The organism is Variovorax sp. FW305-3-2-15-B-LB1 (assembly GCF_058787635.1).
Window position 1 is genome coordinate 1 of the sequence record NZ_JBYSZY010000036.1, and the last position, 55,322, is coordinate 55,322.

A 55,322-nucleotide genomic window follows, 5' to 3' on the forward strand; every position below is an offset into this window, starting at 1 on the left:
CCGCTACGGCGGGGGCGGTGGCAGCGCGAGCAAGGACACCTTCGCCAGCCCACCCGTGCCACCGCAGAAGACCGCGCCGTCGCACGGCCTGCGCTCAGGCATGCAGGTGTTCCACAACAAGTTCGGCGAGGGCACGGTGACCGCGCTCGAAGGCACCGGCGACGATGCGCGGGCGCAGGTGAAGTTCGCGCGCCACGGCGTGAAGTGGCTGGCGCTGTCGGTGGCGAAGCTCACGCCGGTCTGAGGCCGGCGGTCCCGCTTGCCCGAAAGGGCAGCGGGCGATGCCCGCTCAGTTCGCGTCGAAGCTGTCGCGGAACGTGAACCAGGTCGAGGCCAGCGACATGGCCGCCAGCACCAGCGCGGTGCCGATCATCAGGATGTTGCCGATCGCCAGGGCCGCGCCGTCGGAGCCCATGGCGCCGACGCCGATCAGCACGGTGGCGAGCAGGCCGATGGCGATGCCCGCGAGCATGAACACGCCGAACCACGCCAGGCCGAACAGCGCGTAGGCGCCGAAGTTGCGGAACAGCGCGACGATGCTGAAGAAGACGCTCTTCACCGGCTCCACGCGGTGCCAGTGCACCAGCGCCGGCGCATGCCACATGGCCAGCGACAGCGGCAGGTTCAGGCACATCAACAGCGTGCGCGCCGTGAGGAACTCGCTGCTCTTCATGACCTCGGGCGTCACCACCTCGTCGAACAGGTAGGCGCGCATGAGCTGGCCGCCGTCGACCAGCGCCGTCAGCGTGACGGCCAGCACGAAGTACACGGCCGAGATCACGCCCAGCACCACCAGCGAGCGCCATTCGGTGCGCATGGCGTCGAACACCGCGATGAACATGGCCGAGCCCGTGGGGCGGCCCAGATCGCCCGCGTTGCCCAGGCCATCGGCGTTGTCGGTTGCGGCCACCGAGGTCGCGACCATCAGGCCGAGCGTCATGAAGGGCAGCAGGATCGGGGCGAGCACGCTGCCGAGCAGCGGCAGCATCGACACCGTCGAGATCATCGCCATCAGCAGGAAGAACAGCGAGATGAAGGCCAGCGGCTGGCGCCAGAAGGTCTTGAGTCCGAGGCGGACCCAGTCGAAGCCGGTGCGCGCCGGCACGAGGTGGAGTTTCATGTGGGGGGTCAGAAGGTGTGAATGAATCCGGCGTGGCCGAGCAGGCCGCCCAGACGCGCCCAATCAAGGCGCAAAGCGCAGCCATAGCTTGGGCTATGGCGAGCATTTGCAACGCAGAGTGGGTGTGTCTGGGCGGGATGAGCGGGCATGGCGGGTTCGGTCACACCTTCTTTAGGCTGCCAGCGCCGGCTCGAGGACGTGGGCGATGGCGTGCGGGTGGGTGGCGCGCTCGCGCAGCACGCGCTCGAAGTGCGTCGGGTCGTGGGGCTTGAGCATGCTGGCCTCGCGCGGCAGGTGGAAGTCCCACAGGCGCGAGATCCAGAAGCGCAGCGCGGCGGCGCGCAGCATCGCGGGCAGCAGGGCGCGCTCGGAGGTGTTCAACCTGCGCACGCTCTCATACGCGGCGAGCAGGGCGTCGGCGCGGGCGGCGTCGTGCCGGCCGCTGGCCAGGTCGATGGCCCAGTCGTTCAGGCACACGGCCAGGTCGAACAGCCAGGTGTCGGTGCCGGCGAAGTAGAAGTCGAACACGCCCGTGAGGCGCGGCGGCGCATCGGGCTCGCCGCCGGTCGCGAACATCACGTTGTCGCGGAACATGTCGGCATGCACCGGGCCGCGCGGCAGCGCCGCGTAGGCCGACGATTCGGCGACGTGGTTCTGGTAGGCCAGCTCGGCGCGCAGCAGCGCGGACTGCGCCTCGTCCATGTGGGGCAGCACCACCGGGGCGGTTTCGTTCCACCAGGGCAGGCCGCGCAGATTGGGCTGGATGCGCGGGTAGTCGCGCCCGGCCAGGTGCATGCGGGCCAGCATGGCGCCCAGTTCGGCGCAGTGGGCGGCCGTGGGGGCCAGCTCGCTGCGGCCCGACAGCTTCTGCACCAGCGCCGCGGGCTTGCCGGCCACGCGGTGCAGCAGCTCGCAGGGCGCCTGCGCGGGAATCGACAGCGCATGGCCGGTCGGCGGCGCCACGGCCGGATCGGCCACGGGCGCGGGCACCGGCAGGCCGGCACCGGCCAGGTGCTTCATCAGGCAAAGGTAGTACGGCAGCTGCTCGGCGCTCAGGCGCTCGAACAGCGTCAGCACGAATTCGCCCGACTCGGTGGTGGCGAAGTAGTTGGTGTTCTCGATGCCGCCCTCGATGCCGCGCAGCTCGCGCAGGGCGCCCATGCCAAGGCGCTGGACGAGCGCGTCTGCCTCGCCGAACTGAACTTCGGTAAAAACTGCCATGGCGATGCTCAGCGCCGGACGGCGGCTGCGGGAGAAAAGAGGGAGGGCGGGAAGGAGAACGGCGACGTCACGGTCAGAACTTCAGCACGTTCCAGACACGCGGGCCGTTGCCGCCGCTGTTCGCGTCGCCGGTCGTGCCGGGGCGGGCGCTGCCGCCGTCGTTGGGCAGCACTTCGTAACCGGGCATGTTCGACTTGGGCTTGACGTTGATGCTCTGCGTGCGGCCGCCGTAGCGCACCTCGTCGACCGAGGCGCCGCTGTCTTCCGTGTGGATGTGCTCGACCTTCTGGTTGCGTCGGCCGTCGGCCTGCTCCTGATTTTGTAGCGGTTCCGCCGGGGCCGGCTTGGCGGCGGGCGCGGCCGGCGCCTGCGCGAGGGCGGCAACGGGGGTGGCGAAAGCCAGCGCCAGCAGGATGCGGCGGGCGACCAGGAGTGGGGAGCTAGGCATGCACGGATTGTAGGCGTGCACCCGCTGGCGGCGTGTCGGCCGCCAGCCGACCCTGGTGTCGTTCCGGACGCCGGTCCGGGCACGGCAAAATGCCCCGATGACCGACAAGAAAACGCTGCTGCTCGTCGATGGCTCGAGCTACCTGTACCGGGCCTTCCACGCGATGCCCGATCTGCGCGCCGTGCCCGGCGACCCCAAGAGCCCGGCCACCGGGGCGATCCGGGGCATGATCAACATGATGACCGCGCTGCGCCGCGAGGTGCGCGCCGACTACGCGGCCTGCATCTTCGACGCCCCCGGCAAGACCTTCCGCGACGACTGGTACCCCGAGTACAAGGCCAACCGCTCGCCGATGCCCGACGACCTGCGCAGCCAGATCGACCCCATCCACGAAGTGGTCAGGCTGCTGGGCTGGCCGGTGATCACCGTGCCCGAGGTCGAGGCCGACGACGTGATCGGCACGCTCGCCAAGGTGGCGGCCGCGCAGGGCGTCGAGGTGATCGTGTCCAGCGGCGACAAGGACCTGAGCCAGCTGGTCGACGAGCACATCACCATCATCGACACGATGAACGGCAAGAAGCGCGACATCGCCGGCGTGACGGCCGAGTTCGGCGTGCCGCCCAGCCTCATGGTCGACTACCAGACGCTCATCGGCGACACGGTCGACAACGTGCCGGGCGTGCCCAAGGTCGGCCCCAAGACGGCCGCCAAGTGGCTGCTCGAATACGGCTCGCTCGATGCGCTGGTCGAACGCGCCGCCGAAGTGAAGGGCGCCGCCGGCGAGAACCTGCGCCAGGCGCTCGACAAGCTGCCGCTGAGCAAACGCCTCGTCACCATCCGCACTGATTGCGACCTGAACGGCCATGTCGAAGGCCTGCCCTCGCTCGAAGGCCTGCCCGTTGGTGCGCCGCAGACCGCCGAGCTGAAGCCCTTCTACGAGAAGTTCGGTTTCAAGAGCCTGGTGAAGTCGCTCGAAGCCCAAGAGGTGCCGCCCGAGCTGATCGAAGAGAACGCGAAGAAGAAGGCCGCGTCCAAGGCCGACCGCGATCAGGGCGGCCTGTTCGACGAGCCCTCCGAGCTGGACGCGCAAGAGGCCGCCGCGCCCGCGAGCAACCTCAAGTACGACACCATCATGGAATGGGCGCAGTTCGACGCCTGGCTCGCCAAGCTCGAGGCCGCCGAACTCACGGCCATCGACACCGAGACCACCTCGCTCGACGAAATGGTCGCGCAGATCGTCGGCATCAGCTTCAGCGTCACGCCGGGCGAAGCGGCCTACATTCCGCTCACGCACAACTACCCCGACGCGCCCGCGCAGCTGCCGATCGACGAGGTGCTTGCCAGGCTCAAGCCCTGGCTCGAGAACGCCGACAAGAAGAAGCTCGGCCAGCACATCAAGTACGACCGCCACGTGTTTGCCAACCATGGCATCGAGGTGCAGGGCTACGCGCACGACACCATGCTGCAAAGCTACGTGCTCGAAGTGAACAAACCGCACGGCCTGTCGTCCCTGGCCGAGCGCCACCTGGGGCGCAGCGGCATCTCGTACGAAGACCTGTGCGGCAAGGGCGCGCACCAGATTCCGTTCAGCCAGGTCGACATCGCCAAGGCCGCCGAATACTCGTGCGAAGACAGCGACCAGACGCTCGACGTGCACCGCACGCTGTGGCCCCTGCTGCAGAAGGAAGAGAAGCTGGGCTTCATCTACCAGCTCGAAATGGATTCGAGCGAGGCGCTGTACCGCATCGAGCGCAACGGCGTGCTGATCGACGCGCCCACGCTGGCCGCGCAGAGCCACGACCTGGGCACGCGCATCATGGCGCTGGAGCAGGAGGCCTACGACATCGCGGGCCAGCCCTTCAACCTCGGTTCGCCCAAGCAGATCGGCGAAATCTTCTTCACCAAGCTGGGCCTGCCCGTGGTCAAGAAGACGCCGAGCGGCGCGCCCAGTACCGACGAAGAAGTGCTCGAGAAGCTGGCCGAAGACTATTCGCTGCCCGCCAAGATCCTCGAGCACCGCGGCCTCTCGAAGCTCAAGGGCACCTACACCGACAAGCTGGGCCAGCTGGCCAACCCGCGCACCGGCCGCGTGCACACGCACTATGCGCAGGCGGTGGCCGTCACGGGCCGCCTGAGCAGCAACGACCCCAACCTGCAGAACATCCCGATCCGCACGCCCGAAGGCCGCCGCGTGCGCGAGGCCTTCGTGGCACCGGCGGGCAGCGTGATCGCCAGCGCCGACTACTCGCAGATCGAGCTGCGCATCATGGCCCACATCAGCGGTGACGAGTCGCTGCTGCGCGCCTTCACCGACGGCGTCGACGTGCACCGTGCCACGGCCGCCGAGGTGTTCGGCACCACGCCCGACCAGGTGTCGAGTGAGCAGCGCCGCTATGCCAAGGTCATCAACTTCGGGCTCATCTACGGCATGAGCAGCTTCGGCCTGGCGAAGAACCTGGGCATCGAGACCAAGGCCGCGGCCTCGTACATCGATCGCTACTTTGCGCGCTACCCGGGCGTGAAGACCTACATGGACCAGATCGTGGAGTTCGCGCGCGAGCACACCTATGTCGAGACCGTGTTCGGCCGGCGCCTCTACCTGAGCGAGATCAACGGCGGCAACGGCCCCCGCAAGAAGGCGGCCGAGCGCCAGGCCATCAACGCGCCGATGCAGGGCACGGCGGCCGACCTCATCAAGCTCAGCATGGTCAAGGTACAGAACGTGCTTGACGAAGAGAAGCGCGCCACCAAGATGATCATGCAGGTGCACGACGAACTGGTGTTCGAAGTGCCCGAGGCCGAGGTCGAATGGGTGCGCACCGAAATCCCGCGCCTGATGGCCGGCGTGGCGGCGCTCAAGGTGCCGCTGCTCGCCGAGATCGGCGTCGGGCCCAACTGGGACAAGGCCCACTGATCCTCCTTCGCACGATCCCCAAGAGACAAACGACAGAAAGAAGAAACACGCCCATGAAACTCCAGCCCCGCACCTTCCTGCTCGCCGCCGTCTGCGCGGCCTTCCTCGGCACCGCTTCCGCTGCCCCCGATGCCCGCATCGCCGCACTGGCCGCCAAGGAAAAGCCCGCCCTGCTCGAGACGCTGAAGGAGTTGGTCTCCATCGAGTCGGGCAGCCGCGACATCGAAGGCCTCGAGAAAATCTCCGACCTCATCGCCGCGAAGTTCAAGGCGCTGGGCGGCGAAGTGGAGCTCATCGACCCGAGCGCCGACGCCTACCGCATGGAAGACACGCCCGAGAAGATCGGCCGCGTGGTGCGCGCCACCTTCAAGGGCACGGGCACCAAGAAGATCATGCTCATCGCGCACATGGACACGGTCTACACCGTGGGCATGCTCAACAAGCAGCCGTTCCGCGTCGACGGCGACAAGGCCTACGGCCTGGGCATTGCCGACGACAAGCAGGGTGTGGCCGTCATCACGCACCTGGTGTCGATGCTGCAGGCGCTGAAGTTCAAGGACTACGGCACGCTCACCGTGCTGATCAACGGCGACGAGGAAATCAGCTCGCCCGGTTCGCGCGCCTTGCTCACCAAGCTGGGCGGCGAGCACGACGCCGTGCTGTCGTTCGAGGGCGCCTCCATCAAGGACGACAAGCTCTCGCTGGCCACCGCGGGCATCGCCTCGGTCACGCTGAACGTGGCGGGCAAGGCCTCGCACGCGGGCTCCGCACCCGAGCTGGGCGTGAACGCGCTGTACGAGCTGTCGCATCAAATCTTGCAGATGCGCGACCTGTCCGACCCGGCCACGGGTCTGAAGATGAACTGGACCATCTCCAAGTCGGGCACCAACCGCAACGTGATCCCCGCCAGCGCCACGGCGGGCGCCGACGTGCGCGTGCTCAAGGTGGCCGACTACGACCGCATCGAGCAGCAGGTGAACGAGCGCGTGAAGAAGCAGCTGGTGCCCGACGCCAAGGTCGAGCTGAAGTTCGAACGCCGCCGTCCGCCGCTCGAGGCCACCGACGCGTCGCGCGCGCTGGCCAAGCACGCGCAGGCCATCTACAAGGACGAGCTGGGCCGCCCGCTGGGCGCCGACGACAAGGCCGCCGGTGGCGGCACCGACGCGGCGTTCGCCTCGCTCAAGACCAAGGCGCCGGTCATCGAGCGCTTCGGCCTGCAAGGCTTCGGCGCGCACACGGCCGACGCGGAGTACGTGCTGATCGACTCCATCGAGCCGCGCCTGTACCTCGGCGTGCGCATGGTGATGGACATCGCCACCGGCAAGACCACCGTTCGCTGACCGCCACCGACCGCTGTCGGCCATGCGGCTGCGCCACATCGAGGTCTTCAACGCGATCATGCTCGCGGGCAGCGTGAGCGCGGCCGCGCGGCTCATCAACATCACGCAGCCGGCCGTGAGCCGCACGTTGCAGCATGCCGAGCTGCAGCTGGGCTTTCCGCTGTTCCAGCGCGCCAAGGGGCGGCTCACGCCGACCACCGAGGCGCTCACGCTGTACCCGCACATCGAGCGGCTGTTTGCGCAGCTCGACGAGGTGCAGCGGCTGGCGGCGAACCTGCGCGCGGGCAACGACACGGGCGAGCTGCGCATCCTCAGCGTGCTCGCGCTGAGCTACGAAATCCTGCCGCGCGCGCTCAAGGCCTTTCGCGAGATGCATCCGGGCTACGCGATCACGGTCGAGTCGCTGCACTCGCCGCAGATCATGTCGGCGCTGCTGCTGCAGGAGGCCGATGTTGGCTTTGCCTTCAGCCCCGCAGTGCATCCCTCGCTCACGCAGGAGACGCTGGCCGACAGCCGCATGGTGTGCGTGGCGCCCAAGGGCATGCTGCCGCGCGCGCTGGTGCGCAACGGCTCGGTGGCGCTGCACGACCTCATCGACCGCCCGGTGATCGGCCTGGACGGCCGCGACCCGGTCGGCACCAGCCTGAGCCAGGCCTGCCGGCAGGCGGGCGTGGGTTTCCAGCAGGCCGTGGTCACGGTGCAGACCTACCACGCCGCGCTGGCCATGGCGCACCACGGGCTGGGCGTGGCGCTGGTCGACGGCTGCACGGCGCGCTCGGCCGACCGTGCCAAGGTCGACGTGCTGACCCTGGAGCCGCACATTCCCGTGCCGGTGCGCGCGCTGCGCTTCGCAGGTCGGCCCGACTCGGTGGCCGTGCGCGGCATCACGCGCTGCATGCGCGAAGCGATCGAGCAGACCGCCTGAGAAAGATGCGGGGCATTCGCCTCGCGCCATAATCCGCGCCCATGCACGCCCTTCGAACCTTCTGCGCAATGCACCGCCTGGTGCTGGCGTGGTTCATGGCGTCGCTGCTGGTCGCGGGCGCGTCGCCGCTCGTGAACCCGCAGGCGATGGAGCTCGTGTGTTCCGCCGCGGGCACCGTCAAGCTCATCGTGCAGGGCGACGACGGCGTCACCGAAGTCGGCATGGCGGCCATGGACTGCCCGCTGTGCATGGTCTCCGGGCCGCCGCCTGCCACCGTGCAGGTGACGCTGCCCACGCCGCTGCCGCTGGGCCGCGCGCTGCAATCGATTCCTGCTGCCCGCCTCGCGGCAGCCACGGCCTCGCCGCTGCCGGCGCGCGGGCCGCCCACGCATCTCTCCTGAGCTTCGTCGTTCCTGCACCTGACGCCGCCTGAACGGGCCGCGCGGTGCGTTCCCGGTCGTTGTGCGGCCGGCGCTGCGCCTCATTGTTTTCGCCAGCGTCGTCGCAAGAGAGATGCCATGCCCACCCTTTCCCGTGCCCCCGCTTTGGGGCTGCTTGCCCTGTTCGGCGCCGTCAGTTCGCCTGTCCAAGCCCAGACCACCGTGTCTTCACTGCCTTTGATCGAGGTGGCCGACGACGCCCCGCGCCCCAACGGCCGGCTCGACCTCGACACGCCCGCCGACACCGCGAGCCGCCTGGGCCTCACGCCGCGCGAGACGCCGGCTTCCGTCACGGTGGTGAACCGCGCGGTGCTCGATGCGCGCGGCGCGCAGAACACGCAGGAGGCGCTGCGCGCCGTGCCCGGCGTGACCGCGCACGACGCGCCCGGCAACGTCGGCGTGAGCTACCGTGGCTTTGGCAGTGGCTCGATCGCGCAGCTGTTCAACGGCATCAACCTGCAGTATTCGATCGCGGCGCGCCCGGTCGACAGCTGGATCTACGACCGCGTCGAGGCCATCGGCGGCCCGTCGAGCTTCCTGTTCGGCTCGGGCGCGCTGGGCGGGTCGATCAACTACATCACCAAGGCGCCCGAGCGCAGCGACTTCGCCGAAGCGCAGCTGCGCCTGGGCACGCAGAACCTGAAAGAGGCCTCCTTCGGCCTGAACCGCCGCATCGCCGGCGACGGCGGCGCGGGCAGCCACTACGCGCGCATCGACGTGAACCACCGCGACGCCCACGGCTGGACCGACGGCACCAAGAGCCAATCGACGCAGCTCGCGGCCTCGCTGCTGTCGGACTTCGGCGGCGGCCTGAAGCACACGCTGGCCTACGAATACCAGGACGAAGACGTCACGCGGCCCTACTGGGGCACGCCGGTGCTGAACCCGGCGGGCGGCGAGATGCGCATCGACCGCGGCACGCGCTTCAAGAACTACAACAGTGCCGACGGCCTCTACGCGCAGCGCGTGCAGTGGCTGCGCTCGGTCACCGAATGGCAGGCCAGCGACGCGCTGCAGTTCAAGAACACCTTCTATGCCTACGACGCGCTGCGCGACTACCGCAACGTCGAGAACTACCGCTACAACGCGCGCAACACGGCCGTCATCCGCTCGGGCGCCTTGCTGCAGCGGCACGACCAGGACGTGTGGGGCAACCGCGTCGAGGGCCTTTACAAGGGGCAGATCGGCGAGCTGAAGAGCGACTGGTCCTTCGGGCTGGACTTCAGCGTGAACCGGCAGACGCGCTTTCCCAACAGCCTGCCCGGCACCGTGAGCACGGTGAACCCGTACGTCTTTGCCACCGAGCGCTTCTTCGACGTGCCGGGCATGACGCCCGGTTTTCGCCCCGACCGCGACAACAAGGTGCGGACCACCGCGCTGTACCTGGAGAACCGCACCGCGCTGCAGCCGTCGCTGCACCTCGTGACGGCGCTGCGCCACGAGCGCATCGACCTCGACCTGGTCAACCGCCGCACCGTGGATGCGGCGAACCCGGCCACCTTCCATCGCGGCTACCAACCCACCACCGGCCGCATCGGCCTGGTGTGGGACATCGCGCCCGGCGCCAACCTGTACGCGCAGTACGCCACGGCGGCCGACCCGCCGTCGGGCGTGCTCTCGACCGCCTCGTTCGCCGACGTGCGCAACAACAGCGAGCTCACCACGGGCCGGCAGGTCGAGGTCGGCACCAAGCTCGATTTCTGGCAGGGCAAGGGCACGGCCACGCTTGCGGCCTACAGCATCCGCCGCACCAACATCGCGACGCAGGACCCGGCCAACAGCGCGCTCACGGTGCTCGTCGGCGAGCAGTCGTCCAAGGGCGTGGAGCTGGCGCTCGGGCTGCAGCCCACGCCGCAGTGGTCGCTGCAGGGCAACCTCACGTACGTCGATGCGCGCTACGAGCAGTTCCGCCAGGGCGGCGTGTCGCTCGCGGGCCGCACGCCGACCAACACGCCGGCGGTGGTCGCGAACCTCTGGGTGTCGTACGCCATCACGCCGCGCCTGCAGGCCACGGCGGGCGTGCGGCATGTGGGCAAGGTGTACGCCGATGCGGCCAACACGATGCACTGGCCCGGCTACACGCTGCTCGACCTCGGGCTGAGCTGGCAGGCAAACCGCAACGTCACGCTGGTGGGGCGCGTGCGCAACGCGACCGACCGCGTGTACGCCGCGAACGTCGGCGCCGGCTTCGCCTACCTCGGCGCGCCGCGCACGGCCGACGTGTCGGTGCGCGTGAGCTTCTGAACCGAAGGAGCGCCGTCATGCATGCGAAACGTTGGTTGTTCCTGGTCCACCGCTGGCTCGGTGTGGTCGTCTGCGCCTTCTTCGCGATGTGGTTCGTCTCGGGCGTGGTGATGATGTACGTGGGCTACCCCAAGCTCACCGAGGCCGAGCGTCTGCAGCACCTGCCGCCGCTCGATGCAAAGGCGCCCTTGCTGGGGCCGCGGCAGGCACTCGATGCGGCCGGTATCGCGGGGCCGTTGCAGGACCTGCGGCTGGCCGTGGCCAGCGGCGGGCAGGCGGTGTACCTCGCGGTGCCGGCGAGCGCGGCAGAACCCGGCGCGCGCCGATCGCCACCGGGGCGCGGCGTGGTCGTCGTCGATGCGCAGACCGGCGCCGTGCTGCGCCAGGTCGACCGCGCCCGCGCGCTCGTGAGCGCGCAGGCCTATGGGGGCGAGGGCGTGGTGCTCAGGTACCGGGGCACCATCGACGAAGACGCCTTCACCCATTCGCGCGGGCTCGACGCGCACCGCCCGCTGCATGTGGTCGACCTGGCCGATGCGCAGGCCACGCGGCTGTACATCTCGGGCCGCACCGGCGAGGTGGTGCGCGACGCACCGCGTGCCGAGCGGCTGTGGAACTACGCCGGTGCGTGGATCCATTGGCTGTACCCGCTGCGCGGCACGGGCCTGGACCGCTACTGGGCCGACATCGTCAACTGGCTGTCGATCGTCGGCATCGCCGTCACGCTCACCGGTACCGTGGTGGGCGTGATGCGCTGGCGCTTCCGGCGCACCTACAAGAGCGGCTCGCATTCGCCGTACCAGGGCTTCATGATGCGCTGGCATCACATCAGCGGGCTGCTGTTCGCGCTCGTCACGCTGACGTGGATCTTCAGCGGGCTGATGTCGATGAACCCCTGGCGCGTGTTCGACAGCGGTGCGCCGGCATTGCGCATGGCGGCGATGCAGGGCGGGCCGCTCGTGGTGAACGCTGGCGATGCGGCGCCCGCTGCATTGCTGGCTTCCACGCGTGGCGACATCCGCGAACTGCGCTGGGTGCGCGCGGCGGGGCAGACGCTGGTGCTGGCCAGCACCGCCAACGGCCGGCCGCTGGTGCGCGACGCGGCCAGCGCACAGCCTCGGCAGATCGACCCGGAGGCGCTGCGCAGCGCCGTCGCGCAGCTGCTGCCTGATCCGGTCGCACGCATCGACGTGCTCACCGCCTACGACAGCCACTACTACACGCGCGAAGCGCACACCATGACCGGCGGCGGCGAGAAGCCGCTGCCCGTCTGGCGGGTTGTGTTCGCCGACGCGCACGCCACCTGGGTCCACATCGATCCGCAGACCGGCGCCGTGCTCGGCCGCAGCGACAGCACGCGCCGGTGGAGCCGCTGGCTGTTCGCGATGCTGCACAGCTGGGACTGGCTGCCGCTGCTCGAACACCGCCCGCTGTGGGACGTGCTGCTGGTCGCGCTCAGCGCGGGCGGTGCGCTGCTGAGCCTGACCGGCGTGGTGATCGGCTGGCGGCGCCTGGGCCGCAAGCTCAAGCGTGCGGCGGGGCCGCGTCCAGCGCCTGCGCGATCCGCTGCGCCGAGCCGAAGGCCAGCGTGAACCCCAGCGCGCCGTGGCCGGTGTTGAACAGCATGTTCGACGGCGCGTGCGGCAGCCGCCCGATGATCGGCAGGCCCTTCGGCGTGGCCGGGCGCATGCCGGTCCAGGGGTGCAGCTCGGCCAGCCGGCTCGCGCGCGGGAACACGGCGCGCGTGGCGTCGGCCAGCGTCTCGATGCGCGTGGCGGGAATGCTCGCGTCGTGCCCCACGAGCTCGGCCATGCCGGCCACGCGCAGGCGCGAGCCGATGCGCGCGAAGACGACCTTGCGCGCGCTGTCGGTCACGTTCACGCGCGGCGCCGCGCCGGGGGCGGGGTCGACGTCGACCGTGATGCTGTAGCCCTTGAGCGGATACACCGGCAGGTAGGCGCCGAGCGCGCGACCCAGCTTGTGCGAGGCCGAGCCGAGTGCCATCACGAAGGCATCGGCTTCGATGTTGCCTTCACTGGTCTGCACGGCGGCGACACGGCCCTCGCTGCGCGCGAAGCCGTGCACGTCGGCACCGAGCATGAAGCGCACGCCGCGCGCGCTCAGTGCGCGCATCAGCTCGGCGCACACCTTGAGGCAGTCGGCCGCGCACTCGCTCGGAGTGTGGACCGCGCCCGCCATCTGGCCGCGGTAGTCCGCGAGCGCGGGCTCGATGGCCACGCACTCGTCGGGTGTGACGATGCGCTGCTCGCTGCCCAGCGTGCGCTGCAGTTCGACTTGCGTGCGCGCACCGGCCAGCGAGGCGGCGCTCGCATAGAGCACCAGCTTGCCGGTGGCGGAGAAGTCGCAGTCGGGCGCGATGTCGGCCTGCATGGCCTCGAAGCCGGTGCGGCTCGCGGCCGCCAGCGCGAGCAGCTGCGCGGTGGTGTCGCGCGAGGTCGCGGCGTTGCACGCGGCCAGGAAGGCCAGGCCCCAGCGCCATTGCAGCGGGTCGAGCTGCGGGCGCAGCTTCAGCGGCGAGGTGGGGGAGAACAGCAGCTTGGGCAGCTGCGTCCAGATCGACGGATCGGCCAGCGGCTGCACGTACGAGTAGCTCAGCTGCGCGCCGTTGCCGCCGCTGGCGCCCGCGCCGGGCGCCGCGCGGTCGATCACCGTGACCTGGTGGCCCTGGCGCTCGAGTTGCCAGGCGGTCGCCAGGCCCACGATGCCGGCGCCGAGCACGCACACATGCATGGAGGCAACTTTCCGGAAGTGAAGAAAAAAGGGAACAGAAGAGACAGCGTGCGACTGTAGAGGCCCCTCGCCGTGCCCGGAAATGCCAAAAGAACCCAGCCCATAACCTTTGGGCATGACCCCGGGGTTAATTGGAATTGTCCCGATGTGTCACTCCTTCTTACACTGGCTGTCTGTTCAATCCAACCGATGAAGGCTCGAATGAAACTCTCCGTTTTGATGGCGTCCCTGGCTGCCGCGGTCCTCTTCACTGCACCGGCCGCACAAGCTGCCGACACGCTCGCCAAGATCGCCGAGTCCGGCAAGATCTCGCTCGCCTACCGCGAGTCGTCGGTGCCCTTCAGCTACCTGGACGGCCCCAACAAGCCGATCGGGTTCTCGGTGGAACTCTCCAACGCCGTGGTCGAGGCGGTGAAGAAGAAGTTGAACAAGCCCAACCTGCAGGTCTCGCTGATGGCGGTCACCTCGCAGAACCGCATCCCGCTGATCACCAACGGCACCATCGACCTGGAGTGCGGCTCCACCACCAACAACACCGCGCGCGGCAAGGACGTGGCCTTTGCGGTGAACCACTTCTACACGGGCACGCGCCTGCTGACGAAAAAGTCCTCCAAGATCAAGGACTACGCCGACCTGGCCAAGAAGACCGTGGCCAGCACCACCGGCACCACCAACGCGCTGGTCATGCGCAAGTACAACACCGAGAAGAACCTCGACATGAACATCGTGCTCGGCAAGGACCACGCCGACGCGTTCCTGCTGGTCGAGAGCGACCGCGCCGTGGCCTTCGCCATGGACGACATCCTGCTGTTCGGCCTCATCGCCAACTCGAAGAACCCGGCCGACTACGAAGTGGTGGGCGAGTCGCTGCAGGTCGAGCCCTACGCCTGCATGCTGCCCAAGGACGACCCGGCCTTCAAGAAGCTGGTGGACGACACCTTCACCGCCATGATGAAGAGCGGCGAGTTCGAGAAGCTCTACGCCAAGTGGTTCATGCAGCCGATCCCGCCGAAGAACGTGCCGCTGAACCTGCCGATGAGCGACCAGCTGAAAGAGAACCTCAAGGCCTTCAGCGACAAACCAGCGACCTGATCGCACAGAGAGAGCGAAAGAGAAAAGACATGGTCGCAGCCACACAGGTCGTCGGCATCCTCGGGGGCATGGGCCCCGCGGCGGGCGCCGACTTCGTCCGGCTCTTCGTGCAGGCCTGCGCGCAGCAGATGCGTGCGCGTGGCGAGCCGGTGCGCGACCAGTCCTTTCCCGAGCACTGGCTGGCGCAGGTGCCGGTGCCCGACCGCACCGGCGCGCTGGCCTCCGATGCGCAGGGCGCGCACCAGCCGCTCGAACCGATGCTGCAGGCGCTGGGCCGGCTGGCCGCGCTGGGCAGCCGCGCCGTGGCCATCGCCTGCAACACCGCGCATGCGTGGCATGCCAACCTGCAGGAGCGCTTTCCGCAGGTCGAGCTGCTGCACATGGCGCGCGAAACCGCGCAGCACCTGGCCGCGCAGGGCGCGAGCGAGGTGGCGCTGATGGCCACCGAGGGCACCTACCGCGTGCGGCTGTACGAGCAGGCGCTGGCCGAGGCCGGCCTGGGCTGCCATGTGCCGTCGGCCGACGAGCGCCAGACCATCATGCGCGGCATCTTCGACGGCGTGAAGGCCGGCAACCTGCCGCTGGCCGAACGCTGCTTCTCCGAGGTCGCGCTGCGGCTGGCCGAGCGGCACGGCCCGGTCACGATCATCATGGGCTGCACCGAGGTGCCGCTGGGCCTGCAGGGCTCGGCCGCGGTGGCGGGGCTGCGCCTCGTCGATCCGGCCCAGGTGCTGGCCGAGGCGCTGGCACGGCGGGCCTACGGCACCTGACCGCAGCCCGAAGCGGCCCGGCTGCTTTACGGTCCGGTCACACGGCCCGGCCCGATTTCGCCTACATTGCGGCGTGCGTTTTTCTACGCCACACCCCCTTGTCAGACGATTCAACCGGAGCCCTTGCATGACCTCCTTCGACGACAACCGTTCCGAATTCGATTCGCTGCGCCCCGGCGACAGCACCGAGCAGGGGGCCACGCGCCGCACCGCGCTCAAGGCCGCCCTCGGTGTCGGCTACGCCGCCGCCGTGCTGCCGGTGGCCGCGCAGACGGCCATCGCCACCCCGGCCGACGGCCTGAAGGCCGGCCCCATCAAGTACACCGTCAACGGCTTCGGGGTGCCCGCCTATGCCGCGGCACCGGCCGGCAAGACCGGGCTGCCCGTGGTGCTGGTGATCCAGGAAATCTTCGGCGTGCACGAGTACATCGCCGACACCTGCCGCCGCTTCGCCGAGCTGGGCTACCTGGCCATCGCGCCCGAGCTGTACGCGCGCCAGGGCGATCCGCGCGGCTACACCGACATTCCCAAGCTGCAGGCCGACATCGTCACCAAGGTGCCCGACGCGCAGGTCATGGCCGACCTCGACGGCGCGCTGGCCTGGGCCAAGGCCAACGGCGGCGACACGAGCAAGGCCGGCATCACCGGTTTCTGCTGGGGCGGGCGCATCGTGTGGCTGTATGCGGCCACCGGCAAGGTCAAGGCCGGCGTGGCCTGGTACGGCCGGCTGGTCGGGCAGGCCAGCGAATTGCAGCCCAAGCACCCCGTCGACATCGCCGCCAGCCTGCAGGCGCCGGTGCTCGGCCTGTACGGCGGAAAAGACCAGGGCATCCCCCTTGACACGGTTGATAAGATGAAAGCTGCTCTGGCCACTGGAACTGCAGCGGCCAAGGCATCGAGCTTCGTCGTGTACCCCGAAGCAGGCCACGCGTTCCACGCCGACTACCGCCCCAGCTACCTCAAGAGCGCCGCGGAAGACGGCTGGCAGCGTGCCACGGCCTGGTTCAAAGCCAATGGTGTCGCCTGACCGAAGACGGCGCCCGTAGCCACCCGCCGCCGAAGGCCGTCCGAAGTGACGGCCTTTCTCTTTTTATGAACGGAACAAGGTCATAACGGCCGTCCCTCTTGCGCAAGCAGCTATGAATTTGATAGTAATTCTCGTGGCGACCCTGGTCGCCGGCATCGGTAGCGTCTGGCTCGCGGCCCTGCTGCTGCGCGTGGGCGTGCGCAGCGGTGGCGGCGGCGTGAACCCGCAGCACCTGCTGAGCCTGGCGGCTGGCGCGCTGCTGGCCACCGCCTTCATGCACCTGCTGCCTGAGGCCTTCGAAAGCCGCATCGAACCCGCGCTGCTGTTCGCGGTGCTGCTGTTCGGGTTGGTGTTCTTCTTTTTGCTCGACAAGGCCGAGCTGTGGCACCACGGGCATGAGCATCACCATGGCGATGCCGCACCGGCGAAAGAGGGCGCGCACGATCACCACGGCCACGACCATCACGACCATTCGCACGCTCATCACCACCATGCACCCCCCACGGGCGGCGGCGGCTGGGCCGTGCTCACCGGCGACAGCGTGCACTGCTTCGGCGACGGCATCCTGATCGCCTCGGCCTTCGTGGCCGACATCCGCCTGGGCCTCGTGGCCGCGCTGGCCGTGCTCGCGCACGAAGTGCCGCACCACATCGGCGACCTCGTGGTGCTGCGCCAGAGTTCGGCCAATTCGCGCGCGGCGCTGGTGAAGGTGTCGCTTGCGGGCACGATGACCATGCTCGGCGGCATCGCGGGCTGGTGGCTGGTCGACCAGCTGCATGGCTGGCTGCCGTACTTCCTGGTGCTGGCGGGCAGCAGCTTCGTCTACGTGGCGCTGGCCGACCTGATTCCGCAGCTGCAAAAGCGCCTGCCCGCGCGCCAGACCGCGGCGCAGATCGCGTGGCTGGCAGCGGGCATCCTGCTGGTCACGCTCGTGAGCCGGCTCGCGCACGGCGAGCATGGCCACGAACACGGCCATGATGAAGGACACGGCGAGCACGGCCACGTCCACAAAGACTGACGACGGCGCGTGTGGGCGGCCTCGAGGGACGGGAAACTTTCCGACACCGACGTCAGCCCGTCGATCCACCGCAAGGGGCAAAACAGGCGCACCATAGAGGGCCGTTTACTCATCTGCCGAGGAATTCGATCATGACGCCCCAAGCCGATGCCACCGCGCGCTCCGCCTCGTCGTCCGAAGACGACGATGACGACAGCACGCCTGCCGACGACTTCGATGAACTCGAAGCCGATGCGTCCGACGACCTGTCGGACGAAACGGGCATCGACCTCACCGATGCCAGCGAGCTCGATGCCGACAACGTGCCGGCCGACGAAGAGTTCGACCGCGTGATGAACGCGCCGGACTGATTCGCCTGACCCAGCCCGGTCAGGCCGGCTCGGGCCAGCGCGCCTGTGCCGGACGCACCGATTCGTAGAAGCGCGCCATCTGCAGCACGCCCAGGTCGTCGAAGCGGCGCCCCGCGATCTGCAGGCCGATCGGCAGGCCATTTTTCGCATGGCCGCAGTTGATCGACGCGGCCGGCTGTTCCGACTGGTTGAACACCGACGTGAAGTGCGAGTCCTTCAGCAGGTTTTCCGAGCCGCTGTTGATCGCGTCCGCCGCGAACGGCAGCACCGGCGACACCGGCGACAGCACGTAGTCGAAGTGCTGCGTGGCCGCCACGGTGGCCGCGCGCAGCGCCTGCATGCGCGTGAAGGCGCGGAAGGTGTCTTCGGGCGTGAGCGAGGCGGCGAACTCCGCCGCCTGGTGGATGTAGCCGGCCGCGAGCTTCGCGCGTTCGGGTGCCATCGCGGCCAGGTCGACGCGGCAGCGCATGGTGAAGAAGTGGGCCATGCCCATGCGCATGTCCAGCGTGCTCCAGTCGGCCAGCGGTTCGACGATGGCACCGGCCTGCTCGAACAGGCGGGCCGCGGCCAGCACGGCCTCTTCCACTTCCGCATCGATCGGCCAGCCGCCCATGGTCTCGGTCCACAGGCCGATGCGCAGGCCCTTCACATTGCGCTCGAGCCGCTGCCACGCGAAGTCGTTCGGCGGCAGGCTCATGTAGTCGCGTGCGTCGGGGCGCGTCACCACCTGCATCAAGAGCGCGGCGTCGGCCACGGTGCGCGTCATGGGGCCGATCACACGCGCGGCGGCGGGTGGGTCGACGGGGATGCGGCCCTGGCTGGGCTTGAGGCCGAACACGCCGCAGAAGCTGGCCGGAATGCGCACCGAGCCGCCGATGTCGGTGCCCAGGTGCAGCGGGCCGTAGCCCGCGGCGGCAGCGGCGCCGGCGCCCGAGCTCGAGCCGCCGGTGTTGCGGCCCAGGTCCCATGGGTTGCGCGTGAGCGCGTGGAAGCTCGAGGGCGCCGCGCCCAAGAAGCCGAAATCGGGCATCGTCGTCTTGGTCACGATCACCGCGCCGGCTTCGCGCAGGCGTGCGGCGGCGGGGGCGTCGGCTGCGGCGGGCGCCAGCACGGTCGCTGCGCTGCCGATCGGCGTGGGCGTGCCGCGCGTGGCGATGTTCTCCTTGAGCGTGACCGGCACGCCGTCGAGATCGCCCTGCGGCTTGCCCTGGGCCCAGCGTGCCTCGGAGGCGCGCGCCGATGCGAGCGCGGCTTCGGCGTCCAGCCCGTAGGTGGCGTGGATGTGCGGCTCCCAGCGCTCGATGCGCGCGAGCACGGCCTGCGTCACCTCGACCGGCGACAAGGCGCGGTCACGGTAGCGTTCGAGCAACTGGAGGGCACTGAGTTCGTACAGGGGTGTGGTCATGTCTTCGTTTCTTCTTTGGGTGGTGGGATGAAGGTGGGTTGAAAGAGAGGACGAGGACGGCGCTCAGCCGCCCCCGAACGCATAGCCCTGGCCCGGCGCCGCGGCCAGCAGCGTGCGCGTGTAGGCCTCGCGTGGTGACAGCAGCACGTCGTGCGCGCTGCCTTGCTCGACGATGCGGCCCTTGTGCATCACGATCAGGCGGTCGCAGATCTGGCTGGCCACGCGCAGGTCGTGGGTGATGAACAGGATGCCGATCGACAGCCGCTGCTGGATCTCCGCGAGCAGCTTCAAGATCTGGTCCTGCACCGACACGTCGAGCGCCGACACGGCTTCGTCGGCGATCAGCACGCGCGGCTCGCAGGCCAGCGCGCGCGCAATGCACAGCCGCTGGCGCTGGCCGCCCGAGAACTCGCTCGGGTAGCGGTGCAGCACCTCGGGCTGCAGCCGCACCAGCGCCATCAGCTCCTCCGCGCGCTGCCAGGCCTTGGCATGCGGCACGCCGAAATTCACCGGCCCCTCGACGATCGACTGGCCCACCGTGCGGCGCGGGTTGAGCGAGCGGTTCGGGTCCTGGAACACGACCTGCACCATGCGCCGGAACGCCGAGCGCTGCGCGCCGCGCGAGCCCTCGATGCCGGGCACGCGGATGTCGCCGTCGGTCGGCTCGATCAGTCGCGCGATGCAGCGCGCCACGGTCGACTTGCCCGAGCCCGATTCGCCCACGATGCCGACCGTCTCGCCCGCATGCAGCTTCAGCGACACGTCGGCCGCCGCATGCACCGTGCGGCGCTTGCCGGGCCAGCTGCCCGTGCGGTAGACCTTGCCCACGCCGCGCGCATCGAGCAGCGGCGCCTGGGCGTCGATGGGCGCGCGCAGCACGGGCGCCAGCCGCGGCACGGCGTCGAGCAGCATGCGCGTGTAGGCCTCCTTCGGGCGGCGCAGCACTTCGTCCTTCGGGCCGCTCTCGACCTGCCGGCCCAACTGGAGCACCACCACCTGGTCGGCGATGTCCGCCACCACGCCGAAGTCGTGCGTGATGAACAGCACGGCCGTGCCGTTCTCCTGCTGCATCTCGCGGATGAGCGCGAGGATCTCGGCCTGCGTGGTCACGTCGAGCGCGGTGGTGGGCTCGTCGCAGATCAGCAGGGCCGGGCGCAGGATCAGCGCGATGGCGATCACGATGCGCTGGCGCTGCCCGCCCGAGAGCTGGTGCGGGTAGGCGTCGTAGATGCGCTGGGGCTCGGGCAGCCGCACGCGCTCGAAGATGGCCAGCACGCGCGCGCGGCGCGCGGCGGCGCCCAGCGTCGTGTGCTCGGCCAGGATCTCGTCGACCTGCGCGCCGCAGCGCATCACCGGATTGAGCGCGGTCATCGGTTCCTGGAACACCATCGCCATGCGCGCGCCGCGCAGGGCGCGCAGCCGCGCCGGGCTGGCCGCGAGCACGTCCTCGCCCTGCACCTCGATGCGCCCGGCCGAGGGCCGCAGCGACGCGGGCAGCAGGCCCATCGCGGCCTGCGCGATGACCGACTTGCCGGAGCCCGATTCGCCCAGCAGGCACACGACCTGGCCGGGCATCACGTCGAACGAGATGCCGTGCACCGCGTGCGCGCGGTCGGCGCCGGCGGGCAGGTCGATGGCGAGGTCGCGCACCACGAGGCAGGGCGCGGCGGACGTTGTGGAAGGGGTGGATGTCATGCTCAGCCTCCGCGTGCCTTGAACTTGGGATCGAGTGCGTCGCGCAGGCCGTCGCCGAGCATGTTCACGGCCAGCACCGTGAGCGCCAGGAACAGGCCGGGCAGCAGCACGGTCGAGGGATGCGAGGTGAAGTGCGTGCGGCCTTCGGACATGATGTTCCCCCAGGTCGGCACTTCGGACGGCAGGCCGATGCCCAGGAAGGACATCACCGCCTCCACCAGCATCGCCGCCGCGCAGATGAAGGTGCCCTGCACGATCAGCGGCGCCACCGTGTTGGGCAGGATGTGGCGCAGCATCAACTTCCAGGTCGGCGTGTCGAGCGCGACGGCCGCTTCCACATACGGCTCTTCGCGCACCGACAGCACCACCGAGCGCACCAGCCGCGCCACGCGCGGCGTCTCGGGCACCACGATGGCCAGGATCACCGTGAGCAGGCTGGGCCGCCACACGGCCACCAGCACGATCGCGAACAGGATGCCGGGGATGGCCATCATCCCGTCCATCACCCGCATGATCACGCCGTCCAGGCGCCGGAAGTAGCCCGCCACCATGCCCACCACGAGGCCGAACGCGACCGAGCCCAGCGCCACCGCCACGCCCACCGACAACGAGATGCGTGCGCCGTAGGCCGTGCGGCTCCACAGGTCGCGGCCCATGCTGTCGGTGCCCAGCGGGAAGAAGCGATCGAAGCTGTCGCCCGCCAGCGTGGTGAACTCGGCGCGCGCGCCGGGCGGCAGGTGCGAGTTCGCGGGGTCCATCGCGTTCGGGTCGATGGTGCCGAGCCAGGGCGCGGCCACCGCCAGCAGCAGCATCGCGGCCAGCAGGACGCCGCCGATGCGCACGCCGCCGTTGGCGAGCAGGCGGCGCAGCAGCGAGCGGGCCGGGGCCCGGGGTGCGGCGGGCGGAACCGCGGCAGAGGCAGGCGCGTCGTCGCGCAGGGAGATCGAAGTCATGGCGGGGCTTTCGAAGGAAGGTCAGTACCGGATGCGCGGATCGAGCAGCAGGTAGCTCAGGTCCACCAGCAGGTTGACCACCACGTACACGAGCGAGAAGAAGAGGGTGATCGCCTGGATCAGCGGGTAGTCGCGCGAGAGCACGGCGTCCACCGTGAGCTGGCCCAGGCCGGGGATCGCGTAGATCGTCTCGGTGACCACCACGCCGCCGATCAGGCCCGCCACGCTCAGGCCGATGACGGTGGCGATCGGCACGGCCGCGTTGGCCAGCGCGTGGCGCAGCAGCATGCGCCACTCGGCGATGCCCTTGGCGCGCGCGGTGCGCACGTAGTCTTCGGTGAGCGCCTCCGACACCGCCGCGCGCGTGACCCGCGCGATGAGTGCCGCGTACATCACGGCCAGCGTGACGCAGGGCAGCGCCAGGTGGCGCAGCCACGGGCCGATGCCGTCGCCGATGCGCTGGTAGCCCTGTGAGGGCAGCCAGCCGAGCTGCATCGAGAACAGCCAGATCATCACGTAGCCGGCCACGAACACCGGCACCGAGAAGCCGAGCACCGAGGCGCCCATGATGAAGCGGTCGAGCCGGCCGCCGCGCCGCGAGGCCGCGAGCACGCCCAGCGGCACGGCGATCAGCACCGTGAGCACCACCGTCACCGCCGCCACCGAGAGCGTGGGCTCCAGGCGCTGGCCGATCAGGTCGGTCACGCGCATCCGGTAGAAGAACGAGTAGCCGAGGTCGCCGCGCAGCACCTGGCCGAGCCAGTGCACGAACTGCGTGACGATCGATGCGTCCAGGCCCAGCTGGGCGCGGATGCGCGCGATGTCCTGCGCGCTGGCCGCGTCGCCGGCAATGGCCGCCGCGGGGTCGCCGGGCGTCATGCGCAGCAGCAGGAAGACGATGACGGCCACGATCAGGAGCACGGGCGCGGTGGCCAGTCCGCGGCGCAACAGGAAGTGGAGCATGTGAATCAGGTCCTTGACGAGGGGCCGGGCGTGTGGCGCGGGCAAAGGAAGTCCCGCCCGGCTGCCGCGCAAGGCGCAGCCGGTCAGGGGTGTCGATCAGAAGGGAGAGAGGGGCTGGCTTACGGCGCGGGCGTCTTGCGCACGTTCCAGTACAGCACCGCTGGCGACGGCAGCAGGCCGGTGATGGTGCCGCGGCGCACGGCCGTGGGCGCCTTGCCTTCGCCGAGCGGTGCGAGCACGCCGTGCTCGAGCACGACCTGCTGGATCTGCGTGGCGATCTCCTTGCGCTGCGCGAGGTCGGCGGTGGCGATGAACTTGGTCTTCAGCGCCTCGAGCTCGGGCACCACGGGCCAGCCGAAGTAGCCCTGGTCGCCGTTGCCGGTCAGCGGGCTGTAGCCGATGGGGCTGCTCGCGTCCACGCCGCCCCAGAAGGTGATGAAGGCGTTCCAGCCGCCGTTCTCGGGCAGGTCCTTCTTGGCGCGCCGGGTCACGAGCGTGGCCCAGTCGGTGGTCTGCACGTCGACGTTGAAGCCCACCTGCTTGAGCAGCTGGCCGTACACCGCGGGCAGTTTGTTCAGCGCGGGCGCGTCGCCCGGCAGCAGGATCACCACGGGCTTGCCGTCGTAGCCCGACTCCTTGAGCAGCTTGCGCGCTTCTTCGAACTGCGGCTTGCCGGTGTAGAAGCCTGTCTTGTCGCTCGCGTAGAGCGAGCCGCACAGGTAGATCGAGGCGCAGGGCTTGTAGAAGTCGCGGAAGGTGACCTGCGCGCGCAGCATCGCTTCCTGGTTGATGGCCAGCATCGCGGCCTTGCGCGCCTTCGGGTTGTTGAAGGGCGGCACCTTGTGGTTGTAGAGCACTGTGAAGGGGCCCGCCGGCATCACGTCGACCAGCTCGATCTTGTCGTTGGTGCGCATGCCCGTGTAGCCCGAAGATGGCACGGTCTCGAGCATGTCGACCTCGCCGTTGAGCAGCGCATTGGCCTGCGTCTGCGGGTCGCGCAGCATCACCCATTCGACGCGGTCGACGTGCACCACCTTGCCGCCGGCCAGGCCCGAGGCGGGCTCCTTGCGCGGCACGTAGGCGGTGTTCTTGCGGTAGATGACGCGGTCGCCCGGGCGGAAGTCTTCCTTGGCGAGCGTGAAGGGGCCGGAGCCCACCATCTCGTCGATCTGCTTGTCGGCGGGCGTGTCGGCCACGCGCTTGGGCATGATGAAAGGCACCAGCGGGTTGGGCTTGCCGAGTGCGTCGAGCACCACGCCGAAGGGCTGCTTGAACGTCATGCGAAAGCCGTTGGGGCCGTCGGCGGCGATGCTGTCCATCGCCTCGTACATCTTCTGGCCCAGCGTGTCGCGCTTGGCCCAGCGCGCCAGCGAGGCGATCACGTCCTGCGAGGTGACCGGCGCGCCGTCGTGGAACTTCAGGCCCGGGCGCAGCGTGAAGTTCCACACCTTGTTGTCGGCGCTCGCGCTGTACTTGTCGACCATCTGCGGCTTGATGACGCCCTTCTCGTCCATCGCGAAGAGGGTGTCGTAGATCATCAGGCCGTGGTTGCGCGTGATGTTGGCGGTGGTCCAGATCGGGTCGACGATCTTCAGATCCGACGAGGGCACGGTGCGAAGCACGGTCTGGGCGGACGCGGTGGCGGCGAAGCACAAAGCGAGCGCCGACAGGGAAGCCGCCGCGACGCGGCGCGGTGAAAGGTGGATTGCCATGGAGCCTTACTTCTTTCGGGAGGGAGCGGAAGACGAGGGAGAGGAAGACGGGGCCGATTCCTTGCTTTCGCGCAGCTGCACCAGCAGGAATTCGAAGATGTCGCGCGAGCCTTCTTCGGCGTCGATGAGCTTGTGCATGATGCGGCGCAGGTTCTCGATGTCGGCGACGCTCAGGCAGTCGAGAAAGCGCGCTTCCATCTCATGCCCGATGGGCTCGGCGCGCAGCACCATGTCGATGCCGGCCGGGCTCAGGCACAGGCGGATCTGCCGCGCGTCCTCGGCGCCGATCTGGCGCTCGACCAGCTCGCGCTGCACCAGCGAACTCACCAGTTTGGAGACCAGCGTCTTCTCGATGGCGCAGGTCTGCACCAGCTGCCCCATGGTGATGCCGGGCTCGGCGCCGATCATGCGCAGCAGGCGCACGTCGCGAATCGACAGGCCGAGCTCGATCTCGTAGATGCGCGAGCCGCGGTCGCGCGTGCGCTGCGACGCCAGGTCGATCAGCACGTTGAGGTAGTCGTCTTTCAGGCGAAGCGGGGCGTGCATGGCGGGTTGGTAGAAGTATTCAATAGTTGAAATGTTCAACTATGTGGACAAACTACGCAAGCTCCGGGCCAGCTGCCGAGGGAAATCCCCTAGGCACGCACTGCCAGAGGGAAAGAGCGCAAGGGAGAAAGAAAAGCCGGGCCCGGGAGGCCCGGCGTGTTCACCGATCCGGTGCTGCGCATGCACCAGGATGCGAAGGCGGGCGCCGTGCAGGCGCCGCCGGGGTGCGCGCTGTCAGGCCGCGTCCTGGCGCACGATCACCTGCCCGTTGCGCGCACCGCTGTGCACGCCGTGGCGCCAGGTGACGGCGCCGTTCACGATCACCGCGTCGATGCCCTCGGCGGGTTCGGTCGGCGTTTCGTAGTTCGCGGTGTCGCGCACGGTGGCGGCATTGAAGACCACCACGTCGGCGTGGTGCCCGACCTTGAGCGCGCCGCGCTCGTGCAGGCCGAAGTTGCGCGCCGTGAGCCCCGTCATCTTCCACACCGCCGTCTCCAGCGGGAACAGCCCCACGTCGCGGCTGTAGTGCCCCAGCACGCGCGGGAAGGTGCCCCACAGGCGCGGGTGCGGCTTGTCACCCAGCGGGATGCCGTCGGAGCCGATCATGGTTTCGTCGAAGGCGAGCACGCGCTGCACGTCGTCCTCGTCCATCATGAAATAGATGGCGCTGCCGGGCGACAGGCGCAGCGCGGCCTCTTCGCCCGACACACCCCATTCGGCCGCGATGTCCTTCAGGTCGCGGCCCGCGCATTCGGGGTGCGGCACGCTGGAGGCGATGAGCACGCGGCCGTCCATCATCCCGCGGTCAGTGCGGATCATGGTGGAGCCTGCGGTGTACGGGTAGCAGTCGAGCCCGATGCACTGGTGCTTCATCGCTTCCTGGATGAAGGGCAGCGTGACTTTGGTCTTGCCGAAGTTCTGCGTGTTCTGCACCTTGTGGTGCGACACCACCACGGGAATGTCGAGCGCGCGGCCGATGTGGAAGGTTTCTTCGAGCGACTCCATCACGCGGTCGCTTTCGTCGCGCATGTGCGTCACGTACAGCGCCTTGCGCACCGTGAGCGGGCGGCCGACCTCGATGATCTCCTCGGTCGTCGCTTTCACGGCCGGCGGGTAGAAGGTGCCGGTCGACAGGCCGATGGCGCCGGCCTGCATGGCTTCTTCGACCAGCGCCTGCATGGCGGCGATCTCCTGCGCGGTGGCGGGGCGGTCGAGGTCGGACATGGTCACGGCGCGCAGCGTCGAGTGGCCGACCATCGCCGCCACGTTGACCGACGAGGGCGTGGCGCGCAGCGCGTCGAGGTAGGCCGCGAAGGTCGTGAAGCGGTCTTCCGGCGGCGTCTCGAGCAGGCTCAGCGGCATCGGCAGGTCCATGTCGGCGCGCAGCGGCGCGGCGCTGATGCCGCAGTTGCCCGCGACCACCGTGGTCACGCCCTGCGACACCTTGAACGGCATCTGCGCATGCGACAGCACGGCCTGGTCGTCGTGCGTGTGCGAGTCGATGAAGCCCGGCGCGACGATGCGGCCGGTGGCGTCGAGCGTCTGGTCGGCCGTGTGGCCCGCGAGCTTGCCGATGGCGGCGATGCGGCCGTTGACGATGCCCACGTCGGCGTCGAAACGCGGGGCCTTGGTGCCGTCGATCACGGTGCCGCCGTGGATCAAGAGGTCGTAGTGGGGTGTCTTGTCGGTCATGAGGGCAATGCTTTCAACGGAAGTGGCAGGCGACCCAGTGGCCGCCCTGGGAAGTCGAGGGGCGCTCGCTCAGTTCGGGCGTCTTCTCCTTGCACACGGCCTGCGCCATCGGGCAGCGCGTGTGAAAGCGGCAGCCCGAGGGCGGGTTGGCCGGGCTCGGCGGATCGCCCTGCAGCAGCAGGCGGCGCGCCGGCGTGCGTGGGTTGGGCACGGGCACGGCCGACAGCAGGATCTCGGTGTACGGATGGCGCGGCGCCGAGAACAGCGTGTCGCGGTCGGCGATCTCCACGATGTGGCCGAGGTACATCACGGCCACGCGGTGGCTGATGTGGCGCACCACGGCCAGGTCGTGCGCCACGAACAGGTAGGCGATGCCGAACTCGGCCTGCAGGTCCATCAGCAGGTTGACCACCTGCGCCTGCACCGACACGTCGAGCGCCGACACGGGCTCGTCGCAGACGATCAGCTTGGGGTTGAGCGCCAGCGCGCGCGCAATGCCCAGGCGCTGGCGCTGGCCGCCCGAGAACTCGTGCGGAAACTTCTTCGCCGCCTCGGGCCGCAGGCCCACGCGCGAGAACAGCCACTGCACGCGCTCGCGCCGCTCGGCCACCGACACGTCGCCGAAATTGCGCAGCGGCTCGGCCACGATGTCGCCGGCCGTGAGGCGCGGGTTCAGCGAGGCGTACGGGTCCTGGAAGATGATCTGCAGGTCGCGCCGGCGCTGGCGCATCGCGTTCGCGGGCAGGGTCAGCAGCTCTTCGCCGTTCAGCCGCACCGAGCCCGAGGTGGGCTCGACCAGCCGCATCACCGACTTGGCCGTGGTTGTCTTGCCGCAGCCCGACTCGCCGACCAGCGACAGCGTCTCGCCGTGCCCGACGTTGAACGACACGCCGTCGACCGCCTGGATGGCCGGCTTGGTCGGGCGCAGCCAGCGCCGCGGCGAGGTGTAGTGCTTGCGCAGCTCGCGAACCTGCAGCAGCGGCGCCTTGGCGGATGTTGTTGTGGTTGTCGTCATGTGCTCACCTCGGCAGCCTCGTCGGTCCATTGTTCCTGCACCGCAAAGCAGGCGACCACGTGGCCGTCGCCCTGCGTCGAGAGCGGCGGTGTCTCGCGGCGGCAGCGTTCGCGCGCCTGCGCGCAGCGCGCGGCAAAGGCGCAGCCGCGCCCGAGCTCGTGCGCGGCGGGCACCATGCCCGGAATTTCGTGCAGCCGCGCACTCGAGGTGCTCATGGCGGGCATCGAGGCCATCAGCGCGCGGGTGTAGGGGTGCAGCGGGCGGTCGAACAGGTCGACCACGTCGGCCTCTTCCACCTTCTTGCCGGCGTACATGACCACCACGCGGTCGCAGCTCTCGGCCACCACGCCCAGGTCGTGCGTGATCATCACCACGCCCATGCCCAGCTCTTTCTGCAGCCGCTTGATGAGGTCGAGGATCTGCGCCTGGATGGTCACGTCGAGCGCGGTGGTGGGCTCGTCGGCGATCAGCACCTCGGGGTTGCAGGCCAGGGCCAGCGCGATCATCACGCGCTGGCGCATGCCGCCCGAGAGCTGGTGCGGGTATTCGTTCACGCGCCGCTCGGGTTCGGGGATCTGCACCAGGCGCAGCATCTCGACCGCGCGCTGCAGCGCCTCGGCACGGCTGGCCTTCTGGTGCAGCTGCACGGTCTCGGCGATCTGCCGGCCCACGGTGAGCACCGGGTTCAGCGAGGTCATCGGCTCCTGGAAGATCATCGAGATGCGGTTGCCGCGGATCTGGCGCATCTCGCGTTCGCTCAGCTGCATCAGGTCGGTGCCGCGCAGGCGCACGGCGCCCATGTGGCGACCGGGCGGCGTGGGCACCAGCCGCAGGATCGAGAGCGCCGTCACGCTCTTGCCGCAGCCCGATTCGCCGACCACGCCGAGCGTGCGGCCCGCGCGCACGGTGTACGACACGCCGTCGACCGAGCGCACCGTGCCCGCGAGCGTGCTGAAGTAGGTGCGCAGGTTGTCGACCTCGAGCAAGGGCTCGCCGGGGGCGAGGGTGGCCTGGGACATGGGAGTGGTCATGGCGCGTTCCTCTTCACAGCTGCCGCGCCAGGCGCGGGTCGAGCGCATCGCGCAGGCCGTCGCCGAGCAGGTTGATGGCGAGCACCGTGGCCGCCAGCAGCAGGCCCGGGTACAGGATGATGTGGAAGGCCACGGTCACGAAGTTGCGGCCCTCGGCCATCATGTTGCCCCAGCTCGGCGTCTGCGAAGGCACGCCCACGCCGAGGAAGGACAGCGCGGCCTCGGTGAGCACGGCGGCGGCGGCCACGAAGGTGGCCTGCACCACCAGCGGCGCCACGATGTTTGGCAGCACGTGCCGCACGAGGATCACCGGCAGCCGCGTGCCGACCGCGTGCGCGGCCTCCACGAACAGCTGCTCGCGCAGCGTGAGCGCCAGCGAGCGCACCAGCCGCACCACGCGCGGAATCTCGGGCACGGTGATGGCGATGATCACCGTGGTGAGGCTGGCGCGCGTCACGGCCATGAGCGCAATGGCCAGCAGGATGCCGGGGATGGCCATGAGGCCGTCCATCACCCGCATGATCGGGCCGTCGGCCCAGCGCACGAAGCCCGACACCAGGCCCAGCGCGATGCCGAAGAAGGTGGCGAGCACGGCCACCGAGGCGCCGACGATCATCGACACGCGCCCGCCCCACACGGCACGGCTGAACACGTCGCGGCCCAGCGCGTCGGTGCCGAACCAATGCTCGGCCGAAGCCGGCTGCATGCGCGCCAGCGGGTCGATGTCCTGCGGGTCGTGGGTGGCGATCCAGGGGGCGGCGATGGAGAGCGCAGCCACCGCGATGAGCAGCAGCGCGCCGACGATCAGCGTCGGGTGCTTGCGCACCCAGCGCCAGCGCGGCGGTACGAAAGGAGGGTCTTCGGCGGCGTCGGCGACAGCGGCGTTGGGAACCGGTGCATCGACTTCGCGCAAGGGCAGGGCAGTGGACATGGCGTCGTGGGGCTCGTTCTTTGTTCTAGTACTGGATGCGCGGGTCGAACAGGCGGTAGCTCAGGTCGATCAGGAGGTTGATCAGCACGTATACCCCCGCCGACAGCAGCAGCACGCTCTGGATCACCGGGTAGTCGTGGCGCTGCACCGAATCGATCACCAGCCGGCCCACGCCCGGAATGGCGAACACCGTCTCGGTGACCACCACGCCGCCGATCAGCAGTGCGATGCCCGCGCCGATCGTCGTGGCGATGGGAATGGCCGCGTTGCGCAGCGCGTGGCCGAGCACCGGCAGCACGCCCAGGCCCTTGGCGCGCGCGGTGCGGATGTAGTCCTCGTGCAGCACCTCGAGCACGGTGGCGCGCGTCATGCGCGTCACCAGCGCGATGTACACCAGCGCCAGGTTCACGCAGGGCAGCACCAGCGCGCGCAGCCAGGCGCCGGGGCCTTCGGAGAAGTTCACGTAGCCTTGCACCGGAAACCACGGCAGCTGCACCGCGAAGGTGTAGACCAGCAGGTAGCCCACGAGGAACACCGGCACCGAGAAGGCCAGCACGGCGAACAGCATCACGAGGCGGTCGATCCAGGTGCCCGCGCAGTAGGCCGCGAGCGTGCCCAGCGGCACGGCCGTCACCAGCGTGATGAGCATGGTCAGCGCCGCGATCGACACCGTGGGCTCCAGCCGCTGGCCGAGCAGCTGAGTCACCGGCACCTGCGTGAAGATCGAGGTGCCCAGGTCGCCGGTGAAGATCTTGCCGATCCACAGCCCGAACTGCTGCCACAGCGGCAGGTTCAGGCCGAGCGCGGCGCGCAGCTTGTCGATGTCCTCGGTGGTGGCGAGGTCGCCCGCGATGAGCGCGGCCGGGTCGCCGGGCGACAGGTGGATCAGCAGGAACACCACCACGGCCACCACCGCCATCACCGGCAGCGTGGAAAGAAAGCGTCGAACGATGTAGCCCATGGCGGTGCGCGGCGGCTTACTTGTCGAGCATCCAGACGGTGGGCAGGCCGGCCCACATCTTGTCCAGCCCCTTGATGCTGGCGCGCGCCGCGAACGCGGCCGAGTACTGGCCCGCGTTGATGTACGGCACGGCCTCGTAGGCGCGCGACTGGAAGGCGTCGAGCAGTTCCTTGCGCTTGGCCGGCACGGTTTCCTTCAGCCAGGCGGTGCGCAGCTCGTCGAGTTTCTTGTCGCAGGGCCAGCCGGGCAGCGTGTTGCCGCAGGCCGCGCCCAGGTAGGCGTTGCTGATGGGCGAGTTCACGTCGAACTCGCCGGCCACCGTGACGTACATGTTCCAGCCGCCGGCGTCGGACGCATCGCGCTTGGCGCGGCGCGCGCCGATCGAGGCCCAGTCCATGGTCTGTGCATCGACGTTCAGGCCGATGCTCTTCATGGTCTGCGCGGCCATCAGCGCCTCGGCGTTGAGGTAGGGCACGTCGCTGGGCACCATCAGCACCACCTTCTCGCCCTTGTAGCCGGCGTCGGCCAGCATCTTCTTCGCCTTGGCGACGTCGGCCTTGCGGAAGGGTTCCGCGCCGGCCGAGGTGTCGTTGGGGCTGCCGCAGATGAACCAGGTGGCGCAGTAGGCCATGCGCATGTCCAGCGGGAAGCCCATGGCCGCGACGAAGCGTTCCTGGTTCACGGCCTGCAGCAGCGCCTGGCGCACCTTCGGGTTGTCGAAGGGCGGGTGCAGCTGGTTCATCACCAGGAAGCCCTGGTAGGCGCCGCCGGAGCCGATCTTGATGTTGCTGTCGGTGCGCAGCGGCGCGATGTAGTCGGGCGCCAGCTGCTCGATGTAGTCGACCTCGCCGCGCTTGAGCGCCGAGATCGCGCTGTTGGCGTCGGGCAGGTAGAGCCATTCGACGCGGTCGAGGCTGGTCTTCTTGCTGCCGGCCAGGCCGCTCGGCGGCTCGCTGCGCGCCACGTAGTTCGGGTTGCGCACGAACACCGTCTTGTTGCCCGGCACCCATTCGTCACGCTTGAAGATGAAGGGCCCCGACCCGACGACTTCGGTGAGGGGCGCGGTGGCCGGCAGCTTGGCGATGCGCTCGGGCAGGATCACCGGCGGAAAGCCCGAGGGCTTGGCCAGCGCGTCGAGCACCATGCCGAAGGGCTCGTTGAGCGTGAGCGTGAGCGTGCGCGCGTCGGTGGCCTTCCACTCGGCGCCGACGGCCGTCATGGCGCGGCCCAGGCTGTCGCGCGCCGCCCAGCGCTGCAGCGAGGCCACGGCGTCGGCCGAGGTCACGGCGGCGCCGTCGGAGAACTTCAGGCCGGGGCGCAGCGTGAAGCTCCACTGCCTGCCGTCTTTCGAGGTCGTGTACTTCTCGACCATCTGCGGCTGCGGCTTGCCGGTCGCGTCCTGCGCGAACAGCGTGTCGTACACCATGTGGCCGAAGTTGCGCGAGATGTAGGCCGTGGTGAAGGTCGGGTCGAGGATCTTCAGGTCGGCATGCGCCACCACCTTGAGTGTCTTGGGCGGCGTCTGGGCGAGCGCGGGAAGGCTGGCGGCCGAAAGGGCCAGGGCAGCGAGGGCAGCAAGCGTTCGTCGGGTCATCGTCGTTCTCCGGTCGGTGGGGCGAAACAAAAAAGAAAGAGAGAGTTCAGGCAGCGACGCCGATGGGCCACTTGGGCAGGCGAGCCTTGCGGTACGGCAGGGTGGTGAGGTCGAGCGTCACGGCGCCCGGTGCGCCGGCGTAGATCACGTGCTTGGCCACCTGCGAGTACGACGCGTAGAAGTGCTGCGACGACTTGACGACCACGATCTTCTTGGCCGCCAGGTCGCAGCCCAGCTGCGTGAACAGGTCGGTGCCCATGGCCTGGTTGCGCCGCGTGATCAGCACGATGTCGATGCCGTTGACCTCGACCAGCGCGCAGTCGCCCATGGCGGTGGGCGTGTTCGACAGGCCGGTCATCACCAGGTCTTCCTTCAGCGCCTTCACGGTGCATTCGAGGTCCAGCGGGTCGCCCGACAGCGGGCTGATCTTGCCGCCGATGCGCATCTGCAGCCTGGCGCCCACGCCGGCGTCGAAGGCGATGCGCACGGCGATCGGGTCCCACATCGGGCCGAGCGCGGCGTTGGTGATGCCGCGCTCCAGCATGCGGCGCAGGATGAAGGTGGAGTCGCTCGCCGCGCCGCCGCCGGGGTTGTCGGCGCCGTCGGCCAACACCACGGGGCCGCCGTCGAAGGCCAGGGCCTCGTCGAGCGAGTCGTCGATGCTGGGGTAGTTGACCGTGAGGCCGTCGCGCATGGCGATGACTTCGTCGGCCAGCTGCCGTGCCAGCGCATTGGCCTTCGCTTGGTCGCCGTCGGTGTAGACCAGCACCTTGGTGCCCATCTCGGGCACGTCGCCCCACGAGAAGCCGTGCGTGAGCGAGACCGAGAGCACGCCGTCCTTGCCTTCGAGCGCCTGCATGCGCTGCACGAAGCTGCGCGCCGGTTCGCGCGAGGTGTGGACGGTGACGATGATGTCGCAGTCGACCATCGCGACCACTGGCTTGACCTTGCCTTCGACGGCTGCGGCGCAGATGTCGACCAGCTCCAGCCCGCGTTCGAGCACGTCGGTGTGCGGGTACTCCTTGAAGGAGACCATCACGTTGGCGTTGTCCACCATGGCGGGCGTGAGGTGGTTGTGTGGGTCGAGCTCCGCGCCGATCACCACGTCAGGGCCCACGATCTGGCGCACGCGCGCCAGCATGTCGCCTTCGCAGTCGTCGTAGCCGTCGGCCACCATCGCGCCGTGCAGGCCGAGCAGCACCATGTCGACCGGCAGCGCGGCGCGCAGGTCGTTCAGCATCTCGTCGCGCAGGGTTTCGTAGGCGTGGCGCGTGGTGATGCCGCTGGGCTGCGCGCCCGCCACCATGCCTTCGAGGAGCGTCCAGCCCTTTTCCTTGCCGCGGATGCGCGCGGCCCACAGCGGGCCCGAGTAGATCGTCAGCGCATCGGGATGCTGGCCGGCGGGAAAGTAGCCGCGGTCCTTGAAGGAGGCGATGCCGGTCGGCATCGGGCCGAAGGTGTTGGTTTCGGTCGCGAGGGAAGCACTGAAGACACGCATGGTGATTTCTCGTGGGGAGGATTTGTTGTGGGGGAAGGAGCGGATCAGCCGGCCGTGCGCAGCCGCTGCGGGCCGAGCATCTCGGCTGTGAGCCCGAAGCCCGCGATGCGCTCGGGCAGCGGCAGGCCGCGTGCCAGCGCGGCGCAGGCCTCGCCCATGGCGGCCGAGGTCTGGATGCCGTAGCCGCCTTGCGCCGCGACCCAGAAGAAGCCGGGCGCGTCGGGCGCGAAGCCACCCACCAGGTCGCCGTCGGCCACGAAGGAACGCAGGCCGGCCCAGGTGCGCGTGGGGCGGCGGATGGCGAGCGTGGTCGCCTCCTCGATGCGGTGCATGGCGATGGCGATGTCCATCTCTTCGGGCTGCACGTCCTGCGGCTCGACCGGGTCGGCGTTGGCCGGCGAGCCCAGCAGCATGCCGGCGTCGGGCTTGATGTACCAGCCCTCGTCGGCGGCGAACACCATCGGCCAGTGGGCCACGCTTTGGCCCTCGGGCGGCGCGAAGATGAAGGCCGAGCGGCGGCGCGGCTCGATGCCCAGCGGGCGCACGCCCGCCAGCTGCGCGATGGTGTCGACCCAGGCACCGGCTGCGTTGAGCACCACGGGCGCTTCGTACACCGTGCCACCCGCCGTCACGCGCCAGCGGTCGCCTACGCGTTCCATGGCCGTGACATCGGCGTCGCACACCAGCTTGCCGCCGGCCTGGCGCATGCCGCGCAGGTAGCCCTGGTGGATGGCGTGCACGTCCATGTCGGAGGCGTCGGGTTCGTACACCGCGCCGGCCACCTGCTCGGGGCGCAGCGCCGGCACCATCTCGCGCGCCTGCTCGCCATCGAGGCGCTGGGCGCCGACGTCCATGGCGCGCAACAGCTCCCAGTGCGCTTCGAGCTCGTGCAGGTGCTCGGTGCCCGCGACCATCATCGCGCCGCGCGGCGTGAGCAGCGGGTGCTCGGCGAAGCCTTCGGGCGGGTGTTCGAGGAAGGCGCGGCTGGCCATGGTGAGGGCGCGCACCTGCGGCGTGCCGTAGCTCTCCATGAAGAGCGCGGCCGAACGGCCGGTGGAGTGGTAGCCCGGCTGGGCTTCGCGTTCGAGCAGGATCACGCGGGCATGCGGGGCGAGCCAGTGGGCCACCGAGGCCCCGGCGATGCCGCCGCCGATCACGAGGTAGTCGGCCACGACGGGAGTGGTTGTGCTTGTTGTCATCGCCGAAAAGTGTAGGTAGAAATTTGCGGATACGCAAATTGATTTGCGCCAACCAAGGGGAAACCATGGGTGCACCACCGAGGTGAAATTTGCGTACACGCAATTTGCGCATACGCAAAACGCATGCCGGGGCTGTCGCGCCGTGCGTGGCCGGCCGGGCGCGGGGCTGGCAGAATCACCCGGCATACCTAGAGAAAGCCAAGCGTGACTCCACACACAGGGAACCGGGGCGGGGCGAAGCCGAAGGAAGAGCCGCCCACGCTGGACCGCACCACTTTCGGCCATCGCCTGCGCACCGCGCGCAAGCGTTTCGGCTGGACGCTGGCGCAACTGGCCGAGCGCTCCGGCGTGTCGATCACCACCATCTCGCGCGCCGAGCGCGGCCAGCTCGCGCTCGGCTACGAGAACTTCACCGCGCTGGGCCGCGCGCTCGAGATGGACATGAACGCCATGTTCGCGGGCGCGGGCGTCAAGCCCGAGCAGCTCGACGGCCCGGTCGTCACGCGCGCGGGCAAGGGCGTGGTCTACAAGGGGCTGGCCATCGCCTACGAGTTCCTGGGCACCACCGCCGCCGGCAAGCAGATGAGCCCCATCGTCGGCACCGTGCACGCGCGCCGCATCAATGGCCCCGAGGACTTCGTGCGCCACACGGGCGAAGAGTTCGCCTACGTGCTGTCGGGCGAGATCGACGTGTACTTCGACAACGGCGAAGTGGTGCGCCTGGCGCGCGGCGACTCGCTGTACTTCGACAGCCGCCTCGGCCATGCCTACGTGAGCGTGAGCCGCCAGCTCGCGAAGATCGTGGGCATGACCTCGGGGGAGAGCGGGCACATGAAGTCGGCGCGCGAGGCGCCTGCGATGAAGCCGGCGCGCAAGACCGTGGCGGCGAAGAAGACTGCAGGTGGCCGCAAGGGCTGAGCGCCCGCGTCAGCCTGCGGCCCGACATGAAGGAGACATGACGATGTCCGAGCACAAGATTTTCGCGATGCCGTTCGCCAAGGTGTACCCCATGTACGTCCAGAAAGCGGAGCGCAAGAATCGCACGAAGGAAGAGGTCGACGAAGTCATCTGCTGGCTCACCGGCTACGACGCGGCGGGGCTGCAGCAGCAGATCGAACAGCAGACCGATTTCAGGACCTTCTTCGCCCAGGCCCCGGCGCTGCATCCGAACCGCGCGCTGATCAAGGGCGTGGTGTGCGGCGTGCGCGTCGAGGAAGTCGAAGACCCGCTGATGCAGAAGATCCGCTACATGGACAAGCTGGTCGATGAGCTGGCCAAGGGCAAGGCGATCGAGAAGATCCTGCGGGCGTAGTGCGTGTCTAGCCCGTCGCCACGATGACGTGCGCCTGGATCTTCCCTGCCACCGGGCCGGTGCCATGCCGGCTGGCAATCGCCTCCTCCGCGCGGTCGGTCGCGAGCTGGAGCAGGCTCGCGTCGCGCGCCTCGATCTCGTTGCGCAGCGGCGTGCCCTGGCAGTAGGCCACCGCCACTTCGCGTGCCGAGGGCGAGCGGCTCAGCTTCTCGTGCGTCTGGACCTCGATGTCGGTGAACCCCGCGCGGCGCAGGTCGTCGCGGATCTGTGCGACGTCGTGGTAGCCGTGCGGCGTGCGCGCGAGAAAGCGCGGCGGGTCGTCCGGGAACACGGTGGCGACGGCGCGGGTGACGTCGTCGGCGAAGGCGTTGTCTTCGATGCGGTCCCAGACGCTGAACACGAAGCGCCCGCCGGGTTTCAGCACGCGGCGCGCCTCGCTGTGGCCGGCGACCCGGTCAGGGAAGAACATGGCGCCGAACTGGCACAGGACCACATCGAACGACGCATTCTCGAACGGCAGGGCGAGCGCGTCGGCCTGCAGCCATTCGATGCGGTTGTCGGTTGCCTGGCGGGTGACGGCATAGTCGAGCATGGCGGGGTTGAGGTCGGTCACCACGTAGCGCGCACCGGCGCCAAGCTGGGGTGCCAGCATCCGCGTGACCGCGCCGCTGCCGGCCGCCGTTTCCAGCACCGCGCCGGGCGAGAACGCAGCGACCAGGGCGGCAGCGTCGACGGCGTAGCCCTCGAAGATCAGGGGGACCATCAGCGTGTCGTAGAACTTCGGGATCGAGCCCGCGAACACCTTGTCGCTTTCGTCGGCCATGGGAACTCCTTGAAAGCTCTGAACAGAGCGGGCCTGCTCCCTTGCTCCAATGAGTCCGTTGCCTGTTTGGGCATGCGTGACGGGGACGATGGGCCATGGTGGCCCTGCCAGGCATCGTCGTCAACGCCGTTGCGCGGGCGTCCTCCCCTGTAGTGGGTACCGGAGATGTTGCCGGGCGTTTCGGGCGCGCCGATCGGTCGACCCCCTAACGGCCGCGGTCCCCATCGCGCACCGATTCGATGGCGCCGTTGTAGATGCGCACGATGCCGAAGAAGGTGCCCGGACCCCGGTCGTAGGTCCATTCCTCCATCGGGACGCATTGATTGGCGAGCACGGCCTCGGGGCTGCCTGGCCGATACGGCGTGAGGACCCAGCCGAGCTGCACCATCGGCACGCAGACGGCTTGCCGGTAGACCGGTTCGCCGCAGGTCTGGAGCAAGGTCGCGGGCGACGCCCCTTTTCCGACGAGGTAGCCGTTGCAGGCGAGGGACTGTGCTGACGCGGAACTGGCGATCAGCAAAGCGGCCGCTGCGATCGAAACCCCGGTGGCCAAGCGTGCGAAACGAGCCGCGCGCGGCATCGTTGACCCTCTTGAATGCTTCATGTGCGCATCACTCACTCACGAACCAGCTGGGCGTACCGCCAGAGGCCCCAGATCGCGCCGACGGTGATGCCGATGCCCACGCTCCAGCCCGCCGGCACATCGAATCCGAGCGCCAGGATCAGCATCAAGCCGACGCTGACCAGCGCGATGAAAGTCAGCGTGACGAAGTCGAAGCGCGCGACCTCGACGGTGTCTTCCGCCACGCCGCGGTTGCGCTGGCCGTGCTTGCGGCGCAGGCCGCGGAACAGCAGGACATCGAGAACGAAATCGAAGATGCCGACGACAAGGTCGGCCAGGATGCTCCACATCGGGACGCTCCATTTGCGGTGACACCCTGGGTTGTCGCTGTGCGCTCAAGGGTCCGACCCGGGTGGTGCGGCGGAGCCGGGCGAAATGTTAGCGCGCTTCCGGCAAGGCAGGTCATCGTCCTCCGACCCGCTTCACGCCGGCATCTTCGGCGGCCAGTTGTGCGTCTCGCCGCGGCCTTCGCTGCACCACGCATACAGAGCGTCGTACATCACCAGCCCGTGCTGCAGCATGGCGTGGTCGTCGGCAAACACGCGCGACAGGCCCAGCGAGATGGCGTAGAGCCCTGCCGACTGCGGCGTGAGGTCGAGCCGCGAGGTGTCCGCACCGCGCACGATGTCGGCCATCTGGTGCAGCGCAGGCTCGGCGAGCCGGTACTTCGCGAGGAAGGCGTCGAAGCTGCAGCGCTCGCCGACGTGGCTCATCTCCACGCCCGGAATGTCGTAGGGCGTGGCGCCGGTGCTTTGCGCCATCGCCAGCACGTCGACCGGCGGCACGTAGAGAAACTCGGCCTCGCGGTCGATGAAGCGCAGGATCAGCCACGGGCAAGCGATGCGGTCGATCTTCGGGCGTTCGCGGGTGATCCATTTCATGGCGTTGCTCCTGGGTCGGCAGGCTTGGGTTCGAGCGGCCGGCCGGCGGCCTGCCAGCCGTCGATGCCGCCGCGCAGATAACGTGCATCCAGGCCCGCAGCGCGCAGCCGCAGGGCCGTGCTGCGTCCCACCTCGTGGCCGTACACGCAGTAGACGACGAGCGCGCGGTCGACCGGGAGCTCGACGGCCCAGTGCTCGACCGCGGCCGGGTCGCGCCAGCGGGCACCGGGGAGCATCGACGCGGCCTGCGCGAACACGCCGGCACGGCGCACGTCGAGCAGCATCGAGCCGGCCACGTCGTCCTGCGCCGCGCCGAAGGGTTCGCTGGCAGCGTGCACCGCCTGCTGGTAGCGCGCGTACACCGGGGCCCAGTCGATGTTGGCCATGAAGGCATCGACGTACGCACCGGCGGCGGCGCCGTGGTCCAGGTGGTAGGCGTGCTCGTACATGTCCAGCGCCAGCAGCGGCATGCCGCCCGCCAGCGCATGGGTGTGGTCAGCAGCCCATTGGTTGACCAGCGTGCCCTCGCGCGGCTGGAAGGTGAGCAGCACCCAGCCCGAGCCGCCGCCAAGCGCCTTGCCCATCGCTGCGAATTCCTCGCGCCATCGATCGACGCTGCCGAAATTTGCCGCCAGGGCGAGCGCCATGGCGGGCTCCATCGTCCGGCCATCGCCACCGAGCGATGCGAAGTACAGCTCGTGCAGCAGCATCGAGTTGGTGGCGATGAGTTCTTCGCGCTTGAGGCCGTTGAGCGCGAAGCCGGGCATGGCGGCGAACGATGCCGTGGCGAGCTGCGCGCGGATGGCGTTGAGGCGCTTGACGGCGCCGCCATAGTTGTTCTGGTGATGGCTGTTCAGAAGCTTCTGCGACAGCCCGCGCAGCGTGGCGGGGTCGAAGGGCAATGGTTGGGGTCGGGCGTCCATGGGAACTCCTTCAGCGCGGCAGGGCAGGCAGCCACGTGAGCGCCAGCCCGATGGCCGCGCAGGCACCGAGCAACGTCATCACGCCGACTTTGAAGCGGAACAGGGCGATTGCCGCGGCCACGGCCATCACCGCCGAGATCGCGTCGAAGCGGCCCGCGAAACCGTGCGGCCAGAGCACGTGGTACGCGAAGAACAGCGCCAGGTTCAGGATCACGCCCACCACCGCTGCGGTGATCGCCGACAGCGGTGCCGTGAAGCCCAGCCGGCCGTGCGTGGCCTCGATGGCGGGCCCGCCGGCCAGGATGAAGATGAACGAGGGCAGGAAGGTAAAGAAGGTGACGACCGTCGCCGCCAGCGCGCCGCCGAGGAACAGCGAATCGGGCCCCAGCACCTGCGTCAGCCAGCCGCCGACAAAGCCGACGAAGGCCACCACCATGATGAGCGGCCCCGGCGTGGTTTCTCCCAGCGCCAGCCCGTCGATCATCTGCGCGCCGGAGAGCCAGTGGTACTGCTCGACGGCCCCCTGGTACACGTAGGGCAGCACGGCATAGGCGCCGCCGAAGGTCAGCAGCGCGGCCTTGGTGAAGAACCACCCCATCTGCGTGAGCGTGCCGTGCAGGCCCTGGGTCGCGACGAGCACGCCCATGGCCAGCAGCCACAGGCCCAGGCCGATGCCCAGGATCTTGAGCAGGTGCGCGCGTGAAAAGCGCGCGTGCGCCGGCGTGGGCGTGTCGTCGTCGATCAGCGCCGGGCCGTAGTGCTGCTGCGCGCTGCCATGGCCGCCGCCGAGTGCGAACACCTCGGGCGCCCATCGCGCGCCGACGTGGCCGATGAGGCCGGCGGCCAGCACGATCGCCGGAAACGGCGCGTCGAACGCGAAGATGGCGATGAAGGCCGCGGCGGCGATGCCCCACATCCACCGGTTCTTCAACGCGCGGCTGCCGATGCGGTGTGCCGCGTGCAGCACCAGCGCGGTGACCGCGGGCTTGATGCCGTAGAAGATGCCGGCCACCACCGGCACGTTGCCGAAGCGCAGGTAGACCCACGACAGCGCGATGAGGATGAACAGCGAGGGCAGCACGAACAGGGCGCCGGCCACGAGGCCGCCGCGTGTGCGGTGCATGAGCCAGCCGATGTAGGTGGCCAGTTGCTGCGCCTCGGGGCCGGGCAGCAGCATGCAGAAGTTCAGCGCATGCAGGAAGCGCTTCTCGCTGATCCATCGCCGTCGCTCGACCAGCTCCGCATGCATGATCGCGATCTGCCCGGCGGGCCCGCCGAAGCTGATGAAGCCGAGCTTGAGCCAGAAGCGAAACGCTTCGGCAAAGGAAATAGGCGTGGGGGGCGCAGGAAGCGCAGAGGGGGCGTCAGGCAAGGCGGTGTCCACGGAAAACTCCGTTGAGGGTCACCAGCGCTTGGACGGGACACCGTCTTGCTTTGCAGCGCGGGAGGCTGTTTTCCCGCGGAAGGGCATCGTAGCAGTGGCCGTTCCTGCTGGCAACGCAGGGCCCTCAGGCCCTCTTCACATTGCTGGAACGCACCCGTGCTTCTTTTCGGTCAGCGCACCTGCGCGCACACGCGCTTGAACACGATCCCGCTCACCGTGGTCGGACCGCCCACGGCCTTCCACTCGCTGCGCCGGGCGAGGTCGATGTCGTGCACTTCCAGCGGCCCGTTGTGGCTCACCACGCGGCGCATCTTTTCGCGCCGGCCCTTGCAGTCGTAGTCGTAGAGATAGCGCGAGGTGCGAAACGGGGTCTTGCCCACGTCGGTCTGCAGTTCGTCGTAGCGGTAGAGCGTCCACGCTTCCACGGCATCGCCATGCGGCTTGACCGAATCGCGCTGCAGCAGCACCTGCTTGCGCGGGGTGGTGGCGATCTCGGTCCAGGTGTCGGCGGCGTGTGTGGCAACTGCAGCCAGCAAGGCCGCTGCAGCGCAGGTGGAGGCGACAAGGTGGCATGCCAGCACGGCGCGGTGCTTGGGCAGACGAGGCTTCATTGGTTTCACTCCCTGTGAATCGGTGGCAAGCAGGCGAAGGATGCCATGCATCGCCGCGAGCGAGAACCTGCGCCTCAGGCCGCGATGAACGCCGAAGGCTTCTGCCCCAGCCGCTTGCGGAACATGGTGGAGAAGGCGCCCGGGCTGTCGTAGCCCAGCTGAAGCGCCACCGCAGTCACCGAGCGGCCTGTTGCCAGCTGGGCCATGGCCGAGAGCAGGCAGGCCTGGCTGCGCCATTCGGCGAACGCTATGCCGGTGTGCAGGCGAAAGAACCGGCTGAAGGTGCGTTCGCTCTGGTGCAGCTGCTGCGCCCAGGCCAGGGGCGAGGTGCGCACGTCGGGCGCGTGCAGGAAGGCGATGCACAGCGCCGCCAGCCGCGGCTCGCCCGGCAGCGGCGCAAAGAAGGGCAGGGCCGCCGCGCGGCCGACCTCCTGCAGCACCAGCGACATCAACAGGCCGTCGCGGCCGCGTTCGTCGTACAGCGCCGGCACGTCGATGGCCTCGATCAACAGCTGCCGCAGCAGCGGCGACACCGCCAGCACTTCGCACTGCGGACCGCCGCGCGGCGCGGCGGCCGGCTCGATGTAGAGGCTGCGGGTGCTGACGCCCACCATCCGCACCCGGTGCGGCTTGCCCGCCGGAATCCAGACACCGCTGTGGGGCGGCACGACCCAGGCGCCGTCGTCCGTGCCCACCTCCATCAGCCCGGTCGCACCGTAGAGAAACTGGGCGCGGCGGTGGCTGTGCATTTCGAGCAGGGTGCCGGGCGCGTAGTCGGTGCCGATGGCCAGCACGGCGCGGGGCGTGGGGTCGAGGGTGTCGAGAGGCTGGTTGCGCACGGCAGTGGATTCAGGGGTTGGCCGGAACGCAAATATTGTTGACCGAACATCGCAAGCGCGCCAGGCCCTCGGACTCTAGCCTCGGGGTTTCTTTCCGTGTCGATGGAGTGCCTTGTGTCGTTGTATGTGATGTTGGTGGTGTGCGGATGCCTGACGGGCGTCACCACCGTGCTGTTCGGTTTCGGCGGCGGATTCGTCGTGGTCCCGTTGCTCTACCAGCTGCTGTCCCAGCTGAATGCGGCCGACAGCGCCGTCGGGCAGTCGGCCATGCAGATCGCGGTGGCCACGTCCACCTGCGTGATGGTCTTCAGCGCGCTGCTGGCCACGTGGCGCCATCAGCGAGCGGGGACGCTGGACTGGTCGCACATCCGGCCGCTGCTGGGCGTCATCGGTGCCGGCGCGGTGCTGGGTGCGATGGCCGCCACCGCGGTCCATGGGGAATGGCTGCGCTGGGCATTTGCCGCGTACCTGGCGCTGACCATCGTGGACTGCTGGCTGCGGCCCGGCTTTCTTTCGCCAGCCGTGGTGAGCCGGGCGGCGCCCTCTCTCACGGCCACGACGCTGTCGGGCCTGGCGATCGGCTGGATTGCCGCCTTCCTCGGCGTCGGCGGCAGCGTGATGACGGTGCCGCTCATGCGCCGTCGCGGCATCGAGATGAGCCGCGCGACGGCCATGGCCAACCCGCTGTCACTGCCGGTGGCGCTGGCGGGCACGGCCACCTACGTGGCCCTGTCCGCCACCTCGACGCCGGCGTTCGGGCCGTGGCACGTCGGGTATGTCGACGTGCGCGCGGCGGCGGCGCTCGTGGTGGGTTCGTGGATCGGCATCCGCGTCGCCGCGCTGTGGATCGGGCGCATTCCGGACCGCGTCCACGCCAAGGTCTACCTGGCCTTGTTGATCGTGGTGTTCGGGGCGATGGTGGTGCGCTGAGCGCGCGGCACCGTCCCGCTTCACGCCATCGATGCGCCCAGCAGGAAGTCCGTGACCTCGTCCGAGAACACGCCGCGCCGCGCACCGATGAGTACACCGTCCGCACTCTCCGGGTCGGGCCGCGCGGGAGGCATGCCGTGCGCCACCAGGGCCTGGGCGCAGCCGACCCAGTCGCCGCCTTCGACCGGCTCGTTGAGCGAGGCCCACGACAAGGTGCCGCAGGCGTTGTCGCCGAAGCCGTGCGGCGCCTGCCAGTCGGCACCGCGTTCGAGCAGGAACCGGGTGAGCGCCGCATCGCCGCAGAACACGGCGTGGTTGAGCGCCGAGGCGTCCCAGTCGCCGCCACGGACTTCGAGTGGCCAGCCGAGCGTCACCATCGCCTTCACCGCGTCGCTGCAGCCCTGGGCGGCGAGCTCGGGCAGCAGGCGAAGCTGCGTGGGGTCGAGCGAGCCGATGAGGCCAGGGTGCCGCGCCTGCAGCTCGCGCGCCGTGGCTTCGTCGCCGCGCGCGCATGCTGCGATGAAGGCCTCGCTGGTGGAGAGCGGTGCCTCTTCTCCGCTCGCTGCCTGCAGCAGCTGCGCGACCTCCGTCAGCCCGAAGCGCGATGCGACGGTGTGCGCGGGTGTGCCATCCGGCGTGAATACGTCCGGTCGCGCGCCGGCGGCCAGCAAGGCCTCGATGTGCGCCGGTGAACGGCGGCGGCGAAGGGCCCACATCAGCGGCGAACCCCAGTCCGAGATGGGCGGGCCCTGCGGCGGCTCGTTCGCATCGCCGCCGTGTGCGAGCAGGAGGCGCAGCGTCTGGACGTCGTCCAGGTCGAGCACCCGGTACAGCGCGTTCGAACCCGTCACGCGCGCGCCGGCTTCCAGCAGAAGCTTCGTGCAGGCAGGCTGGTCCAGCGAGTGGTACAGCGATTCGCCGTCGTTCGGGTCGGCCCCGGCGTCGAGCAGCAGCTTCGTCAGTTCGGGGTCGTGGTTCTGGCCGGCCGCGCCGTACAGCGCGGAAAGCCGCTCGGTGTCGGCCGGCGCTTCGAGCGATGCGGGAGGCCAGCGGTTGCCGGCCGATTGATCGGGGGACGCGCCGGCCTCGAGCAGAAACTTCGCGCACGCGTGCAGGCGTTCGCGATGGCCGGGCAGTCGCATCAGGCCGGAGTGCGTGACGGCGACGAGCGGCGGCAGCTGCAGCGGGCCGCCCGCGCGATGGACCCATGCCGGGTCTTGCGCGGTGGCGTGGCGCAGCGCGGCTTCATCGCCGATGGCGCAGGCCACCCAAGGGTCGCCAGTCGCCGTAAGGGCAGGGTTCTCGTCGCGCATGCGCAAGGCCACCGCGGGCCGTGCGCGGTTTGTGCCGCCGGCGATGTCGCCTGCGTACACGAGGCGCAGCCAATGCAGCACCGCTTTGGCCGGGTCATCGGCCTGCGCCCTGCGGGCGAGCACAAAGCCCTGCAGGTCGGCCCACGAGGCGAAGCCGTACTCGCGCGCCACGCACGACTGGGCATCGTGCAGGCGCAAGCCCTGGGCTGCGAGGGCGGCATCGGTCTTGCCCGACGCAGCCGGCAAGACGCTGCGAAACCGGTGAAAGGCCGCGGGATCGTTGCCGCGGTAGAGCGCCAGCAGTTCCTTGGCTTGCTTCTTCAGGTGGCCGATGTCGGGCCGGGCGGGAATGCGCTTCATGGAAACCTCCGTGCATCAGGCGCCGATGACCCGCAAATCCGGCTGCACAAAAGGCTGTGGATCGTCATGATGAAGGCAAGTGGGTTCAACCCTTCCCGCGGGCCCGGGCGCGGCTTGCACCGCGGCCCGGATGGTAGCGGATCGGATCGGGGCGACGCCGCGCGCCGAAGTGCGGGTCACCGCTTGCGCGCCACGATGAAGGGGCGGTTCTCGCCTCCCTTCGTCGCGTGGTTCTCGCTCGCAAGCACCTCGAAGCCGGCGGCTTGCAGATGCGCCCCCAACTCCGTCGCCCGGAACACGCCGGCATGCGGCGCCAGCCCGATCGCGCGCATCGCGGGCAGCAAGGCCAGCCGCAGCAGCGGGGTCATGTCGCCGAGGCAGGGCGTCTTGGAAATGAACAGGCCCTGCGGCGCGAGCAGGGCGTGGATGCGGTGCAGCGTGCCAGGCAGGTCGCGCACCAGGTGGAGGTAGTTGAAGCCCAAGGCGACGTCGAAGGGGCCTTCGTTCGGTGCCAGCGTCTCGGCGGTCGCCACGCGGAACGCCAGGCCGGGGATCGGGGCGGCGGCGTGCTTCTCTTCGGCGATGGCGATCATGCCTTCGGCGATGTCCGTCGCCAGGTACGCGCGAACGTGGCCCGCCAGGCGCAGGGCCGTCGTGCCGGTGCCGCAGCCCAGCTCGAGCACGCGCGCGTCGGGCTTGAAGAGCGCGCGGGTCCGCTCCAGCGTGCGCGCGTAGCCGGCCTCGTCCGCGATGGCGCTCTTCGCGTAGCGGCGCGAGCTGCGGTCCCAGAATCTGGCGTCGTTCGCGAGGCTCATGGTCTTGGACAGGCGGCGTGTGGAAGGATGCGGCGCACTGTAAACCGCCGCCCGGCCGCTGTCGCCGATTTGCGCCGCTTCGCCCGCCATGTCGCTATGCTGGCGCCCGCCAATCACTCCAGGAAAAGAGACTCTCATGACCATGCGTACCTCGTCTTTCTTCTCCCTGCGTTCCGTCGCCCTGGCCTGCGGCCTGGCGCTGGGCGCCGTGGCCACCGCGCAGGCGGCGCCCGATGCGAAGCTGCTCGCTGCTGCCGAGAAGGCACAGCCCGCCGTCATCGACAACCTGAAGGAGATGGTGTCCATCGAGTCGGGCAGCCTGAACGTCGAGGGCCTGATGAAGATGGCCGACGTGATCGAAGGGCGCCTGAAGGCCGCCGGCTTCAAGACGGAGCGCCGCAAGGCCTCGGCCGGCGCGGGCGCCGACATCGTCATCGGCACGATCAAGGGCACGGGCAAGCGCAAGATCATGCTGCAGGGCCACATGGACACGGTGTACGCGCCGGGCATCCTGAACAGCCAGCCCTACAAGGTGGACGGCAACCGCATCTACGGCCCGGGCATCGCCGACGACAAGGGCGGCCTCGCGGTGATGATGGCGTCGCTCAAGATCCTGGCCGACGCGGGCTGGCGCGACTACGACACGCTCACCGTGCTCGTGAACCCCGACGAAGAGGTGGGCTCGGTGGGCTCGGGTGAACTCATCGCCACCACGGCCGACCTGCACGACACCGTGCTGTCCTTCGAGCCGACGGCCGCCAAGGCCGTGGCCAAGGGCGAGTCGCTGCTGCTCGGCGCGGCCGGCATCGCGCAGGCCACGCTCGAGGTGAAGGGCCGCGCGGCGCACGCCGGCGCCGCGCCCGAGCTGGGCCGCAACGCGCTGTACGAGCTGTCGTACCAGATGCTGCAGACCAAGGACCTCGCCAAGGACATCCCCGGCGTGACGCTGAACTGGACCGTGGCGCGCGCCACCGGCCCGATCAACCAGATCACCGAAAAGGCGCAGGCGCTGGGCGACATCCGCATCACGCAGCCCGGTGCCGAGAAGAAACTCACCGAGGCGCTGCAGGCCAAGATCGCCAGCGGCAAGCTGATTCCCGACACCGAGACCACGGTGAAGGTCGAGGTGGGCCGCCCGGCGTTCGTTGCGGGCGCCAAGGGCCGCGCGCTGGCCGAGAAGGCACAGGCGATCTACAAGGAGCTCGACCGCGAACTGGCGCTGACGCCGATGACCGGCGGCGGCACCGACGCGGGCTTCGCGGGCCGCTCGGGCAAGGCCACGGTGGTCGAGAGCTTCGGCCTCGCGGGTTTCGGCTACCACGCGCGCGACGAGTACATCGAGGTCGACTCGATCGTGCCGCGCCTGTACCTCGTGACGCGGCTGCTGACCGAGATCGGCAAGAACTGAGTCTGTAGCGCGCAGTGCGCCCGCGGCAGGGGCCGCGGGGTCACTGCTGTGCGTTGGGATCGCCCGGGCGGCGGCGATGGGCTGCGGCAGCCGCTGCGGCGGCCTGAGCCTGCGCCTGCTGCTGTTGCGCCTGCTGGCGTTGCATCTGTTCCTGCTGGTGCTGCTGCTGGCGCGCCTGGTTCTGCGCGGCCTGCTGTTGTTGCTGCATCTGCTGGCGCTGCATCTGCTCCTGTTGCTGGCGTTGCTGGGCCTGGGCGGCTTGCTGCTGTTGCATCTGCATCTGGCGCGCCTGTTCCATCTGGGCCTGGCGTTGCTGTTGTGCGGCCTGGGCCTGCGCCTGTTGTTGCTGTTGCAACTGCTGCTGGCGACGCGCCTGCTCCTGTTGAACCTGTTGCTGCATCTGCTGCGCTCGCTGGGCCTGTTCCTGTTGAGCCTGCTGCTGCATTTGTTGCGCGCGCCGGGCCTGTTCCTGCTGCGCCTGCCGTTGCTGTTGCTGGGCGGCCTGGGCCTGCTGCTGTTCCTGCTGGCGACGTAGCTGCTCCTGTTGTGCCTGTTGCTGCTGCATCTGTTGGCGGCGGCCCTGCTCCTGCGGGTCCTGGCGTTGTTGGCGCAACGCGTGTTCCTGCTGCTGCGCCTGCTGCTGGCGACGCGCCTGCTCTTGCTGGGCCTGTTGTTGGCGCTGCTGGTCTTGCGCGGCCTGCTGTTGCTGTTGCTGCTGCATCTGCTGGCGACGGGCTTGGTCCTGCGGGTCCTGGCGTTGACGCAGTGCCTGCTCCTGTTGCGCTTGCTGCTGACGTCGTGCCTGTTCCTGCTGCGCCCGTTGTTGACGTTGCTGGTCTTGCGTGGCCTGCTGTTGCTGCATCTGTTGGCGACGGGCTTGCTCTTGCGGGTCTTGCCGCTGACGCAGTGCCTGTTCCTGCTGCGCTTGCTGCTGGCGCCGTGCCTGCTCCTGCTGGGCCTGTTGTTGACGCTGCGGGTCCTGCGTGGCCTGCTGTTGCTGCATCTGCTGGCGACGGGCTTGTTCCTGCTGATCCTGGCGTTGGCGCAGGGCCTGGTCCTGCTGCATCTGCTGCTGACGCCGTGCCTGCTCCTGCTGCGCCTGTTGTTGACGTTGCTGGTTCTGTGCCGCTTGTTGCTGCTGCATCTGCTGTCGACGGGCCTGCTCCTGCTGGTCCTGGCGCTGGCGCAAGGCCTGTTCCTGCTGCACCTGTTGCTGGCGCCGAGCCTGTTCCTGTTGGGCCTGCTGTTGCTCGCGCACCTGGTTCTGGGCTGCCTGCTGCTGCATCAGCGCTTGTTGTTGCTGCTGCTGCTGGGCACGCGCCTGTTGTTGCCGCTGCTCTTGCTGCTGCGCCGCTTGCCATGTCGCCGCACCGGTCGGCGGGCCGCTGCGATCGCCTGCGTAGTTGTTGTTGTAGACGTTGCGCACGTTGTTGACCACCGTGGTCGAGCGCGAGACATACGTGCTGTTGTTGTAGACCACCGCAGGCCGGTAGGCCGGTGGCGGCGGTGCCGCGCGGTCGCGCCAGCGCGGCGCGCCCCAGTTCATGTTCCAGGCGTTCCAGCCCCAGCCGTGGCGCTCCAGCGCCGAGCCGACGATCACGCCGCTGCCGAAGGCCAGCGCGCCCACTGCGGCCACCTGGCCACGGCTGTAGCCGGGCTCGACCACCACCGGCGGCGGTGCATAGGCATAGCCGGGGTAGACGGCCACGGGCATGTCGTACACCACTTGAGGGTCGTAGCGCGGCACGTACACCACGTCGGGCTGCACGGGCTCGATGGTGATGAGCTCCTCGGGCGGTTCGATCACCAGGGGGCCCGCGTACATCGGCTGCATGTCGGGCGCGGGCGTGTAGTTGGGCGGCGTCGCGGCGCGCGCCACGCGCAGCTTGTCGTTGTTCTTGAGGCGGCCGGCCTTCGATGCGCGCTGGCGCATCACCTGGATCGCGTTCATCACGTCGGCCGGGTCGTTGTAGTAGGCCTTGCCCAGCGAGGTGGTCCACGCGATGTTGCCGGCCATCTGGTCCATCACGGGCCAGAACGCGGTGAGCGACTTCACGCTCGGGTCCCACGGCTGCTGGTTGGCGGCGTCGGCGAGCGGGCCGGCCTTGAGCGTGGGGTTCTGCTGCAACCAGCCGTGGGCCGCGGTGATCTGATCGGGGTAGGTGGCTCCGGCCAGGATCTGCGCGACGAGCTTGTCGGGGTACAGCGCGATGGGCGCGACCAACTGGTAGAGCTGCTCGGCCGAAGGCGGCGTGTAGGCGGCCGGCACCGGCGCGGCGACGGGCGCGGGGGCTGGTGCCTGGGTGGCCGGTGCTTCAGCGGCGGGAGGCGGTGGTGCGGGCTTGTCGCAGCCTGCAACGAACAACGCTGCGACGCACAGCGAAGCCATGAGGCGCCGCTGAAGGAGGGGGCGGTGGGGAGAGGGTGTCATCTGGCATGTCCTGAAGACGCCGGCAGGGTGCCCGGAACTCCTTCAACGGCGGGCCAGAGCAGGCGATGACACAGCCTGCGCCCCGGATGCAACGGTCTGTGTCGGCGGTGCGCCGCCTGTGCTGTCGGCGCAGGACCACGAGACCACCGGGCGACGTGGCGATCGCCCGGGGAAAGACCTCTTTGTCGTTACTTGGCGCCGCCCGAGTACTTGGTGACGCTGCTGGCCTTCACGTGGTAGCCGCTCACGCCCATCATCGAGTCGTTGCGCAGCGTCTGCAGCTTGCCGGTGACCCACACGGTGTCCATGGCGCGGAACTTGGCGCCCTTTTGCGGAATGACGTGCAGGATCTGGTTGGCCGGCGGCGGCGGCGTGTGGATGCAGGCGCCGAAGTAGGGCACGAGCAGGAACTCGGTGACCTCGCCCTTGGCCTCTTCGAGCGGCACGATGAAGCCGGGGATCTTCACTTCCACGCCGTTGAGCGCGGGGTTGGTGGGCGCGTTGTTCGACACCTCCTGCATCTTCATCAGCAGCTCGTTGGCGCGCGGGTCACCGTCGTCGAGCGTGCTCAGGTCGATGCCCTTGAAGGCCTTGGCCGGGTCCCAGTCCTTGGGCACCAGCTCTTCCCAGCTGATCTGGCGCGGCTGGCCCGCCGCGGCCTGGGGCGCGGTGGCGGCCGGCTTGCCGCCCAGCGGGTTGGTCGCGGTGGTGTCCTTCGGTGCGGGCTCGGCGGCCCAGGCGGCGGCTGCGAGGCCGGCGCCGGCCAGCAGCATCGACAGGGCGGTGAGCACGCGGGGTGTGGAGGTCTTCGTCATGGTCAGATTCTCGGAGAAAGGCCGTCGGCCAGCGACAGTCGATAGGCCCGGATGCCGGGCAGCAGGCTCGCGAGCCAGCCGGCGACCAGCAAGCTCGCCGTCAGCAGCCATTCGTTCAGTGTAGGTTCGGACAGGCTCAGCGTCAGCCCGAACTGCGCCTGCAGCCATGGCGAGAGCAGGGCGATGCCGAGCACCGCCATGGTCACGCCCAGCAGCACGCCCAGCACGGTGACCAGCGCGCCTTCGAGCGCCAGTAGCGCCAGCACATGGCGCAGGCCCGCGCCCACGGCGCGCAGCACGGCGAGCTCGCGGCGGCGTTCGTTCAGGCCCGCCATCACCACCGACACCAGCCCCGCCAGGCTCACGAGCGCGACCAGGGCCGACATCAGCAGCAGCGCGTTCTCGCCGATGCCGATCACGCTCCACAGCTCGTCGAGCGCCACGCCGGGCAGGATGGCCATCAGCGGTTCGCCGGTGTGGGTGGAGATCCAGCGCTGCACGCCGAACACGGCGGCGCGGTTCTTCAGGCCCACGAGCGCGGCCGTCACGTTCTTGGGCGTGAGGTCGAACTTGCGCACCTGCTCGGCCGGAATCTTCACGCCCGGCATCGGCGCGCCGCCCACCCATTCGAGGTGGATGGCTTCCATCGCCGCCAGGCCGATGTGCACCGTGCGGTCGACCGGCGTGCCGGTGCGCGCGAGCACGCCCACCACGGTGAAGGGCTTGTCGGCATGCTCGGCCACGTTGAGTTCGCCGCTGCCGTGGGCGAGCGTGATCTTCTGGCCCACGTGGTAGCCGAGCTTGTCGGCCACCTCGGCACCAACCACGGCATCGAACAGCGCGTCGAAGGGCTTGCCTTCGCGCAGCTTGAGCGTCTGGCGGTCGCCGTAGCGGAAGTGCGTGAAGTACTCGGGCGTGGTGGCGAGCACCGAGAAGCCGCGGTGCGAGTCGCCCAGCGACAGCGGCACCACCCAGTCGACACCGGGGTGCGCCTGCAGCGCCTGCACGCTCTTCCACGAGATGTTGTTGGTGGCCGCGCCGATGCGGAACACCGAATACAGCAGCAGCTGCGTGGAGCCGGTGCGCGCGCCCACGATGAGGTCGGTGCCCGAGACCGACGACGCGAAGTTCTCGCGCAGTTCGGTGCGGATGCGCTCCACGCCCAGCAGCAGGAAGGTCGACAGCGCGATCGAGAACACCGTCAGCGCGAGCGTGAAGCGGCGGTTCCAGGCGCTGCGCCACGCGATGGAGAAGAGAGCTCTCATGCGTCCACCGCCATCGCGCTCGACGCCGCACGGTTGATCTCCGGCAGCAGCACGTGCCGCGCGAAGCGTGGCGCGATGCGCTGGTCATGGCTCACGAACACGAGCGCGCTGTGGTTCACGGCGCAGGCCGTGAGCAGCACGTCGAGAAAGGCTTCGCGCCGGTCTTCGTCGAGCGCGGAGGTGGGCTCGTCGGCGATCACGACCTCGGGCTGGCCGATGAGCGCGCGCGCCGCGGCCACGCGCTGCTGCTGGCCCACCGAGAGCTGCAGCGCCTGGCGCTTCCACAGCGCGCGGTCCAGGCCCATCTGGTCGAGCAGGTGTTCGGCTTCGTCGCGCGAGCTGCCGTTGCGCGCGGCCTGCGCCTCGCGCCGCGCCGAGAAGCGGCAGGGCAGCAGCACGTTGTCGAGCACGCTCAGGTAGGGCAGCAGGTTGAACTGCTGGAAGATGTAGCCCACGTGCGCCACGCGGGCGCGGTCGCGCTGCGTGCCCGAGAGCTTGGCCCAGTCGTGGCCCAGCAGCGTGACGCGGCCTTCGTCGGCCACCAGCACGCCGGCCAGCAGCGACAGCAGCGTGCTCTTGCCGCAGCCGCTCGGGCCGTGCAGGAACACGGACTCACCCGCCGTGATGCGCAGGGCCTCGATGTCGATGCAGGGTGTCTTCACGCCGGGCCAGGTGAAGCGCAGGGCGTCGGCGGCGAGCACGACGCGCAAGTGCGTGGTCTCGGCCTGCGGGAGGGTGCTCACGCTGTCACTTACCCAGCGTCAGGCGGGAAGGCTGCGCCGCCTGCGCGCCGCCCGGGCGCTTCAGCTGGCGCTTGAACTGGCCTTGCGCAGTGGCGATCTGCACGTCGATCTGGCGTGCGCCCTTGAAGGCCGCGAACAGGTTCACGTCGATGAACTTCGCGGCGGCGGCCTGGGTGCAGTTGAAGGAGAAAGAGGCGTCGAGGTCCGCGTGCCCGCCCGATTCGGCGGGGTCGGGGTTGCCCAGGCCGAGCGCGCCGGAGCGCAGGTCGACGGGGCCGAGCTTGCAGTTGGCGGCGGGGTCGATGGTGAAGAGCTTGTCGGCCGCGCGCAACTGGGCGATGGCGGCTTCGACGGTCTTCTTCTCGGCGTCGGTCTTGGGCGCGCGCTCGAAGCCGACGATGTTGTCCAGCGGCGATTCCATGGCGATCACGATGGTGGGCCCGTCGATGGCCACGTCGAGCTTGAGCTGGCCGTGCACATGCGCGTGCTGTTGTTGCGCTTGTGCGGGAAGGATGGCGGCCGCGAACAGCGCGGCGGCGGTCAGTGCGAAGCCGGACGACGTGCGTCGAAGTCGGGTGTGCAGGGTGTGCATCATGGTTCTGCGCCTTGCCGGGTCGGCAGCCCCGGCGTGTTGCTCCATTCGCTCCAGCTGCCGGCATAGAGCGCGGTCGTCCCGAACCCCGCGATCTGCATCGCGAGCAGGTTGGGCACGGCGCTCACGCCGCTGCCGCACTGGTGGACGACGGTCGCCGCATCGCGCCCCGCGAGCAGCGCTTCGAACTCGGCGCGCAGTTGCGCGGCGGGCTTGAACTTGCCGTCGGGACCGATGTTGTCGGCGAAGGGCCGGTTCAGGGCCCCGGGGATGTGACCCGCGATCGGGTCCAGAGGTTCCACCTCGCCGCGGTAACGTGCACCGGCACGCGCGTCGATCAGCTGCTGGTCAGGTTGGCCGAGCCGGCGCACCACGGTGTCGGTGGTCACGAGCCTGGCGATCGGCTCGCCCTGTACGAAATTCGACTGGAAGCGCGCGGGCTCCTCGCGGTCGGTCACTTCGCCGCCCGCGGCCTGCCAGGTCTGCAGGCCGCCGTCGAGCACGGCCACGGCGTCGTGGCCCATCCACTTGAGCATCCACCACAGGCGCCCGCAGTAGTTGGCGCCGTTGCGGTCGTACACCACGGCCTGCATCGTGTTGGAGAAACCCACCGACGACAGCCAGGCCGCGAACTTCTCGCGGCTGGGCAGCGGATGGCGCCCGCCCGAGGCAGGCACGCCGTCGTCCTGCGCCACCACCACGTCGCCGCGCGCGCCGGGCAGGCCATGCTTGGCGCTGAGGTCGGTGTCCAGGTTGGCGTACTGCGCGCCCGGGATGTGCGCGGCGGCATACAGCTGCGCGCCGGCCTCGGGCTTCATGAGGTCGAAGCTGCAGTCGAACACCATGAGGGGCGAGTCGCCCTCGCGCAGTTGCCTGAGTTGTTCGACGGAGATGAGGGTGGTGTACATGGCGGGAGCTCCTTCGAAAAATGGTTCGGCGACAAGTGCCGTGGCTGCTGCGTTCAGTGTTCCTCGGCCGGCGCCTTCGGCACGGCCCGCTGGCGCAGCACGGTGGCCGCGATGCCGCTGGCGATGATCAGCGCCATGCCGGCCCAGCCGGCGGCGTCGATGCGGTCGTCGAACAGCACCACGCTGTAGAAGGCCGCGAACACGATGCCCGAATATTGCAGGTTCGCCACCACCAGTGTGCCGGCCTGGGTCTTGGCGGTGGCGTAGGCGCGGGTCATGCACAGCTGTCCGAGGGCGGCCAAGAGGCCGATCGGCAGCAGCCACAGCGCATGCTGCCACGTCCACGAACTGCCGCCCGAAAACCCGGTCGCGGCCGTGGCGAAGGCGCCGGCCACGGCCGAGCCGACCGCGAAATAGAAGACCGTGCGCAGCTCGGGCTCGCCGATGCGCGACAGCGCCACCACCTGCATGTAGGCAAAGGCGGCCGTGACGCCCGACAGCAGGCCCAGCATGCCCGCGAAGCCGTCGCCGCCGCCCACCGTGGGCTTGAGCATGAGCACCACGCCGGCAAAGCCCGCGAGCACCGTCATCACCAGCGGGCCCTGCAGCGGCGGGCGCTCGATGCGGCCGTCGCGCCCGGGCACCGGCACCCAGGCCAGCAGCGCGCCGCCGACCAGGAAGGCCGCCACCCACACGCTGCTCATGTAGTTGAGCGTGACGGCCGTGGCCAGCGGCATGTGGGCGATGGCGTAGAACCACGCGCCCAGCGACACCACGCCGATGGTGCTGCGCCAGGCGTGCATGCCGGGGTATTTCGTGGCGAGCGAGGTGCCGCGGTTGCGCGCCAGCAGCCAGAGAAACACGATGCCGATGAGGCCGCGCCCCAGGACCATCTCACCGCTGTTGAACCATTCGGAGGCCACCTTCACGACCACGCTCATGGTGGCGAACAGAAAGGCCCCGAGCACCATCCACAGCGCTTGCATCGATTGACATCCAGATCAGAAAAAAGAAAGCCCCGGCGGGTGCGGGGCGGGGCGGCGTTCAGGCGCGTGGTTGTTGCATCGCGTTGCGGTACCACTCGTGGAACTGCTGCATGCCGTCTTCCATGGGGCTCTGGTAGGGGCCGGTTTCGTTGTCGCCGCGCAGCATGAGCGCGCGGCGGCCGGCGTCCATGCGCTCGGCGATCTCGTCGTCTTCCACGCAGGTTTCCATGTAGGCGGCCTGCTGGGCCTCGACGAATTCGCGCTCGAAGGCGACGATTTCCTCGGGGTAGAAGAACTCGACCATGTTGAGCGTCTTGGTCGGGCTCACCGGGTGCAGCGTCGACACGGTGAGCACGTGCGGGTACCACTCGATCATCACGTGCGGGTAGTAGGTGAGCCAGATCGCGCCGTACTTCGGCGGCTTGCCGTCGCGATACTTGAGCAGTTGCTCCTGCCACTTCTGGTAGACCGGGCTGCCCGCGCGGCCCAGGCGGTTGGCCACGCCC

The 55,322-nt window shown here is 69.3% G+C and carries 51 protein-coding genes and 1 pseudogene (1 of these 52 running past the window's edge); 16 read left to right on the forward strand and 36 right to left on the reverse strand.

Features of this window, described 5'->3' with window-relative positions; all coding sequences use genetic code 11:
* Positions 1 to 244 (forward strand): annotated as a pseudogene (locus tag AC3WQR_RS20800) (DNA helicase II); the annotation flags it as partial.
* A 45-nt stretch (positions 245 to 289) separates the two neighbouring features.
* On the opposite strand, the gene AC3WQR_RS20805 reads toward AC3WQR_RS20800, so the two are convergent.
* The 3 genes from AC3WQR_RS20805 to AC3WQR_RS20815 all read right to left on the reverse strand — a co-directional run bounded on the left by AC3WQR_RS20805 (position 290) and on the right by AC3WQR_RS20815 (position 2,789).
* A complete protein-coding gene (locus tag AC3WQR_RS20805) occupies positions 290 to 1,120 on the reverse strand; it encodes a BPSS1780 family membrane protein (protein WP_095744262.1) in 831 nt (276 codons plus the stop codon).
* Positions 1,121 to 1,291: 171 nt separating this feature from the next.
* Complete coding sequence (locus tag AC3WQR_RS20810; RefSeq protein WP_487850136.1) at positions 1,292 to 2,341, reverse strand: homoserine kinase; 1,050 nt, start codon at positions 2,339 to 2,341, stop codon at positions 1,292 to 1,294.
* A gap of 73 nt (positions 2,342 to 2,414) precedes the next feature.
* Positions 2,415 to 2,789 (reverse strand): hypothetical protein, encoded by a 375-nt coding sequence (locus tag AC3WQR_RS20815; RefSeq protein ID WP_062468938.1) that lies wholly within the window; start codon positions 2,787 to 2,789, stop codon positions 2,415 to 2,417.
* Positions 2,790 to 2,886: 97 nt separating this feature from the next.
* Here AC3WQR_RS20815 and polA point away from each other — a divergent pair, with 97 nt between their 5' ends.
* The 6 genes from polA (at position 2,887) to AC3WQR_RS20845 (ending at position 12,244) form a co-directional block, all read left to right on the forward strand.
* On the forward strand, positions 2,887 to 5,703 hold the full coding sequence (gene polA / locus AC3WQR_RS20820; protein ID WP_492743349.1) for a DNA polymerase I: 2,817 nt from the start codon (positions 2,887 to 2,889) through the stop codon (positions 5,701 to 5,703).
* Between the two features lie 53 nt (positions 5,704 to 5,756).
* Positions 5,757 to 7,043: a M20/M25/M40 family metallo-hydrolase gene (locus AC3WQR_RS20825; RefSeq protein ID WP_492694549.1), complete on the forward strand. Its 1,287-nt coding sequence runs from the start codon at positions 5,757 to 5,759 to the stop codon at positions 7,041 to 7,043.
* Positions 7,044 to 7,065: 22 nt separating this feature from the next.
* The gene (locus AC3WQR_RS20830) at positions 7,066 to 7,968 is read left to right on the forward strand and encodes a LysR family transcriptional regulator (RefSeq protein ID WP_062468929.1); all 903 of its coding nucleotides are present in this window, start codon (positions 7,066 to 7,068) and stop codon (positions 7,966 to 7,968) included.
* 41 nt (positions 7,969 to 8,009) lie between these two features.
* On the forward strand, positions 8,010 to 8,369 hold the full coding sequence (locus AC3WQR_RS20835; protein WP_492743351.1) for a hypothetical protein: 360 nt from the start codon (positions 8,010 to 8,012) through the stop codon (positions 8,367 to 8,369).
* Positions 8,370 to 8,486: 117 nt separating this feature from the next.
* Positions 8,487 to 10,652: a TonB-dependent receptor gene (locus tag AC3WQR_RS20840; protein WP_492743352.1), complete on the forward strand. Its 2,166-nt coding sequence runs from the start codon at positions 8,487 to 8,489 to the stop codon at positions 10,650 to 10,652.
* A 17-nt stretch (positions 10,653 to 10,669) separates the two neighbouring features.
* Positions 10,670 to 12,244, forward strand: coding sequence for a PepSY domain-containing protein (locus AC3WQR_RS20845; RefSeq protein WP_492743354.1), 1,575 nt, complete (start codon positions 10,670 to 10,672; stop codon positions 12,242 to 12,244).
* On the opposite strand, the gene AC3WQR_RS20850 is transcribed toward AC3WQR_RS20845, so the two are convergent.
* Positions 12,177 to 13,403, reverse strand: coding sequence for a D-amino acid dehydrogenase (locus tag AC3WQR_RS20850; RefSeq protein WP_492743356.1), 1,227 nt, complete (start codon positions 13,401 to 13,403; stop codon positions 12,177 to 12,179). The genes AC3WQR_RS20845 and AC3WQR_RS20850 overlap by 68 nt on opposite strands.
* Before the next feature lie 201 nt (positions 13,404 to 13,604).
* Here AC3WQR_RS20850 and AC3WQR_RS20855 point away from each other — a divergent pair, with 201 nt between their 5' ends.
* The 5 genes from AC3WQR_RS20855 to AC3WQR_RS20875 all read left to right on the forward strand — a co-directional run bounded on the left by AC3WQR_RS20855 (position 13,605) and on the right by AC3WQR_RS20875 (position 17,660).
* On the forward strand, positions 13,605 to 14,495 hold the full coding sequence (locus AC3WQR_RS20855; protein WP_492743358.1) for a transporter substrate-binding domain-containing protein: 891 nt from the start codon (positions 13,605 to 13,607) through the stop codon (positions 14,493 to 14,495).
* Positions 14,496 to 14,524: 29 nt separating this feature from the next.
* Entirely contained in the window at positions 14,525 to 15,265 is a 741-nt protein-coding gene (locus tag AC3WQR_RS20860; RefSeq protein ID WP_307584776.1) for an aspartate/glutamate racemase family protein, read from the forward strand.
* Positions 15,266 to 15,392: 127 nt separating this feature from the next.
* Positions 15,393 to 16,292 carry a dienelactone hydrolase family protein gene (locus tag AC3WQR_RS20865; protein WP_390345639.1) on the forward strand — a complete coding sequence of 300 codons (900 nt, stop codon included), beginning with the start codon at positions 15,393 to 15,395 and terminating at the stop codon, positions 16,290 to 16,292.
* Positions 16,293 to 16,404: 112 nt separating this feature from the next.
* The gene (locus tag AC3WQR_RS20870; RefSeq protein WP_139701903.1) at positions 16,405 to 17,310 is read left to right on the forward strand and encodes a ZIP family metal transporter; all 906 of its coding nucleotides are present in this window, start codon (positions 16,405 to 16,407) and stop codon (positions 17,308 to 17,310) included.
* 131 nt (positions 17,311 to 17,441) lie between these two features.
* Positions 17,442 to 17,660 carry a hypothetical protein gene (locus tag AC3WQR_RS20875; protein WP_062468907.1) on the forward strand — a complete coding sequence of 73 codons (219 nt, stop codon included), beginning with the start codon at positions 17,442 to 17,444 and terminating at the stop codon, positions 17,658 to 17,660.
* Positions 17,661 to 17,679: 19 nt separating this feature from the next.
* Here AC3WQR_RS20875 and AC3WQR_RS20880 read toward each other — a convergent pair whose 3' ends face one another.
* From AC3WQR_RS20880 to AC3WQR_RS20945, 14 genes are all read right to left on the reverse strand, one after another.
* The gene (locus tag AC3WQR_RS20880) at positions 17,680 to 19,065 is read right to left on the reverse strand and encodes an amidase (RefSeq protein WP_492743360.1); all 1,386 of its coding nucleotides are present in this window, start codon (positions 19,063 to 19,065) and stop codon (positions 17,680 to 17,682) included.
* A 63-nt stretch (positions 19,066 to 19,128) separates the two neighbouring features.
* Positions 19,129 to 20,760: a dipeptide ABC transporter ATP-binding protein gene (locus AC3WQR_RS20885; RefSeq protein WP_095744274.1), complete on the reverse strand. Its 1,632-nt coding sequence runs from the start codon at positions 20,758 to 20,760 to the stop codon at positions 19,129 to 19,131.
* A 2-nt stretch (positions 20,761 to 20,762) separates the two neighbouring features.
* Complete coding sequence (locus tag AC3WQR_RS20890) at positions 20,763 to 21,713, reverse strand: ABC transporter permease (protein ID WP_070061793.1); 951 nt, start codon at positions 21,711 to 21,713, stop codon at positions 20,763 to 20,765.
* Between the two features lie 21 nt (positions 21,714 to 21,734).
* Complete coding sequence (locus AC3WQR_RS20895; protein WP_070061794.1) at positions 21,735 to 22,676, reverse strand: ABC transporter permease; 942 nt, start codon at positions 22,674 to 22,676, stop codon at positions 21,735 to 21,737.
* A 119-nt stretch (positions 22,677 to 22,795) separates the two neighbouring features.
* Positions 22,796 to 24,388 (reverse strand): ABC transporter substrate-binding protein, encoded by a 1,593-nt coding sequence (locus tag AC3WQR_RS20900; RefSeq protein WP_492743363.1) that lies wholly within the window; start codon positions 24,386 to 24,388, stop codon positions 22,796 to 22,798.
* A gap of 6 nt (positions 24,389 to 24,394) precedes the next feature.
* On the reverse strand, positions 24,395 to 24,934 hold the full coding sequence (locus AC3WQR_RS20905; RefSeq protein ID WP_492743366.1) for a MarR family winged helix-turn-helix transcriptional regulator: 540 nt from the start codon (positions 24,932 to 24,934) through the stop codon (positions 24,395 to 24,397).
* A gap of 234 nt (positions 24,935 to 25,168) precedes the next feature.
* Positions 25,169 to 26,626, reverse strand: a complete 1,458-nt coding sequence (locus AC3WQR_RS20910) for an N-acyl-D-amino-acid deacylase family protein (protein WP_492743369.1) — start codon at positions 26,624 to 26,626, stop codon at positions 25,169 to 25,171.
* Between the two features lie 13 nt (positions 26,627 to 26,639).
* A complete protein-coding gene (locus AC3WQR_RS20915) occupies positions 26,640 to 27,641 on the reverse strand; it encodes an ABC transporter ATP-binding protein (protein ID WP_492743371.1) in 1,002 nt (333 codons plus the stop codon).
* Positions 27,638 to 28,672, reverse strand: coding sequence for an ABC transporter ATP-binding protein (locus tag AC3WQR_RS20920; protein ID WP_492743373.1), 1,035 nt, complete (start codon positions 28,670 to 28,672; stop codon positions 27,638 to 27,640). Before AC3WQR_RS20920 ends, AC3WQR_RS20915 begins: the two co-directional genes overlap by 4 nt.
* Positions 28,673 to 28,685: 13 nt before the next feature.
* Positions 28,686 to 29,603, reverse strand: coding sequence for an ABC transporter permease (locus AC3WQR_RS20925; RefSeq protein WP_307584798.1), 918 nt, complete (start codon positions 29,601 to 29,603; stop codon positions 28,686 to 28,688).
* A 25-nt stretch (positions 29,604 to 29,628) separates the two neighbouring features.
* The gene (locus AC3WQR_RS20930) at positions 29,629 to 30,564 is read right to left on the reverse strand and encodes an ABC transporter permease (RefSeq protein WP_056574393.1); all 936 of its coding nucleotides are present in this window, start codon (positions 30,562 to 30,564) and stop codon (positions 29,629 to 29,631) included.
* Between the two features lie 16 nt (positions 30,565 to 30,580).
* On the reverse strand, positions 30,581 to 32,158 hold the full coding sequence (locus AC3WQR_RS20935; protein WP_492743375.1) for an ABC transporter substrate-binding protein: 1,578 nt from the start codon (positions 32,156 to 32,158) through the stop codon (positions 30,581 to 30,583).
* Between the two features lie 46 nt (positions 32,159 to 32,204).
* Complete coding sequence (locus tag AC3WQR_RS20940; protein ID WP_159274575.1) at positions 32,205 to 33,656, reverse strand: M81 family metallopeptidase; 1,452 nt, start codon at positions 33,654 to 33,656, stop codon at positions 32,205 to 32,207.
* Positions 33,657 to 33,700: 44 nt separating this feature from the next.
* Positions 33,701 to 34,855 (reverse strand): NAD(P)/FAD-dependent oxidoreductase, encoded by a 1,155-nt coding sequence (locus AC3WQR_RS20945; RefSeq protein ID WP_492743377.1) that lies wholly within the window; start codon positions 34,853 to 34,855, stop codon positions 33,701 to 33,703.
* 204 nt (positions 34,856 to 35,059) lie between these two features.
* Here AC3WQR_RS20945 and AC3WQR_RS20950 point away from each other — a divergent pair, with 204 nt between their 5' ends.
* Together AC3WQR_RS20950 and AC3WQR_RS20955 are read left to right on the forward strand one after the other, a co-directional pair.
* Positions 35,060 to 35,773, forward strand: coding sequence for a helix-turn-helix domain-containing protein (locus AC3WQR_RS20950; protein ID WP_159277893.1), 714 nt, complete (start codon positions 35,060 to 35,062; stop codon positions 35,771 to 35,773).
* A 43-nt stretch (positions 35,774 to 35,816) separates the two neighbouring features.
* A complete protein-coding gene (locus AC3WQR_RS20955; protein ID WP_492743379.1) occupies positions 35,817 to 36,167 on the forward strand; it encodes a DUF2200 domain-containing protein in 351 nt (116 codons plus the stop codon).
* Between the two features lie 7 nt (positions 36,168 to 36,174).
* Here AC3WQR_RS20955 and AC3WQR_RS20960 read toward each other — a convergent pair whose 3' ends face one another.
* The 8 genes from AC3WQR_RS20960 to AC3WQR_RS20995 form a co-directional block, all read right to left on the reverse strand.
* Complete coding sequence (locus tag AC3WQR_RS20960) at positions 36,175 to 36,990, reverse strand: class I SAM-dependent methyltransferase (protein WP_492743381.1); 816 nt, start codon at positions 36,988 to 36,990, stop codon at positions 36,175 to 36,177.
* A gap of 205 nt (positions 36,991 to 37,195) precedes the next feature.
* Entirely contained in the window at positions 37,196 to 37,570 is a 375-nt protein-coding gene (locus AC3WQR_RS20965) for a DUF2845 domain-containing protein (RefSeq protein WP_492743383.1), read from the reverse strand.
* A 35-nt stretch (positions 37,571 to 37,605) separates the two neighbouring features.
* Entirely contained in the window at positions 37,606 to 37,902 is a 297-nt protein-coding gene (locus AC3WQR_RS20970) for a hypothetical protein (protein WP_492743385.1), read from the reverse strand.
* A 132-nt stretch (positions 37,903 to 38,034) separates the two neighbouring features.
* Complete coding sequence (locus AC3WQR_RS20975; RefSeq protein WP_492743387.1) at positions 38,035 to 38,493, reverse strand: chromate resistance protein ChrB domain-containing protein; 459 nt, start codon at positions 38,491 to 38,493, stop codon at positions 38,035 to 38,037.
* Positions 38,490 to 39,416: a Fe-Mn family superoxide dismutase gene (locus AC3WQR_RS20980; RefSeq protein WP_492743390.1), complete on the reverse strand. Its 927-nt coding sequence runs from the start codon at positions 39,414 to 39,416 to the stop codon at positions 38,490 to 38,492. The genes AC3WQR_RS20975 and AC3WQR_RS20980 overlap by 4 nt, the downstream gene beginning before the upstream one ends.
* A 10-nt stretch (positions 39,417 to 39,426) precedes the next feature.
* A complete protein-coding gene (chrA, locus tag AC3WQR_RS20985; protein ID WP_492743392.1) occupies positions 39,427 to 40,800 on the reverse strand; it encodes a chromate efflux transporter in 1,374 nt (457 codons plus the stop codon).
* A gap of 170 nt (positions 40,801 to 40,970) precedes the next feature.
* Positions 40,971 to 41,411 carry a surface-adhesin E family protein gene (locus tag AC3WQR_RS20990; RefSeq protein WP_492743394.1) on the reverse strand — a complete coding sequence of 147 codons (441 nt, stop codon included), beginning with the start codon at positions 41,409 to 41,411 and terminating at the stop codon, positions 40,971 to 40,973.
* Between the two features lie 74 nt (positions 41,412 to 41,485).
* Entirely contained in the window at positions 41,486 to 42,250 is a 765-nt protein-coding gene (locus AC3WQR_RS20995) for an AraC family transcriptional regulator (RefSeq protein ID WP_492743396.1), read from the reverse strand.
* 102 nt (positions 42,251 to 42,352) lie between these two features.
* On the opposite strand from AC3WQR_RS20995, the gene AC3WQR_RS21000 reads away from it, so the two are divergent.
* Positions 42,353 to 43,180: a sulfite exporter TauE/SafE family protein gene (locus AC3WQR_RS21000; protein ID WP_492743398.1), complete on the forward strand. Its 828-nt coding sequence runs from the start codon at positions 42,353 to 42,355 to the stop codon at positions 43,178 to 43,180.
* A 20-nt stretch (positions 43,181 to 43,200) separates the two neighbouring features.
* Here the strand turns inward: AC3WQR_RS21000 and AC3WQR_RS21005 are convergent, their stop codons facing one another.
* Together AC3WQR_RS21005 and AC3WQR_RS21010 are read right to left on the reverse strand one after the other, a co-directional pair.
* Positions 43,201 to 44,853 (reverse strand): ankyrin repeat domain-containing protein, encoded by a 1,653-nt coding sequence (locus AC3WQR_RS21005; RefSeq protein WP_492743400.1) that lies wholly within the window; start codon positions 44,851 to 44,853, stop codon positions 43,201 to 43,203.
* Between the two features lie 176 nt (positions 44,854 to 45,029).
* Positions 45,030 to 45,668, reverse strand: coding sequence for a class I SAM-dependent methyltransferase (locus tag AC3WQR_RS21010; protein ID WP_492743401.1), 639 nt, complete (start codon positions 45,666 to 45,668; stop codon positions 45,030 to 45,032).
* A 136-nt stretch (positions 45,669 to 45,804) separates the two neighbouring features.
* On the opposite strand from AC3WQR_RS21010, the gene AC3WQR_RS21015 reads away from it, so the two are divergent.
* Positions 45,805 to 47,076: a M20/M25/M40 family metallo-hydrolase gene (locus AC3WQR_RS21015; protein ID WP_062468836.1), complete on the forward strand. Its 1,272-nt coding sequence runs from the start codon at positions 45,805 to 45,807 to the stop codon at positions 47,074 to 47,076.
* Positions 47,077 to 47,116: 40 nt separating this feature from the next.
* On the opposite strand, the gene AC3WQR_RS21020 is transcribed toward AC3WQR_RS21015, so the two are convergent.
* From AC3WQR_RS21020 to AC3WQR_RS21055, 8 genes are all read right to left on the reverse strand, one after another.
* The gene (locus tag AC3WQR_RS21020) at positions 47,117 to 49,507 is read right to left on the reverse strand and encodes a DUF3300 domain-containing protein (RefSeq protein WP_492743402.1); all 2,391 of its coding nucleotides are present in this window, start codon (positions 49,505 to 49,507) and stop codon (positions 47,117 to 47,119) included.
* 188 nt (positions 49,508 to 49,695) lie between these two features.
* Positions 49,696 to 50,322: a DUF3299 domain-containing protein gene (locus tag AC3WQR_RS21025; RefSeq protein WP_070061814.1), complete on the reverse strand. Its 627-nt coding sequence runs from the start codon at positions 50,320 to 50,322 to the stop codon at positions 49,696 to 49,698.
* A gap of 2 nt (positions 50,323 to 50,324) precedes the next feature.
* The gene (locus AC3WQR_RS21030; RefSeq protein WP_492743403.1) at positions 50,325 to 51,587 is read right to left on the reverse strand and encodes an ABC transporter permease; all 1,263 of its coding nucleotides are present in this window, start codon (positions 51,585 to 51,587) and stop codon (positions 50,325 to 50,327) included.
* Positions 51,584 to 52,330 (reverse strand): ABC transporter ATP-binding protein, encoded by a 747-nt coding sequence (locus AC3WQR_RS21035; RefSeq protein WP_492743405.1) that lies wholly within the window; start codon positions 52,328 to 52,330, stop codon positions 51,584 to 51,586. Before AC3WQR_RS21035 ends, AC3WQR_RS21030 begins: the two co-directional genes overlap by 4 nt.
* Before the next feature lie 4 nt (positions 52,331 to 52,334).
* Positions 52,335 to 52,925, reverse strand: coding sequence for a DUF2796 domain-containing protein (locus tag AC3WQR_RS21040; protein ID WP_492743407.1), 591 nt, complete (start codon positions 52,923 to 52,925; stop codon positions 52,335 to 52,337).
* On the reverse strand, positions 52,922 to 53,830 hold the full coding sequence (locus AC3WQR_RS21045) for a sulfurtransferase (protein ID WP_492743408.1): 909 nt from the start codon (positions 53,828 to 53,830) through the stop codon (positions 52,922 to 52,924). The genes AC3WQR_RS21040 and AC3WQR_RS21045 overlap by 4 nt, the downstream gene beginning before the upstream one ends.
* Before the next feature lie 53 nt (positions 53,831 to 53,883).
* Positions 53,884 to 54,816 carry a DMT family transporter gene (locus tag AC3WQR_RS21050; protein WP_062468822.1) on the reverse strand — a complete coding sequence of 311 codons (933 nt, stop codon included), beginning with the start codon at positions 54,814 to 54,816 and terminating at the stop codon, positions 53,884 to 53,886.
* A gap of 58 nt (positions 54,817 to 54,874) precedes the next feature.
* Positions 54,875 to 55,322: the 3' portion of an aromatic ring-hydroxylating oxygenase subunit alpha gene (locus AC3WQR_RS21055; RefSeq protein WP_139701876.1), read on the reverse strand. 698 nt of this gene lie beyond the right edge of the window; only the last 448 of its 1,146 coding nucleotides appear in the window; its start codon lies off the right edge, out of view; its stop codon occupies positions 54,875 to 54,877.

Coding starts and splice junctions, on each gene's coding strand:
- AC3WQR_RS20805 (WP_095744262.1), bottom strand. CDS start 1,120: ATGAAACTCCACCTCGTGCCGGCGCGCACCGGCTTCGACTGGGTCCGC.
- AC3WQR_RS20810 (WP_487850136.1), bottom strand. CDS start 2,341: ATGGCAGTTTTTACCGAAGTTCAGTTCGGCGAGGCAGACGCGCTCGTC.
- AC3WQR_RS20815 (WP_062468938.1), bottom strand. CDS start 2,789: ATGCCTAGCTCCCCACTCCTGGTCGCCCGCCGCATCCTGCTGGCGCTG.
- polA (WP_492743349.1), top strand. CDS start 2,887: ATGACCGACAAGAAAACGCTGCTGCTCGTCGATGGCTCGAGCTACCTG.
- AC3WQR_RS20825 (WP_492694549.1), top strand. CDS start 5,757: ATGAAACTCCAGCCCCGCACCTTCCTGCTCGCCGCCGTCTGCGCGGCC.
- AC3WQR_RS20830 (WP_062468929.1), top strand. CDS start 7,066: ATGCGGCTGCGCCACATCGAGGTCTTCAACGCGATCATGCTCGCGGGC.
- AC3WQR_RS20835 (WP_492743351.1), top strand. CDS start 8,010: ATGCACGCCCTTCGAACCTTCTGCGCAATGCACCGCCTGGTGCTGGCG.
- AC3WQR_RS20840 (WP_492743352.1), top strand. CDS start 8,487: ATGCCCACCCTTTCCCGTGCCCCCGCTTTGGGGCTGCTTGCCCTGTTC.
- AC3WQR_RS20845 (WP_492743354.1), top strand. CDS start 10,670: ATGCATGCGAAACGTTGGTTGTTCCTGGTCCACCGCTGGCTCGGTGTG.
- AC3WQR_RS20850 (WP_492743356.1), bottom strand. CDS start 13,403: ATGCATGTGTGCGTGCTCGGCGCCGGCATCGTGGGCCTGGCGACCGCC.
- AC3WQR_RS20855 (WP_492743358.1), top strand. CDS start 13,605: ATGAAACTCTCCGTTTTGATGGCGTCCCTGGCTGCCGCGGTCCTCTTC.
- AC3WQR_RS20860 (WP_307584776.1), top strand. CDS start 14,525: ATGGTCGCAGCCACACAGGTCGTCGGCATCCTCGGGGGCATGGGCCCC.
- AC3WQR_RS20865 (WP_390345639.1), top strand. CDS start 15,393: ATGACCTCCTTCGACGACAACCGTTCCGAATTCGATTCGCTGCGCCCC.
- AC3WQR_RS20870 (WP_139701903.1), top strand. CDS start 16,405: ATGAATTTGATAGTAATTCTCGTGGCGACCCTGGTCGCCGGCATCGGT.
- AC3WQR_RS20875 (WP_062468907.1), top strand. CDS start 17,442: ATGACGCCCCAAGCCGATGCCACCGCGCGCTCCGCCTCGTCGTCCGAA.
- AC3WQR_RS20880 (WP_492743360.1), bottom strand. CDS start 19,065: ATGACCACACCCCTGTACGAACTCAGTGCCCTCCAGTTGCTCGAACGC.
- AC3WQR_RS20885 (WP_095744274.1), bottom strand. CDS start 20,760: ATGACATCCACCCCTTCCACAACGTCCGCCGCGCCCTGCCTCGTGGTG.
- AC3WQR_RS20890 (WP_070061793.1), bottom strand. CDS start 21,713: ATGACTTCGATCTCCCTGCGCGACGACGCGCCTGCCTCTGCCGCGGTT.
- AC3WQR_RS20895 (WP_070061794.1), bottom strand. CDS start 22,676: ATGCTCCACTTCCTGTTGCGCCGCGGACTGGCCACCGCGCCCGTGCTC.
- AC3WQR_RS20900 (WP_492743363.1), bottom strand. CDS start 24,388: ATGGCAATCCACCTTTCACCGCGCCGCGTCGCGGCGGCTTCCCTGTCG.
- AC3WQR_RS20905 (WP_492743366.1), bottom strand. CDS start 24,934: ATGCACGCCCCGCTTCGCCTGAAAGACGACTACCTCAACGTGCTGATC.
- AC3WQR_RS20910 (WP_492743369.1), bottom strand. CDS start 26,626: ATGACCGACAAGACACCCCACTACGACCTCTTGATCCACGGCGGCACC.
- AC3WQR_RS20915 (WP_492743371.1), bottom strand. CDS start 27,641: ATGACGACAACCACAACAACATCCGCCAAGGCGCCGCTGCTGCAGGTT.
- AC3WQR_RS20920 (WP_492743373.1), bottom strand. CDS start 28,672: ATGACCACTCCCATGTCCCAGGCCACCCTCGCCCCCGGCGAGCCCTTG.
- AC3WQR_RS20925 (WP_307584798.1), bottom strand. CDS start 29,603: ATGTCCACTGCCCTGCCCTTGCGCGAAGTCGATGCACCGGTTCCCAAC.
- AC3WQR_RS20930 (WP_056574393.1), bottom strand. CDS start 30,564: ATGGGCTACATCGTTCGACGCTTTCTTTCCACGCTGCCGGTGATGGCG.
- AC3WQR_RS20935 (WP_492743375.1), bottom strand. CDS start 32,158: ATGACCCGACGAACGCTTGCTGCCCTCGCTGCCCTGGCCCTTTCGGCC.
- AC3WQR_RS20940 (WP_159274575.1), bottom strand. CDS start 33,656: ATGCGTGTCTTCAGTGCTTCCCTCGCGACCGAAACCAACACCTTCGGC.
- AC3WQR_RS20945 (WP_492743377.1), bottom strand. CDS start 34,855: ATGACAACAAGCACAACCACTCCCGTCGTGGCCGACTACCTCGTGATC.
- AC3WQR_RS20955 (WP_492743379.1), top strand. CDS start 35,817: ATGTCCGAGCACAAGATTTTCGCGATGCCGTTCGCCAAGGTGTACCCC.
- AC3WQR_RS20960 (WP_492743381.1), bottom strand. CDS start 36,990: ATGGCCGACGAAAGCGACAAGGTGTTCGCGGGCTCGATCCCGAAGTTC.
- AC3WQR_RS20965 (WP_492743383.1), bottom strand. CDS start 37,570: ATGCCGCGCGCGGCTCGTTTCGCACGCTTGGCCACCGGGGTTTCGATC.
- AC3WQR_RS20970 (WP_492743385.1), bottom strand. CDS start 37,902: ATGTGGAGCATCCTGGCCGACCTTGTCGTCGGCATCTTCGATTTCGTT.
- AC3WQR_RS20975 (WP_492743387.1), bottom strand. CDS start 38,493: ATGAAATGGATCACCCGCGAACGCCCGAAGATCGACCGCATCGCTTGC.
- AC3WQR_RS20980 (WP_492743390.1), bottom strand. CDS start 39,416: ATGGACGCCCGACCCCAACCATTGCCCTTCGACCCCGCCACGCTGCGC.
- AC3WQR_RS20990 (WP_492743394.1), bottom strand. CDS start 41,411: ATGAAGCCTCGTCTGCCCAAGCACCGCGCCGTGCTGGCATGCCACCTT.
- AC3WQR_RS21000 (WP_492743398.1), top strand. CDS start 42,353: ATGGAGTGCCTTGTGTCGTTGTATGTGATGTTGGTGGTGTGCGGATGC.
- AC3WQR_RS21005 (WP_492743400.1), bottom strand. CDS start 44,853: ATGAAGCGCATTCCCGCCCGGCCCGACATCGGCCACCTGAAGAAGCAA.
- AC3WQR_RS21010 (WP_492743401.1), bottom strand. CDS start 45,668: ATGAGCCTCGCGAACGACGCCAGATTCTGGGACCGCAGCTCGCGCCGC.
- AC3WQR_RS21015 (WP_062468836.1), top strand. CDS start 45,805: ATGACCATGCGTACCTCGTCTTTCTTCTCCCTGCGTTCCGTCGCCCTG.
- AC3WQR_RS21020 (WP_492743402.1), bottom strand. CDS start 49,507: ATGACACCCTCTCCCCACCGCCCCCTCCTTCAGCGGCGCCTCATGGCT.
- AC3WQR_RS21025 (WP_070061814.1), bottom strand. CDS start 50,322: ATGACGAAGACCTCCACACCCCGCGTGCTCACCGCCCTGTCGATGCTG.
- AC3WQR_RS21030 (WP_492743403.1), bottom strand. CDS start 51,587: ATGAGAGCTCTCTTCTCCATCGCGTGGCGCAGCGCCTGGAACCGCCGC.
- AC3WQR_RS21040 (WP_492743407.1), bottom strand. CDS start 52,925: ATGATGCACACCCTGCACACCCGACTTCGACGCACGTCGTCCGGCTTC.
- AC3WQR_RS21045 (WP_492743408.1), bottom strand. CDS start 53,830: ATGTACACCACCCTCATCTCCGTCGAACAACTCAGGCAACTGCGCGAG.
- AC3WQR_RS21050 (WP_062468822.1), bottom strand. CDS start 54,816: ATGCAAGCGCTGTGGATGGTGCTCGGGGCCTTTCTGTTCGCCACCATG.